Raw genomic sequence first — 52,240 nt, 5'->3', positions numbered from 1 at the left:
GGCGGGCGGCGCGGCGGGCGGCGCCGCGGCGGGCGGGAGGCCGGACGACGCGCCGTGAGCGACGCCCGGGCGCGCGGCGCGACGGGCCCGCACCACGCCGCCGAGCTGCGCGAGCCCGCCGGGCAGGAAGGCGATCACCACGATGAACAGCGCCCCCTGGAAGTAGGTCCAGAACGAGGGGAAGGACTCCGAGAGGCTCGTCTGCGCCCAGGCGACGGCGATCGCGCCGAGCACCGGCCCGAGCAGGGTGGCCCGGCCGCCGATGGCCACCCCCACGAGGAACCCGATCGACGGGACCACGCCGACGTCGGCGGGCGAGACGATCCCCACGACCGGGACGAACAGGGCTCCCCCGACCGCCGCGAACACGGCGGCGACGACGTAGGCGAACACCTTGGTGCGCACCGGGTCGTAACCGAGGAACCGCACCCGGTTCTCCTGGTCGCGGACCGCCACGAGCAGCTCCCCGTACCGCGAGCGCATCAGCTGGCGCACGACGGCGACCATGGCGAGCAGCACCCCGGCGGCGACGAGGTAGAGCATGCGCCGGTTGACCGGGTCCGCGAGGTCGTAGCCGAAGAACGCGCGGAACCCGTTGAGCCCGTTGGTGCCGCCGGTCGTCTGCTGCTGCCCGACCAGGAGGATCGCGAAGGCCGCGGCGAGCGCCTGGCTGAGGATGGCGAAGTAGGCGCCCCGGACGGACCGGCGGAAGATCGCGGTGCCGAGGATGAGGGCGAGGAGGGCGGGGACGACGGCGATCAGCACCACCGCGGCGACGGGCGAGCGCATCGGCTCCCACCACCACGGCACCTCCCCCGTGCCGTAGAGCAGCATGAAGTCCGGCACCCCGCCGGGCCCGGCGTCGGCCAGCTTGAGATGCATGGCCATGATGTAGGCGCCGAGCCCGAAGTAGACGCCCTGGCCGAGCGTGAGCATGCCGCCCTGGCCCCAGGCGAGCCCGATCCCGACGGCGACCATCGCCAGGCACAGGAACTTCCCGAGGAGGGCGAGCCGGAAGTCGCTGAGCACGGCGGGGGCGACCACGCCGAGGAGGACGGCGGCGAGCGCGAACCCGGCCCAGGTGCGCAGCGGCCCGGCGGCGAGGAGCCGGCTCATGCGAGGCTCCTCGTCCGGACCGTGACCAGGCCCTGCGGCCGCCACTGGAGGAACGCCACGACGACGAGGAGGATGAGGACCTTCGCGAGGCTCGCCGTCGTCGTCAGCTGGAAGACGGACTGGAGGACGCCGAGGCCGAACGCGGCCGCCACCGCCCCCTTGATCTGGCCGATCCCGCCGACGACGACCACCAGGAAGGCGTCGACGATGTAGTTCTGGCCGAGGGTCGGTCCCACCGACCCGAGGAGCGTCAGCGCCACGCCGGCGACCCCGGCGACGCCCGAGCCGATGAAGAAGGTGGTGCGGTCCACCCGCGCGGTGGCGATGCCGGAGGTCTCCGCCAGGTCGCGGTTGACGACCACCGCGCGGATCCGGCGCCCGAGCCCGGTCCGGGTCAGCACCAGGGCGACGAGCCCGACGCACACCAGGGCGAGCGCCAGGATGAACAGCCGGGTCCTCGGCAGCGACAGCCCGAGGACCTCCACGGGGCCGGCCAGCCACGCCGGTGCGCCCACGTCGACGTTCGGCGCCCCGAAGAGGTCGCGCGCCAGCTGCTGCAGGACCAGGGCCACGCCCCAGGTGACGAGGAGGGTGTCGAGCGGGCGGCGGTGCATGCGCGAGATCAGCAGGGTCTCGAGCAGCAGGCCCATGAGCCCGCCGACGACGAACCCCAGCGGGAGGGCGACGAGCAGCGAGGTCCCGGTGTCGCCGACGACCTGCTGGACCACGAAGGCCGTGTAGGCGCCGGCCATCATGAACTCGCCGTGGGCCATGTTGATCACGCCCATCTGGCCGAACGTGAGGGCCAGGCCGAGGGCGGCGAGGAGGAGGACCGAGCCGAGGCTCAGGCCCGCGAACAGCTGGGTGAGAACAGCGTCCATGTCGGATCCATCCGTCGAGGGACCGGCCGCCCGCCCGTCCGGGCGGGCGGCCGACTGGGTCAGGACAGGCCGTCGGCCCAGTCGTAGGACTCCAGGTACGGGTCCGGGTCGATGGGGCCGTCCGAGCTCCACTCGGTGTGGATCAGACCGTCGGGGCCGATGCGCCCGATGAGCGCGGTCTTGCTCAGGTGGTGGTTCTCGCCGTCGACCGTCACCGTGCCCTCGGGCGCCTCGAACGTGGTGCCGTCGGCGGCCTCCTGGACGGCGGCGACGTCGAAGGAGCCCGCCTCCTCGACCATGGCACGCCACAGGTGCAGCGAGGTGTACGCCGCCTCCATCGGGTCGGAGGTCACGCGGTCCTCGCCGTAGGCGGCCTTGAAGGCCTCGACGAACGTGGCGTTCGCCTCGCTGTCGACCGTCTGGTAGTAGTTCCAGGCGGTGAGCTGGCCCTCGACGTTCTCGAGGCCGATGCCGCCGATCTCCTCCTCGGCGATGGAGACCGACATGACCGGCATGTCCTGGGCGCTCAGGCCGACGTTGCTGTACTCCTTGAAGAACGCGACGTTGGAGTCGCCGTTGAGGGTGTTGAAGACGGCGTCCGCGCCGGAGGCCCCTACCTTGCCGACGATGGTGGCGAAGTCGGTGTGCCCGAGGGGCGCGTACTCCTCGCCGACGATCTCCAGGCCGTGCTCGGCGGCGTAGGCGTTGATGATCTTGTTGGCCGTGCGGGGGAAGACGTAGTCGGAGCCGACGAGGAACAGCGACTGCGCGCCCTGCTCGCGCAGGTAGTCGAGCGCCGGGACGATCTGCTGGTTGGTGGTGGCGCCGCTGTAGAAGATGTTCTCCGAGGACTCCAGGCCCTCGTACTGCACCGGGTAGAACAGCAGCGCGTCGCTGCCCTCGAAGACCGGGAGCATCGCCTTGCGGCTGGCGGAGGTCCACCCGCCGAAGACGGCCGCGACGCAGTCGGAGGAGATGAGCTTCTGGGCCTTCTCGGCGAAGATCGTCGGCTCGGACGCCCCGTCCTCCGAGACGACCTCGAGCTGCTTGCCGAGGACCCCGCCGTCGGCGTTGATCTCCTCCGCGGCGAGGGTCAGGGAGTCGAAGACCGTCTGCTCGGAGATGGCCATGGTCCCGGACAGGGAGTTGAGGAAGCCGACCTTGATCGTGTCGCCGCTGGTGTCGACGCACGAGGCGGAGCCCCCGGCGGAGGCGGTGGCGGCGGTCTCCCCGGTGGCGACGCGGGATCCGCAGGCGGTCAGGGTCAGGGCGGCGGCGGCCGCCAGGGCGAGGGTGGCGCGCGGACGAGGGGTGCTGATGGTCATGGGGTGCCTCTCGGGTCGGGCCCCGGCAGGGTCGGGGCGTCCGGGAGCGGTCGCCCCGCTGGGCTGCGCTCCGTGCCTCGAACGCTAGGGACGCCGTGTTTCCGGAATGCGCCCGGAACCGTGTCGGCGGTGTTACGCGGCGTCCGGAACTGTTACGAGTCCGCGAACGCCGTGTGCCAGTCCTGCCACACGCCGTCGAGCGCGGCGGAGGTGTGCGCCGCGGCGTCGAGCCGGCGGGCGATCGCGCCGGGCCCCTCCAGGTCCAGCCGGTGCAAGCCTCCCTGCCCGGCTCGCGGGGCGGCGGCTCCGCCGGGCCGCCAGCCCAGCGCCAGCACCGTGTCGATGGCGCGGGCCCGCCCGACGATCCCGGGCATGGTGCGGACGTCCGGGAGCAGGTCGAGGTCCTCGACTAGCAGGGCGCTGCCGGCCGCGGTGACACGGGTGCGGCTGCGCACCGGCCCGCCGCGCTCGCCGGTGCGCCCGAGCACGAGCGTCTCGCGCAGCAGCGCCCGCGCGCCCGCGCCGAGGGTGACGTCGGTGGTCCGGGTGACGTCGGCGCCGTCGGCGACGACGAAGGGCAGGCCCGCCCACACGAGCCGCGCCCCGGCCCCGAGCGTGACGCGCACCGACCAGGTCGACTCCGCCCCGTCGGCGTCGAACGCCACCGTGCCGGCCGTCTCGACCACCTCGAGCCGCGCGCCCGCGCCGACGTGGACGTCGATCGTCACGTGGTCGCCACCGAGCAGCAGGGCACCGGTGGCCACGAGCGCGACCCGGGCCCCGGCGTCGTCGGTGCCCAGCACGCGCGGGCTCAGCAGTCCCGGCACCACGGTGCACCGGGAGCGCCCCGCCGCCCGCTCGACGGCGAGCGCGGTCACCTGGCTCGCCGCGCCGGCGGTGCCGTGGTGGGGGTGCCGGCGTGGTCGTGGCCGGCGTGGTCGTGACCGTGCCCCTCGTCGTGGGCGTGCACGTACCCGCCCTCCTCGTCGGCGTGGAAGTGCGGGGCCATCGGGCCGGGGTCGACCGGGGTGTGCCGCCCGCCGCGGTGCGCCGCGAGCACCCCGCGCACCCACGCGCACAGCGCAGCCACCGACGCCGCGTCCTCGCGGGAGAGCGCCAGCACCGGCCGGCCCTCCCGCGCCGCCTCGCCGTCGGCCACCATCCGCCCGACGTCGACGCCGACGTAGGGGGCGAGGTCGGTCTTGTTGACCACGAGCAGGTCCGCGCGGGCGATGCCCGGGCCGCCCTTGCGGGCGACGTCCCCGCCGCCGGCGACGTCGAGGACGAAGATCTGCGCGTCCACCAGCGCCGGGGAGAACGTGGCGGTGAGGTTGTCCCCGCCGGACTCGACGAGCACGACGTCGAGCGGGGCGAAGTCCTCCTCGAGGTCCTCGACGGCGAGCAGGTTGGCCGTGACGTCGTCGCGGATGGCGGTGTGCGGGCAGGCCCCGGTCTCCACGGCACGGATGCGCTCGGGGTCGAGCACGCCCGCGGACCGGAGGAAGCGGGCGTCCTCGTCGGTGTAGATGTCGTTGGTGATGACGCCGAGCCGCAGGTCGCCGGCCAGCTCACGGCACAGCAGCGCGATGAGCGAGCTCTTGCCGGTGCCGACCGGGCCGGCCACGCCCAGGCGCAGGGATCGGGTGGGGCGGGTGGGGTTCTCAGGCACTGAACAACCTCTCGGTGGTGGTGGCGTGGAGCTCGGCCCACAGCTCGACGAGCGGGGCGCCGCCGGCGGGGATGCCGGCGGGGTCGGTCAGGTGGGCCACGCGGGCGGCCAGGTCCTCGACGAGCGGGTGCGCATCGAACACCCAGCGCGTGGTGGTGACCGGGTCGACCGGGGCCAGCTTCAGCGTGGCGGCGGCGACGGTCTGGGCGTCGTCGTAGCCGACCTGCCGGGCGACGTTCGCGGCGTCGAGCCCGGCCCGCGCGGCGATCAGGCCCAGGGCGACGGGCCGGGAGACCGGGCGACGGCGCACGGTCGGCTCCCCGGCCCGGCCGCCGTCGCCGGCACCGCCCCGACCGGCGCCGCCGCCGGGGGCGCCCGGACCGCCGCCGGCACCGCCGTCGGGCCACAGCCGCTCGAGGAGCCGGACGTACCCGCGGCCGAGCCGCCGCGAGCTCTCGCGCAGCGCCGCGCTGGGTGTGCGCGCCGCCCACGCCTCCTCGACCGCCGCCAGGTCCCCGCCGGCCAGGGCCACGTGCCGGGCGACGACGGCGGTGCCCGCCTCCACCGCGGCGACCGTGCGCAGCCGCGCCGCGATGTACGCAGGCACGTCCGCGGGGTCGAGCCCGGCCCGGAGCGCGGGCTCGAGGCCGGCGGACTGGGTGTGCGCCCCGGTCGGCAGGCGGGCGTCCGCCAGCATCGCGAGGAGCAGGGCCTGGGAGGGGGCCGACATCAGAACAGGGAGTAGAGCTGGGCGAGGGGGAGCCGCTCGGCCGGCGCCGGGACGATCCGCTCGCCGTCGACGTCGATCTGGAACGTCTCGGGGTCGATCTCGATGACGGGCAGGGCGTCGTTGTTGCGCATCTGCGCCTTGCCCGTCTCCCGGGTGTCGGCCAGGGGCAGGAGCCGACGGCGCAGCCCCAGCCGGTCCGCGAGCCCGTCCTCGATGGCGGCCGGGGCGACGAACGTGGCCGACAGCTCCGGCGCGACGGCGTCGGCCAGGGTGGGCCGCTGCAGGACGGGCTGCGGGGTCGGGATCGACGCGTTGGGGTCGCCGAGCGCACCGCGGACGATGGCGCCGCCCTTGAGGACCACGTCGGGGCGGAACCCGAAGAGCCGCGGGTCCCACAGCACCAGGTCCGCCATCTTGCCGACCTCGACCGACCCGATGTAGGCGTCGACGCCGTGGGCGATCGCCGGGTTGATCGTGTACTTCGCGACGTAGCGGCGGGCGCGCTCGTTGTCCGCGGGGTACGCGCCGCCGAGCGGGCCGCGCGCCGCCTTCATCACGTGCGCCACCTGCCACGTGCGGGTGACCACCTCGCCGATGCGGCCCATGGCCTGGGCGTCCGAGGAGGTGATCGACATGGCGCCGAGGTCGTGCAGCACGTCCTCGGCGGCGATGGTGGTGGCACGGATGCGCGACTCCGCGAACGCCAGGTCCTCCGGGACCTGCGGGTTGAGGTGGTGGCAGACCATGAGCATGTCGAGGTGCTCGGCCACGGTGTTGACGGTGTGCGGCAGCGTCGGGTTGGTCGAGCCGGGCAGCACGTGGGGCTCGCCGGCGAGGCGCAGGATGTCCGGGGCGTGCCCGCCGCCGGCGCCCTCGGTGTGGTACGCGTGGATGGAGCGGCCGGCGATGGCGCCGATCGTGGACTCGACGAAGCCGGCCTCGTTGAGGGAGTCGGAGTGCAGGGCCACCTGCAGGCCCCACTCGGCGGCGGCGCGCAGGGCGGCGTCGAGCGCCGCGGGGGTCGAACCCCAGTCCTCGTGGACCTTGTAGCCGCCGGCGCCGGCGAGCGCCTGCTCCGCCAGGGCGTCGGCGCTGACGGTGTTGCCCTTGCCGAGCAGGATGACGTTGACGGGCAGGGGGTCGAGGCTGCGGTGGATGGTGCCCAGGTGCCACGCGCCGGGCGTGACGGTGGTCGCCTTGGTGCCCTCCGACGGGCCCGTGCCCCCGCCGGCGACGGTGGTGATCCCGGTGGCGAGCGCCTCGTGGATCTGCGACGGCGAGATGAGGTGGACGTGGGAGTCGAAGCCGCCGGCGGTGAGGATCTTCCCCTCTCCGCTGATGACGTCCGTGGACGGGCCGATGCACAGGTCGGGGTGGACGCCGTCGGCGATGTCGGGGTTCCCGGCGCGGCCGAGCGCGACGATGAGGCCGTCGCGGATGCCGACGTCGGCCCGCACGATCCCCCACCAGTCGAGCACCACCGCGTTGGTGATGACGGTGTCGGGAGCACCCTGCGCGCGGGTGGCGGTGCCCTGGGCCATCGACTCGCGCACGGACTTCCCGCCGCCGAAGACGGCCTCCTCCCCGCCCACGGTGCGGTCCTCCTCGACCTCGATCCACAGGTCGGTGTCGCCGAGGCGCACCTGGTCGCCGACCGTGGGGCCGTAGAGCGCGGCGTAGCGCTCGCGGGAGATCTCAACCATCGGCGTTCTCCTCGCTCCCGCCGGCACGGCCGGCGTCGTCGTCCGCGCCGTCGCCGGCGTCGTCGTCACCCGGAGGGCCGTCGAGCCACCCGTCGTCGGACTTTAGCTGGATCCCGGGCACCCGGCGGGCGCCGCGCAGCGCGACCGCCTGGACGACGGCGGAGGCCCCGGGCTCGAACCGTCGCGACGTCCCGGAGGGGACGTCGAGGCGGAAGCCGTGGGCGGCGGCACGGTCGAAGTCCAGCGCCGGGTTGGCGTCCGGCAGGTGCAGGTGGGACCCGATCTGCACCGGGCGGTCGCCGGTGTTGAGGATGACGAGCTCGAGGCGCTCGTCCGGCGTGCGGTCGGCGTTGAGCTCGATGGTCCCGGGCCGCACGCGCACCGCGCCCGGGCCGGAGGTGCGGATGCCTGCCATCTGCGTCTCCTAGGCGATCGGCTGGTGGATGGTCACGAGCTTGCGGCCGTCGGGGAAGGTGGCCTCCACCTGGATGTCCGGCAGCATCTCCGCCACCCCGTCCATCACGTCCTCGCGCGAGAGCACCGCGCGCCCCTCGACCATGAGGTCGGCGACCGACCGGCCCTCCCGGGCCCGCTCGATCACCCAGGTGGTCAGCAGCGCGGCGGTCTCGGGGTAGTTGAGCCGCACCCCTCGCCCGAGCCGGTCGCGGGCGACCATGCCGGCGACGGCGAGGAGCAGCTTCTCCTGCTCCGACGGGGTCAGGTGCATAGCGGTCTCCTGATCGGCGCGCGCTCGTGGTCGTTCCCCATGCTCAAGGATGCGTGTTTCGACGGTCGGGCGGGCAGGTTTCCTCCGCGTTACGGGCCCCGTCCCGCCTCTCGTCCCGCCCCCAGGCTGCTCCCAGGCAATCCTCAGGACACCGCGCCAGACTGGGCGCATGAACGCCATGTCCCCGGCGGGCGCCGCCCGGCCAGCGGCCGAGGCCCGCCTCCTCGTCGTCGACGACGAGCCCAGCATCCGCGAGCTCCTCTCGGCGTCGCTGCGGTTCGCCGGCTTCGACGTCGTCACTGCGGAGGACGGCAACGCCGCCCTCCGGGCCGCCGCCGAGCAGCCGCCGGACCTCGTGGTGCTCGACGTGATGCTGCCCGACATGGACGGGTTCACCGTCCTGCGCCGGCTGCGCGCGCACGGCGACAGCATCCCGGTCCTGTTCCTCACCGCCCGGGACGACATGTCGGACAAGGTCCAGGGGCTCACCGTCGGCGGCGACGACTACGTCACCAAGCCCTTCAGCCTCGAGGAGGTCGTGGCCCGCATCCGTGCGGTGCTCCGGCGCACCAGCCCGCCGGCGGAGGACGACGGCGCCCGCCTCGCCTACGCCGACCTCGAGCTGGACGAGGACGCCCACGAGGTGCGCCGGGCGGGCCGGCTCGTCGACCTCTCCCCCACCGAGTTCAAGCTCCTGCGCTACCTCATGATCAACGCCGAGCGGGTGGTCTCGAAGTCGCAGATCCTCGACCACGTGTGGGACTACGACTTCGCCGGCGACCCCGCGATCGTCGAGTCCTACATCTCCTACCTGCGCCGCAAGATCGACTCCGCCGACACCCTCGGCCTCACCGGTCCCGAGGCGGCCGCGCTCGCGCCGCTGATCCACACCAGGCGCGGCGTCGGGTACGTGCTGCGCCGGATGCCGGCCTGATGGTCGGGCGTCTGCACCACCGCTGGCGCGCCGTCCCGCTCAGCGCCCGCCTGGTCGCCATCATCACGACCCTCCTGCTGATCGGCCTCACGGCGGCGGCCCTGGTCACCGTGACCGTGCTCCGCGCGAACCTCATCGGCCAGGTGGACCGGCAGCTCGAGGCCTCCGCCCACGACCTCGCGCAGCGCACGGTCGACCAGCTCACGGGCAGCCGCCCGCTCTCCGACACCAACGTGCTGCCCTCGGACTACTACGTGCGGGTGCAGGTCAGCGGGGTGGGCGTCGAGGAGCTGATGAGCCCCCGCACCGCCGAGGAGATGGGCCGGCCCCGCCTCGGGGACGTGGACCTGCGCACCCTCTCCGCCGCCGACGCCGAACCGGTCACCGTCCCCGGCGACGGCGGGGAGGCGGGCTGGGTGCGGTGGCGGGCCACCACCATGCCGCTGCGCGCGCCCGGCGACGGGCGGGTCCTCGGCGCGGTCACCGTCGCCCTGCCCATGGTCGGGGTGGACGAGACGCTCGCCGGCACCAGCAAGCTGATCATGCTGTCGGGTCTCGTGATCGTCGTCGGCGGCGGGCTCGCCGCCTGGGTCGCGGTCCGCCGTTCCCTGGCGCCGCTGCGCGAGATCGAGGCCACCGCGGGCGCCATCGCCGACGGCGACCTCTCCCGCCGTGTCCCGGCCCTGCCGGAGACGACGGAGGTCGGCTCCGTGGCCCGCTCCCTCAACGTCATGCTCGCCCAGATCGAGGAGTCCTTCGCCGCGCGGACCGCGTCGGAGCAGCGCATGCGCCGCTTCATCTCCGACGCCTCGCACGAGCTGCGCACCCCGCTGTCGACCATCCGCGGCTACGGCGAGCTGTACCGGATGGGCGGTGTCCCGCCGGAGAAGCTCCCCCAGGCCCTCGGCCGCATCGAGTCCGAGGCCACCCGCATGGGCAACCTCGTCGAGGACCTGCTCCAGCTGGCGCGGCTCGACGAGGGCCGCCCCCTGGTGCTGGCGGACGTCGACCTCGCCGCCGTCGCCCGCGACTCCGCCGCCGACCTGCACGCCCAGGCCCCCGACCGCCGCGTCGCCGTCGTCCCCCTCGCCGACGGCGGGGCCTGGCCGGTCCCGGTGGTCGTCCGGGCCGACCGGGACCGGATCAGCCAGGTGGTCGCGAATCTCGTGGGCAACGTGCTGCAGCACACCCCGGCCGGCACGCCCGTCGAGCTCGCGGTGGGGCTGGTCGAGCCGGGCTGGGCCCAGCTCGAGGTGCGCGACCACGGCCCGGGCATCGCCGCGGAGGACGCCGCGCGGGTCTTCGAACGGTTCTACCGTGTCGACCCTTCGCGCACCCGCAGCTCCGGCGGTTCCGGGCTCGGGCTGGCGATCGTGGCCAGCATCGTCGGGGCCCACGGCGGGGCGGTGCGGGTGGTGCCGACGCCGGGCGGAGGGACCACCGTGCAGGTGGCCCTGCCGGCCGGCGACCGGGCCGGGTCCGGCGCCGCGCCCGGCGAGGCCGCCGAGACCGGCGAGAGCGGGCCGCCCGAGGTGGCGTCCGGGAGCCAGGCCGCCGGGACGGAGGCGTCGGCGGAGATCCGCTGACGCCCGAGCGGCAGGCACCGGCCGTCGCCGTCGCCGTCGCCGTCGATGATCGCTCGGGCCGTGCCGGGGGCACCCGGGACCGCCGGGGCAGCGGGCCTCAAAGGCGGGCCGATCGTCCCTTGGCCGGGCCATCTGCCGGAGGTCCACTGGAAGGACACAGCTACCACGACGAGGAGGTGGCTGACATGGCCACCGCGCTGGAGCCCGTCAGGGCCCCCGTCCCGACCCGGCTGCGGGCGTGGGCCGGCGCCCACCCCGTGCTGGCGTTCGTCCTGCTGACCTACGCGCTGTCCTTCCCCCTCTGGGCGCTCGCGCACCTCGGAGGCGGCTTCGCGGCGATCGTGGTCGGCGGTCTCGGGCCGCCCGTCGCGGCCGTGCTCGTGACCCGGCTGACCGGCGGCAGCGTGCGCGGCCTCCTGCGCGGCCTCACCCGGTGGCGGGTGCCGGGGCGCTACTACGCCTTTGCGCTGGGGCTCCCGGCCGCGCTCTTCGGGGTCGTCAACCTGGTGCTGCTCCTGCTGGGCCGCGAGCTCGAGCTGTCGCTGCTGCTGGAGCGGGCACCGGCGTTCCTGGGCACGTTCCTGATCGTCGCCACGATCGGCGGCGGGCTGGAGGAGGTCGGCTGGCGCGGGTTCGCCCTCCCGCGCTTGGAGCGGGCGCACTCGCCCGTGGTGGCCACGCTGCTGCTCGGCCTGGCGTGGGGCGTGTGGCACGTGCCGCTCTACGGCACCCCGGCCGCGATCGTCGTGCCGATGACCCTCGCGTTCTTCTACACCTGGCTGTACAACCGCACCGGCAGCATCCTGCTGTGCCTGCTCCTGCACGCGAGCTTCACCCCGGCGCAGGACTTCCTGGTCCTCCTGCCCGAGGACGCCCTGGCCCACTCGGGGCTCGTCGACGTCACGGACCTCGTGCTCCTGGGCGTGTACGTGGCGGCCGCGGCCGCGCTGGTGCTGCTCACGCGGGGCCGGCTCGGGCACCCGGCGCCGGAGAAATAGGGCTCCGACGACAACGGGGAGGATCGGTGCTCGTACGAGACACCAATCATCCCCGTTCCTCGACCCGTTCCCGGCGGTCAGCGGGCGGGCGGGCCAGCCGGCGCACGGTCACCGTCTCAGGCGCGCGGTCACCACTCCCGGTGCGCGGGCACCTCCTCAGGCGCGCGCTCACCACTCCCGGTGCGCGGGCAGCAGCGTGCCGGGGTTGAGGTTGCGGCCCGGGTCCACGCCCCGCAGCAGCGCGACCATGACATCCGTGCCGGCACTGGAGATGTCCTCCTCCAGCCAGTGCGCGTGGTCGGTGCCCACCCCGTGGTGGTGCGAGATCGTGGCGCCGGTGTCGATGAAGGACTGCTGGATCGCCCGCTTCACCACCCAGTAGCGCTCGAGCTGCTCGTCCGCCGGCTCCACACCGGGCGCGAAGGCGAACGTGAAGTACAGGCACGCGCCCGAGTGATAGCTGTGCGAAAGGTGGCACATGATGAAGCCCTGCACGCCGAGCTGGTCGAACGCCTCGCGCGCGGACCGGATCGTCCCGGTGTAGACGTCCATGAGCTTCGACCACGGCGCCGCCGTCTCCGACACGTCCCCCATCGCCCCGATGTCCAGGAGGAAGTCGCGGATGTAGGGGGTGTCGAACTTCTTCTGGTCGTACAGCGCGCCCGGCCCGCGGCCGAGCTTGATGCCGCCGTGCTTCCGGACGATCTTGCCGACGATGTTCTTTTCGGCCTTGACCCGTGCGCTGCCGCCCTCGTACCCGACGTAGGACAGGCAGACCGCGTCGAGGTCCCAGCCGCGCCTCGCCAGGACGTCGAACAGCACCGTCTGGACCTTTCCGGAGACGCCCTTCTTCGCCTTCTGCGTGGAGAAGGAGAAGGCGGTCTCGTTGGCGTCCGAGACGCGGGTGACGGTGGGGTGCGCGTCGGAGGTGGAGATCTCCTGCATCGCCGCCAGCGCCGCGCTCCACGAGGGGTAGAGGTAGGCGATGATGTCGCGGTTCTCCGGCACCCGGTGCACGTGCACCCACGCCTCGGTGATGACGCCCAGGCGCCCCTCGGAACCGAGGATCATCTCGCGCACGGACGGCCCGGACGACGTCGACGGCAGCGGCCGCAGCACCACGACCTTGCCCGGCTGCACCAGGCGCAGGCCGCGCGTGATGTCCGCGATGTCGCCGTACTTGTCGGACTGCATGCCGGAGGAGCGCGTCGCGATCCAGCCGCCGAGCGTGGAGTGGCGGAAGCTGTCCGGCTGGTGGCCCATGGTCCACCCGCGGGCATTGAGCTGCTCCTCCATGTCCGGGCCGAGCACGCCGGCCTGGATGCGGGCCAGCCCGGCGGCCTCGTCCACCTCGAGCACGCGGTTGAGGCGGCCCAGGTCGAGCGAGACGACGGTGCGCTCCTCCGCCGGCGGCGGGGTGAGCGAGCCGGAGATGTTTGACCCGCCCCCGAAGGGGATCAGGACGCCGTCGGCCGCGACGACGGCGTCGACGACCGCCCGCACCTCGTCCTCGTCGGCGGGGTAGACGACGACGTCGGGCACGCGCGGGAGGTCGCCGGCCCGGACCCGGACGAGGTCGGCCAGGCCCTTGCCGTAGGTGTGCACCACCCGGTCGAGGTCCTCGGTGACCACGTGCTCCGCGCCGACGGCGGAGCCGAGGGTCGCGGCGAGCTCCTCGCCGAGGCGGCTGGCCGGGACGTCGAGCTCCTCGAACGCCGGCGGGGGTGTGCCCGGGGCCGTGAGGTCGATGCCGACCTTGTCCATCACGAACGGTGCCATCCTGGGCTTGTCCCGGTAGTTGAAGGCGACGCCCTCCACTCCCCAGCCCCACCACTTCTGGTGTGCGACACCCTTCACGAAGCCTCCTCCTGCTTGTTGTCCGGGCCGGTGACCCGGCCGGGGGCTGCGCCGTCGGCCGGGTTCGGGGCCTCGCCGTCGAACGTGCCGGCGACGGGCGCGTCGGCCAGCACGTACGGCGTCTGCATCTCGAGCATCGTGCGCACGCGGGCGGCCACGCGGTCGTTGAAGTCGCGCGGCTTCTCCCCGGGACGCGGGCGCATCGGGCGGCCGATGAGCATGCGCACCCGCGGGCGGCCGGGGACCGGCCACGAGCGGCCCACCGGCATCGCCTCGTGCGTGCCGAGCAGCGCCACCGGAACGCACGGCACGTTCTTCGCGACGCACAGCGCGGCGGCGCCCGGCTTGAAGTGGCGCATGCGGCCGTCCCGGGAGCGTGTGCCCTCGGGGAAGATCAGCACGGGCACGTCCTCGGCCACGAGGCGCTGGGACAGGCCCTTGCGGCCCCGCTTGCCGCCGGAGGTGCGGTGGATCGGGTAGGTGTTGAAAAACAGCGACGTCGCGGCCTTCGTCCACCAGCGCGAGTAAAAGTAGTCGGCGGCGGCGCCGACGGCGAGGTGCTCGGTGACCCGGCGCGGCAGCCCGGTCACCAGGATCGCGGTGTCGAGGTGGCTGGTGTGGTTGGCGACGACGACGAACGGGCGGGACAGCCCCTCGAGGTTGTCCTGGCCCTCGACGGTCGTCCTTGTCACGAACCGCACCACGGGGCGCAGCACCATCCGCTGGGCGACCTGGCGGGCGGCCCGGTGCCAGCCGGCGTGGTAGCGCTTCAGGCTCGGTGCGCCGGTCATCTGCGGCTCCCCTTGATGACCGCCGTCGCGCGGCGGACGAGTGGACGCGGCGCGTGCTCGGCGAGGAACGCCAGCGTCGCGAACCGCTTGGACGGTACGGACCGTACCCGCCCCTTCTCGACGTCGGCGAGGCAGTCCTCGACGACGCGGTCGGCCTCGAGCCACAGCGCGTCCGGGATCGAGCTCGCGCGGATGCCGGCCCGCTCGTGGAACTCGGTGCGCACCCAGCCGGGCAGCAGCGCCGTCACGCGCACGCCCGTGCCCTTGAGCTCGAGCGAGAGCGACTCGGAGTACGTGCGCACCCAGGACTTGATCGCGGAGTACCCGCCCATGGGGATGAGCCCCGCGACGGAGGCCACGTTGATGATGACGCCGTGGCCGCGGGCCCTCATGGCCCGGCCGGCGGCGGCGCCGAGCACCAGGGGCGCGCGCACCATGAGGTCGAGGGCGTGCTCGTGCTCGCTGGTGTCCTCGGCCAGCAGCGGCACGTGGACGCCCTTGCCGGCGTTGTTGACGAGGATCTCGACCGGGGAGACGGGGTCGGTGAGGCGACCGGCGACGGCCTCGACGGCGTCGCGCTCGGCGAGGTCGGCGACGATCGTCTCGACGTCGACGCCGTAGCGCCACCGCAGCTGCTCGGCGGTCTTGGCGAGCCGGGCCTCGTCGCGGGCGACGAGGACGAGGTCGCAGCCGCGGGACGCCAGCGCGCGCGCGAAGCTCAGCCCGATCCCGGAGGTCCCCCCGGTGACCAGGGCGCGGCCGTGCAGCGGCGACGGGCCCTGGGCGGCCGTGCTCGCGCTCTGCCTCACTTCCGTTCCCCCTTGATGCTCCGCAGGACCGGCGTCAGCCGCCCCTCGGCCGTGGTGGTCCACTGGTGGGTGGGCCAGCGCCGGCCACGCGCGTAGCGGTACAGGCCGGCGTCGGGATTGACGGCGTTGGGGTGCCCGACGACCTCGAGCCACGGCCGGTCGGCGTAGCTGTCCCCGTAAGCATAGGACCCGGCCAGGTCCATGCCGCGCTCACGCGCGTACCGGCGCAGCCACGCGGCGCGCGCCTCGCCCACCAGCGGGGAGGTGGCGAGGTGACCGGTCCAGCGGCCGTCGCCGTCGGTCTCCATCCGCCCGGCGACGATCTCGTCGAACAGCGGCGCGAGCGGCTCGACGAAGACGTCGATCTCGCCCGTGACGAGCACCGTGCGGTGCCCGGCCTCGCGGTGCGCGCGGATGCGCTCGACGGCCTCCAGCAGGAGGCCACGGCGCAGCGAGGGGGTGACCTTCCTGGCGATGACGCCGCGCAGCTCCTCCTCGCTCGCCCCCTCGTAGCGCCGCATGAAGGTGCGGATGAAGTCGCCGCGGTCGCGTCGCTCGGCCTGGAGGTAGCGCGGGCCGAGGGCCACGAGGTTGGCCAGGGAGGCGGGCCAGGTCGACGCCGGCTTGGCCGCGAGCTCGACCCAGAGGTACTGCTCGACGAGCGTGGCCGCCGCGACCGTGCGCTGCAGGTCGAAGACGGCGAGCACGTCGGTGCGGCGCGGCAGCTCGCCGGGGCCGTCGGGGGCCTCCTTGGGCGTCCGGTCGCGCATCAGCCCGGGGACGCCGGGGATGTGGACGTCCAGGAGGTAGTGGCGCCAGTCGATCTCGGTGACGTCGAACCCGTGCTCGTCCTGCCGCTCGGCGGGCAGGGCGGCGTGCAGGGCGCGGGTGCGGGCGTCGTCGAAGATGACCTCGGTCTGGGTGTACGGCTGGTACAGCGACGTGAACTTGCGCAGGGTGCCCAGGTCGCGGCGGGCCTTGTACAGGGTGGAGATCCACTGGCGCGTGCGCCGGTTGGCGGGCAGGTGCCCGACGGCCCGGTCGGCGAGGTCGACGGCCCGCTCGCGCCGGCCCAGCGCCCGCTCCACCGCGCCGCGGTGCGGGAAGGACCACGCCGGGACGGCGACGTGGGCGCCCTCGGCGTCCTTGAGCGGGTTGGCGGAGAAGTACTCGCGCACCAGGTGCACGAGGGTCCCGAGCCGCAGCGGGTTCGTGATGCCGGAGCTGACCTGGTAGTAGCTCGCGCCGCCCGGCGCGGGCGGGGCGGCCGCGGCGGCCAGGATCGCGTTGACGACGAAGTCGACCGGGATGATGTCGAGCACCGTGTCCGCGAGCGCCGGGAACTCCGGCAGCAGCCCGCGCCCGTAGGCGGCGATCAGGGGGTCCGCGACCTTGAAGCCGTCGATCCAGCCCGGGTAGGGGTGCTTGAGGGAGGACTCGATGATCGTCGGGCGCACCACCGACAGGCGGTGCCCGGCACCGGCCCACATCTCCTCCGCGACGCGCTCGCCCATCGCCTTGGTGAACGTGTACACGTCGGGCCAGCCCAGCGACAGGGCGCGGGTCCGGCCGTGCTCGACGAGCTGCTGGCGCACCCACTCGACACGGGCGGCCTCGGCGGCGTCGGCGACGGCGCGCGCGCCGGCCCGCCGGTGCTCCTGCTTCGCCTCGGTCAGCAGGCGGCCGAGGACCTCCGGGGTGCGGGACTCCTTCTCGGCGGCCTCGCGGGCGGCGACGGCGGAGGCCAGCTCGACCTCGCGGTCGATCTCGTGGTCCAGCGCCCGCTCCTCGGCCACGCCCTTGCGGAGCCCGGCCACGTAGCTGGTCGAGACGTGGACGACGTGCGGGTCGCCACCGGTGGCCGTGAGGGCCTCGTACAGCGAGACCGGGCCGCCCACGTTGGCGGTGAACGCCTCGTCGACGGGCAGGTCGAAGGAGACGGTCGAGGCCGAGTGGATGACGACGTCGACGTCGCCGGGCAGCGGCGGCAGGTCACCGAGGTCGCCGGAGATCACGTGCACCCGCCCGGCGAACGCGGCGGCCGCGGACGCCTCGCCCACGGACCGGCGCCAGGCCTTGAAGACCTGCTTGCGCAGCAGCTTCGCCACGCGCTGCTCGGCGGAGAGGTCCCCGCGCGGGCGCACGAGGACGCTGACACGGGTGGTGGGGTACGAGGAGAGCAGCTTCTCCAGGACGGCCTGGCCGACGAAGCCGGTGGCGCCCGTGAGCAGGACGTGCGCCTGGTCCAACGGTTGTGACATTCCGCGAACTCTACCGGGGCCCGGGCCGGGGCCGGCCCACCGGTCCGGGCGGCCGTCCCGTGAGCCGCGCCACCGCGGGAGCGGCTCACCGCGTGAACCTCGCCACCTCTCGACGGGAAGGCCCACGCGAGCGTCCCGGTGGGTCTACCATCGGGCGACCGCACGACCCGCATGCAAGGATCTGAGCCATGGGCGTCATGGACGCACCGCAATGGTTGCCCGCCGCGTTCGTCCGCAGCGTTCTCGCCGTCGGCGCCACCGCCGGCCGCGAGGAGATCGAGGCCACGTGCCGCCGTCTCATCGAGCGCTGGCAGGAGCCCGACCGGTACTTCCACAACCTCAAGCACCTCGTGGACGTGCTCGCCCGCGTCGACGAGCTCGCCGAGGAGACCCACCACCCGGACACCGTGCGGCTCGCCGCCTGGTACCACGGCGCGGTGTTCAACTCGGCGCCGAGCAAGGCCTACTCGCGCTCCGGCGGCGAGGACGAGGCGGCCTCCGCCGAGCTGGCCCGGGAGGAGCTGGGGGCGCTGGGCGTCCCCGCGCCCACCCTCGACCGGATCGCCGAGCTGATCCTCAACCTCAAGCGGCACGAGATCCGGAGCCGGGACATCGACTGCCTGGCCCTCTCCGACGCGGACCTGGCCGTGCTCGCCTCCGACCCCCAGCACTACCAGGCCTACCGCAAGGCGGTCCGGGCGGAGTACGAGCACCTGCCCAAGCGGCACTACCTCGAGGGTCGCCGCGCGATCGTCACCAAGCTGCTGGCCCGGCGGCACCTCTTCGTCTCGCCGATGGGTTCGCAGTGGGAGGACGCCGCCCGCGAGAACCTCACGGCCGAGCTCGCCCTGCTCGACGCGGAGCTGGCGCGGATGGGCGAGGCCGCGCCCGAGGAGTCGGTGCTCGCCGCCGAGGCGGCGCAGGGCGTCGTCGAGGACGGGCACCACCACGAGGAGGACACTGGTTCGCACGTGTTCGTCCCCGCGCCGGTGCGCGCGGCGACGGACGTGCCCACCACCTCCGCCCTGCCTGCCGGTCCGGGAATCGCGGGCCCCACGGACCGCCCCGAGCAGCCCGGCACGGCTGCCGCGCCTCCGCGGCCAGTGCAGGAGCCGGCTGCCCGCGCGACCGCCTCGACGACCCCCGGCGACGCCGCGAACGGCCGGCTTGTGCCGGGCCCCGACGCCGCTCGCACCGACGCCGGCACGGCGCCGTCGCCCGCGGAGGCTCCGGCGGGACCTCCTCGCCAGCCCACCCGGCCGTCGTCCCTGGAGTCCCTGCCCGACGAGCTCCTGGGCCGTTCACGACCCGACGTGCCCAGAGCGGCCCGCGAGGCCGTCGCGCGCTCGTCGCGGGAGCTCATCGAGCAGGCGGTCCGCGACCGGCGAGAGCGGGCCGACCGCGACCGCAGCCAGCGGGAACGTCTTGAGGCGGCACGTGCGGGACGCGAGCAGGCGTTCGGGCAGCGCGAGCGGCGCACCAGCCGGGCGTCCACCCTCACCCCACCCTCCCCGGCCACCGCGCCGACCCCGGGCACTCCTCCGACACCCGGCACGCCGGCCACGCCGGACTCCGCGGGCCGTCACGTCCCGGTCGAGCAGCGGAGCGCCGTCGAGGAGGTGCCCGAGCTCATCGAGGCCGAGCCGCTCGCCGGGGAGGCCCGTCGGGCCGGCGGCGCCCCGCAGCACGGCATCGAGCGGGAGCCCGACCTCTTCGACCGGCCTCGCCGCAAGAAGGACCGCAAGAAGGACCGGTAGCCCCGGCCGGCGCCCGTCCGGCGGGGCCCGGCCTCAGCGCCTCGCGTCGGGCCGGCCCGGCCTCGGCGCCGCCCGTCCGGCCGCGTCCACAGCCGGTGCGCGGTGCCGCCGTCTCCACATCCTCCTTCGCCGCACGCCTCCGCCGCGGGCGGTGGTCCGTAGCGTCGCCCCCGTAGCCGCGCCACCGGGCGCGGACGGGAGGAGCACACCCATGGCACGCTTCCAGGTCGACAGCGCCGAGGTGGCGCTGGCCGCCGCGCAGACCCGCACGACCACCTCGACGATCCGGGCGGAGGTCACCGCGATGATGAACCATCTCGTCCAGCTCCAGGCGTCCTGGACGGGGACGGCGTCCCTCTCGTTCGGCTCCTGCGCGGACCAGTGGCGCGCCACCCAGGCTCAGGTGGAGGCCGCGCTCGAGCAGATCACCGTCGCCCTCGACACCGCCTCGCGCACCTACGCCGACGCCGAGGCGTCGGCGCAGGGGCTGTTCACGCGCTGACCCCGACGCGGCGACCGCAGCCGTAGCATCGGCCGCGTGGCCATCCTCGTCGACCAGCCCCGCTGGCCCGCGCACGGGACCGTGTGGGCGCACCTGGTCTCCGACCGCTCCCTCGAGGAGCTGCACGCCTTCGCCCGCGCCAACGGGCTGCCGTCCCGTTCGTTCGACCTGGACCACTACGACGTGCCGGCCGAGCGGCTCGAGCAGCTGGTCGCCGCCGGCGCCCGGCCGGTCACCGGGCGCGAGCTGGTCGCGCGCCTGCACGCCTCCGGCCTGCGGGTGCGGGGCGTCGACCGGAGGGAGGAGAAGCACCGGCGGCGCCTGGCGGACCTGCGACGGCGCTGGTCGGAGCTCGCGGCGCGCACCCCGCCCGGCGGCGCACCGTCCGCCGCGTGGACCGAGCTGGGCGCGGAGCTGCTCCGGCGGTGGGACGAGCCGCACCGCGCCTACCACGACCTCGAGCACCTCGACGACGTCTTGCGTCACCTCGACGTCCTGGCCGACGACGGCGCGGCGGTGCCGCCCACGGTCGAGCTCGCGGCCTGGTTCCACGACGCGGTCTACGACCTCGTCCCGGGCTCGGACGAGGAGCGCTCAGCGGAGCTGGCGCGCGAGCGGCTGACGCGTCTCGCGGTGCCGGAGGGCAGCGTCGCGGAGGTGGAGCGACTGGTGCGGCTCACGGCCGGGCACGCCCCGAGGAGTGACGACCGGGCGGGCGCCGTCCTGTGCGACGCGGACCTGGCCGTCCTCGCCGCCTCACCGCGCCGGTACGCCCGCTACGCGTCCGCGGTGCGTGCCGAGTACGCCCGTGTGCCCGAGGATGACTTCCGCCGCGGGCGCGCCGCGGTGCTGCAGACCCTGCTCGATCGGCCCTGGATCTTCGCGACCGTCGCCGGCAGGACCCGGTGGGAGGCCCGCGCCCGGGAGAACGTCACCGCGGAGCTGGCCCGACTGACCGGCCGGGGCACCGACCCTCCGGAGTTCCACCCGTAGGTCCCTGGACTCACGACGGCGGCCGTCGGAGGATGGCGGTACCAGCCCCGGCACCGTCGCCGCGCGCCGGGCCTCACCCGAGGAGCCGACATGACCAAGACCTGGAACGTCCGGATCGAGATCTTCGACGCCGCGGAGGTCCGCTCCGACGACGCCGTTACCACCGCGCACGCGACCCTGACCACCTCGGCGCCGAAGCCCCTGCACGGCTACGGCCGCGCCCGGCGCAACCCCGAGGACCAGGACGTGCCGGAGATCGGCGAGGAGCTCGCCGCGGCCCGGGCCCTGCGCGACCTGGCGGACCGGCTGCTCAACGCCACCTCCGACGACCTGGCGGCGATCGAGCACCACAAGGTTCATCTGCGGCGCTGAGGGTCACCGCCCCGGCCGCACCAGCCCCGTGTCCTAGGCGAGGATGCCCCGCTCCGGCCGTACATGTACCACTGCCACCTGCTGCTGCACGAGGACGAGGGCCTGATGGGCCAGTTCGTGGTGGTCGAACGCGGCGGGCCGGCGGACGCAGGCCCGGACACGCACGGGCGGGGCGGCGGGCACGGCAGCCACTGACCCGGCCGCGCCGCCGGGACGTCCCCCCGGGACGCGCCGAAGGGCGGCACCCCTGCTGGGGTGCCGCCCTCCGACGGTGCTGGTGCCGGCGTCGCGCGCCGGTCACCGGGGCGGGATCAGAAGCCCATGCCGCCCATGTCCGGCTCACCGCCGCCGGCGCCCGCGGGGGCCTTCTCCGGCTTGTCGGCCACGACGGCCTCGGTGGTGAGGAACAGGCCGGCGATGGAGGCCGCGTTCTGCAGGGCAGAGCGGGTCACCTTGACCGGGTCGTTCACGCCGGCGGCGAGGAGGTCCTCGTAGACACCGGTCGCGGCGTTGAGGCCCTGGCCGGCGGGGAGGCCGCGCACCTTCTCCGCGACGACACCGCCCTCGAGGCCCGCGTTGATCGCGATCTGCTTGAGCGGGGCGTCCACCGCGACCTTCACGATGTTCGCACCGGTCGCCTCGTCGCCCTCGAGCTCGAGGCCCACGAACGCGTCCTTGGCGGCCTGGATGAGAGCGACGCCACCACCGGCGACGATGCCCTCCTCGACGGCGGCCTTGGCGTTGCGCACCGCGTCCTCGATGCGGTGCTTGCGCTCCTTGAGCTCGACCTCGGTGGCGGCACCGGCCTTGATGACGGCGACGCCGCCGGCCAGCTTGGCCAGGCGCTCCTGCAGCTTCTCGCGGTCGTAGTCGCTGTCGGAGTTTTCGATCTCGCCGCGGATCTGCACGACGCGACCCTCGATCGCGGACGCCTCGCCGGCGCCCTCGACGATGGTGGTCTCGTCCTTGGTCATGACGACCTTGCGGGCGCGGCCGAGCAGGTCGAGGTCGGCGTTCTCGAGCTTGAGGCCGACGGTCTCGGAGATGACCTGACCACCGGTGAGGATGGCCATGTCCTGCAGCATCGCCTTGCGGCGGTCGCCGAAGCCGGGCGCCTTGACGGCGGCCGACTTGAACGTGCCACGGATCTTGTTGACGACGAGCGTGGCCAGGGCCTCGCCCTCGACGTCCTCGGCGATGATCGCCAGCGGCTTGCCGGACTGGATGACCTTCTCCAGCAGCGGCAGCAGGTCCTTGACGTTGGAGATCTTGGACTCCACGAGCAGGACGTAGGCGTCCTCGAGGACGACCTCCTGGCGCTCGGCGTCGGTGACGAAGTACGGCGAGAGGTAGCCCTTGTCGAAGCGCATGCCCTCGGTCAGCTCGAGCTCGAGGCCGAAGGTGTTGGACTCCTCGACCGTGACCACGCCCTCCTTGCCGACCTTGTCCAGGGCCTCGGCGATGAGCTCGCCGATGGCCGGGTCGCCGGCGGAGATCGCTGCGGTGGCGGCGATCTGCTCCTTGGTCTCGATGTCGCGGGCCTGCTCGAAGAGCTTCGCGATGACGGCCTCGACGGCCTTGTCGATGCCCTTCTTCAGGGCGATCGGGTTGGCGCCGGCGGCGACGTTGCGCAGACCCTCGCGCACGAGCGCCTGGGCCAGCACGGTGGCGGTGGTGGTGCCGTCACCCGCGACGTCGTCCGTCTTCTTGGCGACCTCCTTGACGAGCTCGGCGCCGATCTTCTCGTACGGCTCCTCGAGCTCGATCTCCTTGGCGATGGACACGCCGTCGTTGGTGATCGTGGGGGCGCCCCACTTCTTCTCCAGGACGACGTTGCGGCCCTTGGGGCCGAGGGTGACCTTGACGGTGTCGGCGAGGATGTTGAGTCCTCGCTCCATGCCGCGACGGGCCTCCTCGTTGAAGGCGATGGTCTTGGCCATGCTGGTTCCTCCACTAGGTGGTGGTCTGGCTGACGGGTGCCCGCGACGGACGACCAGGTCCGACGGCGGTCACGTCCCGCCGCGGCCCAGGCCTCACCGGCCAGCCGGTTGCGTTGTCACTCTCACGACGAGAGTGCTAACTCGATATTGGCACTCTCACCCGTCGAGTGCAAGACGCTGTCCGCCCTGGGAGAACTGGCCTCGCGTCACAGCTGCGCGTCGGCCCAGACGCGGCCGGAGTCGGTGACCAGCCGCACACCGGTGGCGCCGGGGTCGGTCACGACCCAGGTGGCCGAGCGCTCGGGCCCGATGGTCCAGGTACCCAGCTCCACCTCGGTGCCGTCGGGCAGCACCCCCCGGCACGCGTACCGCACGCCCGTCGGCGCCGAGGCGACGGCGACGACCAGGACCGCGTCCCCCGCGTACCGGCTCGCCGTGACGCTCCCGACCACGGCCCCGTCCGCCTTCACCAGCTCGGCGGCGCCGCGCGGCTCGGCGACGGTCGGCGAGGGGCCGGGTTCTGCCCCGTCCCGCGTGACGAGGAGGGCGCCCCCGGCGCCGACGGCGAGCCCGGCGACGGCGGCCGCCGCGGCCACCAGCGCGGTGCGCCGGCGGTGGGCCGCGCCCGGGCGGGCACGGACCGTCGTGCCCGGGGCGGCGGCGCGGCGTGCGGGCACCATGGCGGCGAGCGCCCGGGACTCGAAGCCGGGCGGCGGCGCCACGGTGGGCGCGGCGGCGAGCACGTGCTCGAGGCCGGCGGCGAGCGTCGCGTACCCCTCCCGGCAGGACTCGCAGGCGGCGAGGTGGCGGGCGAGCGCGCTGCGGCCCGGCTCGACGACCTCGCCCAGCGCGAGGTCCACGAGCACGTCCTGCCCCGGGTGCTCGCCGGCGCGAGCCGGGTGCTGCTCAGTCACGCTCGTCCTCCATCGCCTGCCGCACGCGCATAAGGCCCGTGCGGATCCTCGTCTTGGCGGTGCCCAGCGGGATGCCCTCGTGCTCGCTTACCTCCTTGGCGGTCAGGCCCCCGACGACGGCGAGCACCACCGCCCGGGCCTGCTCCGGCGGCAGCTCCAGGAGCCGGCGCGCCGCGCGTTCGCCGTCGACGCCGCGCAGCGCCTGCTCCTGCGGGTCCGGCGGGCGCATGGTCGCGTCGACGAGCTGCTCGAGCACGGCGGCGTCGGTGGGGGCGGCGCGCCGGGCGCGGACGGCGTCGATCGCGGCGTTCCGCGTGATCGTCAGCAGCCAGGTCAGCACCGAGGCGCGCCGCACGTCGTAGCTGGCCGCCGCCCGCCACGCCCGCACGAACACCTCCTGGCTGACGTCCTCGGCGAGCGCCCGGTCCCGCGTGATCGAGACCGCCAGCCCGAAGACGGCCCCCTGGAACCGGCGCACGAACGCCGCGGCCGCCTCCGGGTCGTCCAGCGCGAGGCCGTCCACCAGCGCCGCGTCGGCCGCGCGGTCGGTCCGCGGGAAGAGCTGCACACCACGTGCTACGTCCGGGGGCGCGGCCGGGATTGCCGGGCGCCGCCGCCATCCCTGCGGCCGCGCCGGACGTACCACCTTCGGCGGACCGTCCGGCCGCCGGGACCACGGCATCGAGACCTCCGGAGGAATCATGAGTGCACGAGCGGGCCTGCGGGTCGTGACGGCTGCCGTCCTGCTCGGCGGTGCGCTGGCCGCCTGCTCGGACGACGGCGGGACCGCGACGGGTGGCGACGGGGCCGAGACCATGGCCCCCGGCGCGGAGACACCGACGGCGCCCTCCACCGGCACCGCCGACGCGACCGACGGTAGCGCGGCCGAGGCCACCACGCTGGGCCTTGCGGACACCGACCTGGGCGAGATCGTCGTCGACGGCGAGGGGATGACCCTGTACATGTTCGCCAACGACTCCCCCGGCACCTCGACCTGCGAGGGTGACTGCCTCGTGGCCTGGCCGCCGCTCGAGGGGGAGCCGACCGCGGGCGAGGGCATCGACGAGGCGCTCCTCGGCTCCATCGAGCGCAGCGACGGCACGGTCCAGGCCACCTACAACGACTGGCCGCTGTACTACTGGCAGAACGACACCGCCCCGGGCGACACCACCGGCCAGAACGTCAACGAGGTGTGGTTCGTCCTCGGCGCCGACGGCGAGCCGATCATGACCGCGCCGTAGGCGGCGTGCCCCCGTCGGGACCGGCCCGGGACCGGCTGCCGTACCCTGCTGCCGTGACCACCGCCGTCCTGCCCGAGCGCGCCGCGGCGCGCACCGCGGACGGCGCACCCCCGCCCGCCCGGCGGCGGCGCGGCCGCCGCGTCCTGGCCTGGTCCCTCGCCGCGGCCCTGTGGGCGGGCACCGCGGCGTGGTCGGTGCACCTGAAGGCCCACGAGTCCACGGAGGAGTTCGTCGCCCTCTACCTCGACGGCGTCCACCTCCAGCCGGACGGCACGGTCGCCGACGTCCCCGCCCACGAGCCCGCGGAGTACCTGCCCGGCTCCCGCGTGCTCGCCGAGCACGCCGGTGACGTCGAGGCGGAGGCGCTCGCCGCCGCGCAGCGCGCCTGGCTCGCCGAGGGCACCGTCCCCGGCGCGGGCACCCCCTACGAGGAGGTCGTCACCGACGCGCTGCTGGACATCCGGACCCTCACCGGCGCCGCCTTCGACGACGGCGGGGCCGGGCTCGAGGCCGCCCCCGGCGCCGTCGTGGCCGGGTGGTCGGACCGCTGGCGCTACGTCTGGCCGCGCGACGCCTCCTTCGTGGCCGCGGCGCTCGCCCGGACGGGTCACGTCGAGGACGCGGTGGCGGTGCTCGGCTTCGTCGCCGACGTGCAGAGCGAGCACGGCGGGTTCCAGGCCCGGTACGTCCCGGACGGCTCCGGCGTGCCGGACGCGCGGGGCATCCAGCTCGACGGGAACGGCTGGGTGCTGTGGTCCGCCGCCACCGTCCTGGCCCAGATCGAGGACGACGGCGAGCGCGCGGCCGCCTTCGCCCGGCTCCGTCCGCTCGTGGACACCACCGTCGACCACGTCCTCGAGCTCACCGCCGAGGAGCCGCACCTGCCGCCGCCGTCGGCGGACTACTGGGAGGTCCGCGAGACCGACCTGACGCTGGGCACGGTCGCGCCGATGCTCGCCGGGCTCGAGCACGCCGCCCGCCTCTACGCCGACCAGGGCCTGGGCGACCGGGCCGCCGAGGTGGGCGGGCGGGCCGCGCAGGTCCGCTCCGCCGTCGTCACCACCTTCGGCCCGGGCGGGTACGAGCGCTACGCCGACGGCGGGCCGGTGACCTCCCTGCTCGGCGCGGACGGGCGGGACGCGGCGACGGCGATGCTCCTGCCGCCCTTCACGGCCGAGGCGCCGCCGGGGGCGGTGGAGGCGTGGCTGCTCTCCGCGGAGGAGATGGCGCGCCCGGCGGGCGGCGTCGCGCCGGGCGCGGGGTGGAAGCGCGACGGCATCACGTGGACGCCCGAGACCACCCTGTACGCGCTCGCGGCCGCGGAGAACGGGCACCCGCGCCGGGCCACGGCCTGGCTGGACTGGGTGATGGAGCACCGCACCGCCTCGGGCGCGATCCCGGAGAAGGTGCTGGCCAACGGCGCCCCGGCGGCGGTCGCGCCGCTGACCTGGTCGGGCGCGAACGTGATCCTCGCCGTCGCAGCGCTGGAGGAGTCCGGCGCGCTGTGAGCCCCGTCCGGTTGGGGATGCCGGCCGGACGGAGCAGAATCCCGTGCGGTGAGCACCGGAACCGGACCCGCCGCGCGGTGGGCGCGCTACGTCGCCCTCGGCGACTCGATGACCGAGGGCCTGTGGGACCTCGACCCGGCCGCGCCGGACGTCCCGCGCGGATGGGCGGACCTGCTGGCGCAGCGCCTCGCGGAGCGCCACGACGGTCCGCTCGAGTACGCCAACCTCGCGGTGCGCGGGCGGCTGCTCGGGGAGATCGTCGCCGAGCAGCTGCCGGCCGCCCTCCAGCTCCGGCCCGACCTCGTCTCCCTCGTCGGCGGGGGCAACGACCTCCTGCGCCCCGGCGCCGACCCGGACGCCCTCGCCGCGCGGCTCGAGGCGGCGGTGGTGCGGGTGCGCGCGACCGGCGCAGACGTGCTGCTCGCCACCGGGATGGACGCCCGCGACTCCCCCGTCATCCGGGCCACCCGGCCGCGGGTGGCGGTGTTCAACGCCCACGTGTGGACCATCGCCCGGCGCCACGGCGGCCACGTGCTCGACGTGTGGGGCATGCGCTCGCTGCGCGACTGGCGGATGTGGGCGCAGGACCGCATCCACCTGAGCACCGAGGGCCACGAGCGCGTCGCGCAGGGCGCCCTGGTGGCGCTGGGCCTGGGGGCGGAGACGGAGCGCTGGGACGACCCGCTCGAGCCGCTGCCGCCCGCGGCCCGGGCGGAGCGGCTGCGGGGCGACCTGGCCTGGGCGCGCAGCTACGCCGGCCCGTGGGTGGGGCGGCGGCTGCGGCGCCGGTCCTCGGGGGACGCGCGCCGGCCCAAGCGGCCCCAGCTCGAGGTCGTCCGCCTGCGTGAGGACCCTCTTTCGCGGTGAGGCCCCTCGCCCGGGCCCGGACAGCCGTCCTGAGCTCAGAAGGTGGTCCTCACGTGAGCGGGCCTCACGCGACAGGCAGCAGCGCTACGCCGCCGGCCCCAGGGCCGGCGCCCGCCGGATCCCGAACCGGGCGCGCAGCGCGCGGCGGGCGGCGTGCCAGCCGGCCATGCCGTGCACCCCCGGTCCCGGCGGGGTGGAGGACGAGCACAGGTACACCCCGGGCACGCCCGCGTCGTAGGCGTGCCAGGCGGTGCGCGGGCGGGCGACCATCCGGTACATCGAGATCGCCCCGGCGGCGATGTCGCCCCCGACGTAGTTGGCGTTGTGCGCCGCCATCTCGGCGGCCGGGACGCACCGCGAGGTGACGACGACGTCCCGGAAGCCGGGCGCGAACCGCTCGATCTGGGCGGTGACGTCCTCGGTGACGTCGCGGTCCGAGCCCGCCGGGACGTGGGTGTAGGTCCACAGCGGCCGCAGCCCGCCGACCTCGCGGGCGGGGTCGGCCACGGTGGGGTCCGAGACGAGCACCACCGGGCGCTCGGCGTGCCGGCCGGCGTGCACGGCGGCCTCCGCGGCCACCATCTGCGGCCGGGTGCCCGCCACGTGGACCGTGCTGGCCCCGCCCACGCGCGGGTCCGCCCACGGGACCGGGCCCGACAGCACGAAGTCGACCTTGGCGGCGGCGTTGCCGTAGCGGAACCGGGCGAGCGCGGAACGGACCGACGGCGCCATCCGCTCGCCCCACACCTGGACCATGGTGCGGGGCGTGGTGTCGAACAGGTAGGCGCGGGCCCGGGGCAGCTCGCGCCAGCCGGTCACCGGCGTGCCGGTGCGGACCTCGCCCCCGTGCGCGATCAGGTCGTCGACGAGGGCGTCGGTGATGGCCTGGCTGCCGCCGGCCGGCATGACCCAGCCGTCCGCGTGGGCCATCGACCCGAGCAGCAGCGCGGTGCCGGCGCCCGCGAGCGAGGGGAGGGCGCTGATCGTGTGGGCGGCGACGCCGGTGAGCAGGGCGGGTGCGACGTCGCCGGAGAAGCGCAGGTCCCACAGCCCGCTGCCCTGCTCGAGCAGGGCGGTGCCGAAGGCCACGGCCCCGCGCAGGCCGCGCGGGGTGAGCACCTCCGGCGGCAGGCTGCGGTGGTCGCCGACGCCGAGCGCGGTGACCGCCCGGGCGCCGTCGACGAGCGGCGCCATGAGCCGGCGCCACGCCGGCCCGTCCGCCCCGAGCCCGTCGGCCGTGCGGTCGAGGTCGTGGAAGGCGAGCCCGGCCTCGCGGCCCTCCAGGGGCTGGGCGTAGGAGAGCTCCGGGACGACGACGCGGACGCCGCGGGCCCGCAGGTCGAACTCGCGCAGGAAGGGGCTGGCGATGGCGAGGGGGTGGATGGCGGAGCAGACGTCGTGCACGAGGCCGGGCGCGAGCCCGAGGTCGAGGGTGCGCGCGCCGCCGCCCAGGGTCGGCTGGGCCTCGAGGAGCAGCACGTCCAGGCCGGCCCGCGCGAGCGTGACCGCCGCGGCCAGGCCGTTGGGGCCAGAGCCGACGACGACGGCGTCCCGCACCTCGCGGGTCATGTCAGCCCTGGAAGTCGGAGCGGAGGACGATGGCGATGGCCTGCGTGGCGCTCGAGCTCTCCACGACGTTGCCGATGCCGAGGACGCGGGCGACCTCCTCGGCGGTGGCCTGGAGCTCGGGGTTGTTGTAGTAGAGCGTCGTCGTCGCCGGGGCGCCGGACGTGTAGTCGTCCGCCACACCGCCGGTGAAGCCCTCGGAGGCCAGGGTGCCGACCACCTCGCCGGCCAGCCCGTTGACGCCCGCGCCGTTGAGCACGGCGATGGCGGTGCCGTACTCCACCTGGCCGGCCGGCTCCTCGGTCGTCTCCTCCTCGGTGGGCGCCTCCTCGGTGGGCGCCTCCGAGGTGGGCTCCGCGCCCTCGGTCGTCCCCTCGGCGGGAGCCTCGCCCGTCGTCCCGTCGGTGGCCCCCGCGGTCGGCGCGGCGGTGTCCTGCGCGGCGGTCGTGGCGGCGGAGGGCCCCGGCTCGCCGGAACCGCCCAGAAGGCTGATCGCGCCCCAGGCCAGCAGCGGGGCGAGGACGATGACGGCCAGTATCGGCAGCAGCGTGCGCAGGAGGGGCCGCGGACCGCGGTGCACACCCTGGGGGGTGCGGTCCCGGCCGGCGACGTCGAACTCGTCCTCGGGGTAGTCCTCGTGTGGCGTGCTCACGGGCAGAGGCTATCCGTTCCGGCCGGGCCGACGCGTCAGGGGTCCCTACAGGGAGGAGCCGAGTCGGCGCGAGGAGCGCTCCCGCTGACGGGAGGAGCGCATGCGCCGCAGCCGCTTGACCAGCATGGGGTCCGCAGCCAGGGCGGCCTCCGAGTCGAGGAGCTGGTTGAGCACCTGGTAGTAGCGCGTGGCGCTCATGTCGAACAGCTCACGGATCGCCGTCTCCTTGGCCCCGGCGTACTTCCACCACTGCCGCTCGAACGCCAGGATCGCGGTCTCGGTCTCGGTCAGCCCGGCGGCGGCGTCGACCTTCGCGTGCGCTGCGGCGGCCATGTGCTCCTCCAGGTTCTCGGCGTGCCCTCCGGGTCGACGGGCCGCACCCATGCTAGGTGCGAACGACACCCGTGTCATTCTTCGGGCGTGGCGCCACGCCGGGCAGCTACCCTCGCGGCGTGGCACCCAGTTCTCATCAGGCCGACTCGCTGGCCGACCCGCTGGCCGAGCTCGTCGACCCGGGCTGGGCCGAGGCGCTCGCCCCCGTCGAGCCGCAGATCCGCGCGATGGGCACGTTCCTGCGGTCCGAGATCGCGGCGGGGCACGGCTACCTGCCGGCCGGGACGGACGTGCTGCGGGCCTTCACCTACCCCCTGGACCAGGTGCGGGTGCTCGTCGTCGGGCAGGACCCCTACCCCACCCCTGGGCACCCGATGGGACTGTCGTTCTCCGTCCAGCCCGACGTGCGCCCCGTGCCCCGGTCGCTCCAGAACATCTACCGCGAGCTGCACGACGACCTGGGCCTGCCCGTCCCCTCCGACGGCGACCTCACGCCCTGGTCGCGCCACGGCGTCATGCTGCTCAACCGGGTGCTCACGGTGCGTCCGGGCGCCCCGGCGTCGCACCGCGGCAAGGGCTGGGAGCAGGTCACCGAGCACGCCATCCGCACCCTGGTGACCCGGGGAACGCCCCTGGTCGCCATCCTCTGGGGCCGCGACGCCGGCACCCTGCGGCCGCTTCTCGGCACGACGCCGGTGATCGCCTCCGCCCACCCGAGCCCGCTGTCCGCCTCACGGGGATTCTTCGGCTCGCGGCCCTTCTCCCGCGCCAACGCCCTGCTCGCCGAGCTGGGCGCCGACCCGGTGGACTGGTCGCTCACGTAACATTCCACTCAGGAGGGGCCCCTACCCCGGGCGCCCCGACACCGTCCCACCACGGACCGAGGAGCTGGTGACCATGACCCCCCGCGAGCCCGTCCGGCGACCTGACCTGGTCACCGAGGCCCTCGTCCACCGCGGCCTGGTGCGCCCCGACCAGGACGTCGACCGGTACCGCTCCCGCGACGTCCTCGCAGGCGGCCGGCCCGCCAACGCGCCGCGCACCGACGAGGACCGCTCCGGCCCGGACGCCGAGCTGGTGGGCGCGGGGCCGGAGAAGGAGGAGGACTTCGTCCACGGCGACTCGGGGCAGGACGACGGCTTCATCGTATGACCGGAGCGGCCCGGCGCCACGTCCCGCTGCGCAGCACCTGCGCGCAGCCCCACGCCTGCCCTCGCCCGGTCCGCATGAAGGTGCTGAGCCAGGTGCCTTACTTCGCCGGGCTGGACGAGGACGAGCTGGCCGACATCGACCGGCGCACGGTCTCGCTGTCCTGGGCGGAGGGTGACCGGCTCTACGAGGCGGGCGCGCCGGCGGACCACCTCTACGTCGTCGCGGCGGGCCGCGTGCGGATCACCCAGCCCACGCCCACCGGGCAGGAGGTGCTCACCGACGTCCTCACGCCCGGCGACCTCCTGGGCGCGCTGAGCACGCTCGGCCGGGCGGAGTACCCGGAGAGCGCCGAGGCGATGACGACGACGTGCGCGCTACGGATGGACCCGGAGGCATTTCGCGGCGTGCTGACCGAGCACCCGCAGGTGGCCCTGCGCGTCCTCGACGACGTCGCGGGCCGGCTCGTCCGCGCCCGTTCCGACGTCGGGCGCATCTCCACCGGCACCGTCGTGCAACGGGTGGCGGCGACGCTGCTGCGCCTGGCGGACAAGCTCGGGCAGGACCGGGCCGGCGGCGGCACCCTGCTGCAGGTCCCGCTCAGCCGCGCCGACCTGGCGGGCATGACCGGGTCCACCACCGAGTCGGTCTCCCGGGTGATGAGCCGGCTGCGCCGGGACGGCGTGGTCGAGTCCGGCCGCCGCTGGACGGCCGTCCTCGACCGCGAGCGCCTGGCGGAGATCGCCGCCGGCGCCTGAGAGCCGCCTGTCGGAATCGAACCGACGACCGTCCGCTTACAAGGCGGGTGCTCTACCAGCTGAGCTAAGGCGGCGTGGACCGGGGAAGAGTCTGCCACGACCGGCGTGGCTGCCCCGAACCCGGCCGTGTCGCGGGCCGGCCGCGGCGGGCGGCCGGCCCGGCGTCGTCAGGAGTCCTGGAGCGCCTCGACCAGCGCACCCGGCTCGGTCCAGCCCTGGAACTCCTCGCCGTCGATCAGCACGGTCGGCGTGCCCGTGAAGCCGTCGCGACTGAACTCCTGGGTCGTCGCCTCGACCCACTCGGCGAACGGGCGCTCGCCCGAGGCCAGCGTGTCCGCGACGTCCTGCGGCACGCCGGCCTCCGCAGCGGCCTCGGCGATCTGCTCGTCGGTCGGCTCGGCGTCGGTGGTCTCGGCGAACAGGTCGAACATCGCGGCCTGGAAGGAGTTGTACGCCTCGGGCGCCTGGTCGGCGACGACCCCGGCGGCCTGGACGGCACGGCCGGAGAACCCGGTGTAGTTGCCGCTGCGGTCGAGGATCGCCACCGGGTGGTAGACCACCGTGGCCTCGCCGGCGGAGACCAGCGCGTCGATGTCCTCGGCGTTGACCTCCTCGAACGTCGCGCAGTGGGGGCAGGTGAAGTCGAGGTAGACGTCGAGCACGGGGGCGTTGTCGTTCGTCGTGCCGGCCACGAGGTCCGCGCCGAGCGAGATGCCGCCGTCCTCGACCGAGGTGTTCTCGGGGACGTCCGCGACGGCGGCGATGACGGACTTGTTGCCCTGGCTGATGATCAGGTAGAGCACGACGGCGACGACCACGATGAGGGCGACGACGCCGCCGATGATGAGGTTGCGGTTGCGCTTCTCGCGCCTGGCCTGGGCCTCGCGCAGCTGGCGCGCCTGCTCGCGTGCGGCGTCGCGCCGCTGGGCCTTGGTCGGTTGGGAGGACGGGCTGGAGGACATCGGATCTTCCTGTCGGGTCGCGGATCGGGGGCGGCGTCCGCGCGGACGCCCGGCGGCGGGACCCGGCGGCTAGGCGCCGGCCGCCTGGGCCGCCGGAGGCCCCCGACGCCACGGACGCCGGGCGACGACGGTGCGCACCGGCCGCGGGTGCGGCGCCGGCAGCAGCGGTGCGGCACGGTCGTCGCGGAGCACCGGCGGGGCGCCGGGCGCGACGACGGCGACGAACCGTCGGATCCGGGCGGCCGTCACGCGGCGCGCCGAGCCGACGAGGCCCGCCGCCCCGGAGATGAGCGCGAGGTGCGCGAGCAGGGAGGGCAGGGCCACCGCGACGACGACGGTCAGCGCCTGGCCGGGCTCGGCGCCGGGCGCCAGGGTCCCCTCCGGGCAGGCGGCGTCGGGACGGAGGAGGGCCAGGCGCAGGGCGACCTCGGACCACGCCCCCGAGGCGGGCACGCACGCGCTGACCACCGCCGCTCCGGTCATCACGGCGACCACGAGCGGCGCGACGAGGACGGCGGAGAGGGCCAGGCCCGTCCGCCGCCAGGCGCGCCGCATGATCACCGCACCAGCCTAACCGCCGGGTCGAGGCCCGGCCGGGCGGTTACGACCCGGCGGTGGGCGAATTGTCCGGCCCGTCAGAGCGGGGGCACGGGCAGGGGCGACCAGTCCGGGGCGGGCGCAGCACCGAGCGCCACCTGCACGGCGACGACCGCGGCGACGCCCAGGACCAGCACGACCAGCAGCGCGCGGAACCCTCTCGTCGGGGTGAGGACGTCGATCATCGCGCGTGCGCCGTCCCGGGCGGGGCGGCTCGTCGGGGTCAGCCAGGCCACCAGCAGGGCGACCAGGGCGCCCGCCAGGAGCGCGACCGGCTCCTGGACGCCCGGCCCGAGCGTGAGGGGCAGACGCTCGACCGTCCACCACGTGGAACCGCCGAGGAGCGCCCCGAGCACCGCGCCGGGCAGCACGGCGAGGACGCCGCGCACGAGGTGCCACGGCAGGCCGGCGAGCATGCGGGCGTCGTCGCCGGACCGGGCGCCGCGGCGCAGCCGGGCGGAGCGCCGGGAGCGCCCGGCCCACCCGGTGGTCGCGGTCAGCACGAGCAGCGCGGCCGACACGACCGCGAAGATCCCGGGGAGCGAGGCCGCCGCGGCGCTGACGCCCAGCCAGACGGCGGCCACGGTGAGCGTGCGGCGGCGCGGCGGTACGGCCCAGGCCGGAGGCCGCGAGGGGTCCGCGTCGTACGGGCCGGGCCGGCCGTGCTCCACCGGGCATCCGCCCGGCGGCCCGGGCGAGGCGTAGGCGTCGGGGTACGGGCGTTCGAGGGCGTGGCGGCCGTCGTCCCGCGGTCCGGCCACGGGCCGCTGCGCCCGGGTGGGCGGCTCCTCCACAGGTGGCAGCGCGCGGGTGAGCGGCTCCTCGACGGGCGCCCACGCGGTGGCTCGGGTCACCGGGTACGACGGTGGCGGCGGGCCACCGGCCGCGCCGGTCGCCTCGCGGGGCGGGAACACCCGGGGCTCTGCGGGCATCACGCGCGTCGACGGCCCGGCGGGCAGCGCGCGGGTCGTGGTGCCGGCCGACGTGGCCGCCTCCTGCCCGATCGCGCGGGTGCCGTCCGCGAACGGGCCGGTCGCCGCGGCCGGGCTGGTCGCCGCGATCGGGCTGGTCGCCGCGGCCGGCCCGGCGGCCCCCGTCCCGAGCGCCGCCGTCCCCAGCGCGCCCGTCCCGACCGTCCCCGCCCCGAGCGCCGCCGTCCCGATGACCTGGGTGAGCCGGTCGTCGCCCCAGGTGCCGTCGAGGACGGCGAGCACGCCGTCGGGGTCGAGGCGGCGGGCCGGGTCGGGGTCGAGGGCGGCACGGAGGGCCCGCGCCGTCGCCTCGGGCAGTCCGTCCGTGTCGACCTGGCCGGTCGCGACCCGCGCCAGCACGACGCCGGTGGGACCATGGCCGAACGGCGGGCGCGCCGTCGCGGCGAAGACCAGGACGGCCGCCCAGCCCCACCAGTCGCACGCCGGGCCTGGCTCGGCGCCCGCGATGACCTCGGGGTCGAGGTAGCCGGGGGTGCCGGTGACCATGCCGGTCTGGGTGAGCCGGGCGTCGTCGACCACCTGCGCGATGCCGAAGTCGATGACGACCGGACCGTGCTCGGACATCATCACGTTGCCGGGCTTGAGGTCGCGGTGCACCACCCCGACGGCGTGGATCGCCCGCAGCGCCTCGGCGAGGCCGTGGGCGAGGTTGGACAGCTCCTCGGGGGCGAACGGACCGTCGGCGGCGACGTCCTCCTCGAGCGTGGGCCCGTCGATCAGCTCGGTGACCACGAAGGCCTCGGCGTCCTCCACCTCGGCGTCCAGCACGCGGGCCACGCCCGCGTCGCGCACGCGGTGGAGCAGCGAGACCTCCCGCGCCAGCCGCCGCCGTGCCTGGGGGTCCGTCCCGATGTGGGGGTGGAGCAGCTTGAGCGCCACGTGGCGGCCGTCGGCGTCGACGGCCTCGTGGACCGACCCCATGCCGCCCGAACCCAGCCGGCGGAGCAGGCGGTAGCCGCCCACCTCGCGCCCGTCGGGCCCCTGCTCCGTCATGGGCTCCACGCTACCTACCGGGCGGCCCGCACCGGGCGGGCGGTGCCCTGCCCGCACCGTGGCAACCGGCGACCCACCGGGCGGGAGCACCGTCCCACCAGTACGGTGGCAGGCAGACACCCCTGAAGGAGCTGACCTGCTGTGCCTGCCGGAGAACACGAGTTCGTCGTCGTCGCCAACCGCCTTCCTGTCGACGTCAGCGTCGCCCACGACGGGTCGCTGAGCTGGCAGCGCTCCCCCGGCGGGCTGGTCACGGCGCTCGCGCCGATCATGCAGAAGAACGACGGCGCCTGGGTGGGGTGGTCGGGGCAGCCGGACTTCTCCCACGAGCCCTTCGACGGCGAGGGCATGCGGCTGTGGCCGGTGGCGCTGAGCGAGGAGGAGATCGCCAGCTACTACGAGGGCTTCTCCAACGGCGCGCTGTGGCCGCTCTACCACGACGTCATCGTCGCCCCGGAGTTCCACCGCACATGGTGGAACGCCTACGTCTCGGTCAACCGCCGCTTCGCCGCGGCCGCCGCGGAGGCCGCCGCCCCGGGCGGGACGGTGTGGGTGCACGACTACCAGCTCCAGCTGGTCCCGGCGGTGCTGCGGCTGCTGCGCCCGGACGTGAAGATCGGCTTCTTCAACCACATCCCGTTCCCGCCGGTGGAGATCTTCGGCCAGCTGCCCTGGCGCCGCCAGGTGGTCGAGGGTCTGCTCGGCGCCGACCTCGTCGGCTTCCAGCGCCCGGGCGACGCCGCGAACTTCCTGCGCGCGGTGCGCCGGCTGACGGACCTGAAGGTCCAGGGCCCGCAGGTGACGATCCCCGGCCGCTGGTCCCGCCCGGACCGCGCGGTGCGGGCCCAGGCGTTCCCCATCTCGATCGACGCCGCGTCCTTCGACAGCCTCGCCCGCACCCCGGAGGTGCTCGCCCGCGCCAAGGAGATCCGCAAGGAGCTGGGCAGCCCGGAGGTGCTGCTCCTGGGCGTCGACCGCCTGGACTACACCAAGGGCATCCGCCACCGGCTCAAGGCCTTCGGCGAGCTCCTGGAGGACGGCCAGCTGCGCGTCCCCGAGGCGTCGATGATCCAGGTGGCCAGCCCGTCCCGGGAGCGCGTGGAGCAGTACCGACAGCTGCGCGACGAGGTCGAGGTGACGGTCGGGCGCATCAACGGCGACTTCGGCACCCTCGGGCGCGCGGCCGTGCACTACCTGCACCACTCCTACCCGATGGAGGAGATGGCGGCGCTGTACCGGGCGGCCGACGTCATGCTCGTGACCTCCCTGCGCGACGGCATGAACCTCGTGGCCAAGGAGTACGTGGCCGCCCGCTCCGACCTCGGCGGTGCGCTGGTGCTCTCGGAGTTCACCGGGGCCGCGGACGAGCTCACCCAGGCCCTGCAGATCAACCCGCACGACATCGACGGCACCAAGGCCACGATCATGCGGGCCATCGGCATGGACCCGAAGGAGGGCCGACGGCGGATGCGGAGCCTGCGCCGTCGGGTCCTCGAGCACGACGTGCAGCGCTGGGCGGACGACTTCCTCGGCTACCTCGCCATGTCGGTCCCCAGCCCCATGTCCGTCGGCAGTCCCGCCTCCGAGCCCAGCCCCACGTCCGTCCCCAGCCCGCAGGAGGTCCGGTGACCACCCACCCCACCGACCGGCCGGCCGCCCCGCGGCCGGGCGAGACGCCCACGTCCACGCACGACGCCGGGGTGCCCGGCCCCGGCGTCGAGGCGCCGCTGTTCACCGCCCACCTCGAGGAGTCCCTCGACCTCGCCCTGCGGGAGTTCGCCGCGCGGGAGAAGATCCTCGTCGGCCTCGACTTCGACGGGGTCCTGGCCCCGATCGTGGTGGACCCGAGGACGTCCCGGATGCTCCCCGTCTCGGCCCAGGCGGTCGCCGGGCTCGCGGACCTGCCCGGGGTCGACGTCGTCCTGGTCTCGGGGCGTGAGGCGGGTGACCTGGTGGACCTCGCCGGTCTGCCCGCCGGCAGCCGGGTCATCGGCTCCCACGGGGCCCAGTGGGGCCGGGTCGTCGACTCACCCGACGGCGCCACGGCCCTCGAGGCGGAGCCCGTCGGCCTCACCGAGGAGCAGACGCGGCTGCGCGCCGAGCTCCTGCGCGAGACGGAGGCCCTGGCCGCCGAGGTGGAGGGCGCCTGGGTGCAGGCCAAGCCCGCCGCCGTCGTCCTCCACACCCGGCCGGCGGAGCGCGAGGCGGGTGAGCGCCTGACCCGCCGCGTGCTGGACGGCCCGGCGGCCCGTGCGGGCGTCCACGTGGTGGTCGGCAAGGAGGTCGTCGAGATGGCCGTGCTCGAGGTGACCAAGGGCGACGCGCTCCACCAGCTGCGCGGGGCCCTCGGCGTCGACGCGGTGCTCTACGCCGGCGACGACACCACGGACGAGGACGCGTTCGCCGTCCTCGGCGAGGGCGACGTCTCGATCAAGATCGGCGACGGCGAGAGCGCCGCCGCCTACCGGGTGACCGACCCGGAGGAGTTCTCCGCCGTTCTCGTCCGACTGCTGGAGCTGCGTCAAGAGACCCAGGGCTCACACCTGTAACACCGCGTGTGCCACTATTGGGGTGGCTGCTGTCGCGGACCGATGGTCCGCGGCGGTTCGCTGTGTCAGAGCGGACACCTCTCGGCACCTTTCACTACGGATCGTCCGGCACGTACCTGCCGGTGAAGGGATGTACATCACCATGGCCTCCGTCACCTTCGACAAAGCCACCCGTCTCTACCCGGGCTCCGAGCGTCCGGCCGTCGACTCCCTGGACCTGGAGGTCGCCGACGGCGAGTTCCTCGTCCTCGTCGGCCCGTCCGGCTGCGGCAAGTCCACCTCGCTGCGCATGCTCGCCGGCCTCGAGGACGTCAACTCCGGCCGCATCTTCATCGGCGACCGCGACGTCACCGACGTCCAGCCCAAGGACCGTGACATCGCCATGGTCTTCCAGAACTACGCGCTCTACCCGCACATGTCCGTCGCCGACAACATGGGCTTCGCGCTGAAGATCGCCGGCACCCCGAAGGCCGAGATCGAGCAGCGGGTCAAGGAGGCCGCGAAGATCCTCGACCTGACCGAGTACCTCCAGCGCAAGCCGAAGGCCCTCTCGGGCGGTCAGCGCCAGCGCGTGGCGATGGGCCGCGCGATCGTCCGCCAGCCGCGCGTCTTCCTCATGGACGAGCCGCTGTCGAACCTCGACGCCAAGCTCCGCGTGCAGACCCGCACCCAGATCGCCTCCCTCCAGCGGCGCCTGGGCGTCACCACCGTCTACGTCACCCACGACCAGACGGAGGCCCTGACCATGGGCGACCGCATCGCGGTCCTCAAGGACGGCGTCCTCCAGCAGGTGGGCACCCCGCGGGAGATGTACGACACCCCGGCCAACGTGTTCGTCGCAGGCTTCATCGGCTCCCCGGCCATGAACCTGGGCGACTTCCAGGTTCGGGACGGCCAGGCGGTGCTGGGCTCGGCGCACGTGCCGCTGACCCGGACCACGCTGGACGCGCTGACGGAGGCGGACAACGGCAAGGTGATCCTCGGCTTCCGGCCGGAGTCGCTGGACCGGGCACCGCAGGGCGAGGGCACCATCCCGGTGACCGTCAACCTGGTCGAGGAGCTCGGCTCGGACGCGTTCGTCTACGGCGAGCTCGCCGGCGACCGCGAGATGAACGAGCACCTCGGTTCCGGCGAGGACTCGGACCAGATCATCGTGCGCATCGACCCGCGCGACGTGCCGATGAAGGGCGACAAGATCCACGTGCGCATCCGCGAGGGCGAGCAGCACGTGTTCTCCTCCGCCACGGGCCGCCGCCTGCCGCAGTGACGACGGCCGGTCGACGGCGCACCCTCCGTCGACCGGCTACCTCGAAGGGGTGGACCCACGGGTCCACCCCTTCGGGCGTTCCTGGCGTAGATTGCGGTGAGCCGCCCCGATCCGGACGAACCTCACACGACGGTCATGGCCGCGCCCGGTCCGCCGCGGCGCCCCGACCGGGAAGAATGGCCCCATGGCACAGCAGCTGCAGATCACCGCCGCACGGGTGGACCCTGCGTTGCTCGACCTCCCGTGGGAGATCCCGCTGGAGGAGTGGCCCGAGGACGTCCTCGCCGCCCTCCCCCGGGGCATTTCGCGGCACGTCGTGCGCTTCGTCCGCCTGTCCGGACGGATCCTCGCCGTCAAGGAGATCGGCGAGTCCGTGGCGTACCACGAGTACGAGCAGCTGCGTGCCCTCGGCCGCATGGACGCCCCCGCCGTGCAGCCCCTCGCCGTGATCACCGGCCGCACCGCCCCGGACGGGGAGGAGCTGAACTCGGTGCTGGTGACCGAGCACCTCCAGTACTCCCTGCCCTACCGGGCCCTGTTCAGCCAGTACATGCGCCCGGAGACCGCCAGCCGGCTCATCGACGCCCTCAGCGTGCTGCTCGTGCGCCTGCACCTGCTGGGCTTCTACTGGGGCGACGTCTCGCTGTCGAACACGCTCTTCCGCCGGGACGCCGGCGCCTTCGCCGCCTACCTCGTCGATGCCGAGACCGGCGAGATCCACCCCGCGCTGACGCCCGGGCAGCGGGGCTACGACCTGGACCTCGCGCGGACCAACATCATCGGCGAGCTGATGGACCTGCAGGCCGGTGAGGTGCTGGACGAGGACGTCGACGTCATCGAGGTGGGGAACCAGATCGTCGAGCGCTACGAGTCGCTGTGGGCGGAGCTCACCCGCGAGGAGTCCTTCGGCTCCGCCGAGCGCTGGCGGGTGACCGAGCGGATCAACCGCCTCAACGACCTCGGGTTCGACGTGGGCGAGCTGACCATGACCACGGACGTGGACGGCACGACCGTCTCCATCCAGCCGAAGGTGGTCGACGCCGGGCACTACCACCGGCAGATCATGCGGCTGACGGGGCTGGACGTGCAGGAGAACCAGGCGCGCCGCATGCTCAACGACCTCGAGAGCTACCGGGCGGAGACCGACCGGCAGAACGACGACCTCACGATCGTGGCCCACGACTGGCTCGACGAGGTCTTCACCCCCACCGTGACCGCGGTGCCGCGGGAGATGCGCCGCAAGCTGGAGCCGGCCGAGATCTTCCACGAGGTCCTCGAGCACCGCTGGTTCGTCTCCCAGCAGCAGGCCCGGGACGTGCCGATGGCCGAGGCCGTGCGGTCCTACGTCGAGCAGGTCCTGCGTCACCGGCCGGACGAGCGGGCCTTCCTCGACCGCGACTCGGTCGAGATCCCCGCCGTCGACCTCTGACGCGAGCGCGCGTCCGCCCGCGTGCCGTCGGCCCGCGTGCCGTCGGCCCGCGGGACCTAGCGCCGCCGGGCGGCCCGGACCACGGCCACGACCGCGAGCACGCCGAGCGCGACGATCCCGGCCCGCACGGCCACCTTGGCGGGCGGCGTCGCGGCGGCCTGCCCCTCGAACGCCAGGCGGGCGGAGCGGGCCGCCGCCCGCGGGAGCGGCTCTGCCTCGTGCGTCCGGGCGCCGGGCAGGTCCGCGGGCTCGGCACGCCCCTCCAGGACGTCCGCGACCGCCGGGGGCAGGCCGAGGGCGACGACGAAGGCCGCCATGCCCTCGGCGCCGGGCCGCCCGAGCGACGCGGCGACCGCGACCGGGTCGGAGCCGGGGACCGCCGCGGCGAAGGCGGCCGCGTCCTCGCCGTCGCCGAGCAGGTCCTCGACGAGGGTGCGGACCGGGGCCGCGGCGTCGTCCGGGAGCACGTACCGGCTGCGCATCGCCCAGCTGACGAGGGCGACCCCCTCGTCGAGGTCGTCGGCGTCGGACTCCGGGCCCGGCAGCAGCAGGGCGGTGCGGTCCTCGGCGTCGACCTGCAGCCGCAGCACCGGGTACGCGTCGGACTCCCAGCCCAGCACGCCGAGCTCGCGGCCGGGGCCGGTGGTCATGACCAGCCGCCGGCTCTCCCCGCCGACCGCCTGCTCCGCGACCGTGACGGGCCTGCCGAGCAGGGTGGCGTGGAGCGGCACCTGGTGGACGGGCATCGGGGTGAGCACGACCGTGCGGGCGTCGTGCTCGGTGTCCTCGGCCTCCACGACGCCGGGCACGCCCCCCTCGGGCCCGCCCTCGCCGGCCGTCGCCGGGCGCGCCGCTGCGGCCGCGGAGCCGTCGTCGTCACCGACCGTCCGGTCCGCCTCGTGGCCGGAGTGGACGCCGTCCATGAGCACGTCGGCCTCGAACGCGGTGCCGAGGTCGTCGGCGAGCGCGGCGAGCTCGGGGCCCGGGAGCACCTCGGACCCGCCGGCGGTGCCCACGGCGCCGTCGGGGTCGGTGAGGACCGCGAGCGAGAGCAGGTGCTCCGTGCCGGGGTACCACTCCAGCCGCGCGAGGATCCCCGCGCGGCCCAGGTGGTCGGCCACGGCCCCCGGGTCGAGCGAGGCCGCGACCAGCACTCCCTCGGTACGGTTCCACGGTCCGGCCATGTCAGCCCCCTGCTCCCTCGTGCTCTCGTCCTCGGACGCTGGCCCCACCGTAGACGACCGTCCCGGGGCGCGACGACGCGGACCTGCCCGCGTCCGGCCGCTCAGCCCTGGCGTCGGCGGGCCACCTCGTACAGCGCGATCCCGGTGGCCACGGCGGCGTTGAGCGACTCCACGGAGGCCGCGATCGGGATGGAGGCGACGACGTCGCACGTCTCGCGCACGAGCCGGCTCAGGCCCTTGCCCTCCGAGCCGGTGACGAGCACCAGCGGCTCGGTGGCCAGCTCGAGGTCGCCGACGGAGACGGGGCCCCCGCCGTCGAGGCCGACGACGAAGCAGCCGGCCTCCTTGAGGTCCTTGAGTGCGCGGACGAGGTTCGTCACCCGGGCGACCGGCACCCGGGCGGCCGCCCCGGCGGAGACCTTCCACGCGGCCGCCGTCACGCCCGCGGACCGGCGCTCGGGGACGATCACGCCGTCCGCGCCGAACGCCCCGGAGCTGCGCAGCACGGCCCCGAGGTTGTGCGGGTCGGTCACGCCGTCCAGCGCGACCAGCAGGGGCGGGTGGTTGGCGCGCTCGGCCCGCGCGAGCAGGTCGGGGACGTCGCGGTAGCTGTAGGCGGGCACCTCGATGGCCACGCCCTGGTGCACGGCGTCGTCGGTGAGGTGGTCGAGGTCGGAGCGGGAGACCTCGACCAGCGGGGCGCCCAGCGCCGTGGCGGTGCGGACCACCTCGGCGACGCGCTCGTCGGACATCATGCCGCCGGCGAGGAAGACCTTTGCGAGCGGGATGCCGGAGCGTACGGCCTCGGTGACGGGGTTGCGGCCGGCGATGATCTCGTGGTCCCCGCCGACGCCCAGGGCGTCGCGCACCTTGGCGGTGATGGAGGCGCTGCGGGCCGCGTCGCGCGCGTCCCGGCCGGAGTCCCGGCCCGCCACGCGCGTGCCGCCGCGGCGGGCCTCCTTGCGCTCCTCGGCCGCCTTCTTCTTCGCCGCGGGGTGGTAAGGGCGGTCCTCGGCCTTCGGCGTCGGGCCGCGCCCCTCGAGGGCCCGACGGCGCTGGCCGCCCGACCCGACGGTCTGGCCCTTCTTGGACCCCGGCTTGCGCACGGCACCTCGCCGCTGAGAGTTTCCCGCCATCAGTCCGTTCCCTTCACGTGCCAGCGTGCACCGCCGGCGGAGTCCTCGACCACCACGCCCGCCTCGGCGAGGCGGTCGCGCAGCGCGTCGGCCCGCGCCCAGTCCTTGGCGGCCCGCGCCGCGTCCCGCTCGCGCAGGACGGCGGTGACGAGCGTGTCCAGCGCGGCGTGCTCGGCCGTGCCGTCGCCGCCGCCCGCCGCCCGCCAGGGCGCCGCGAGCGGGTCGAGCCCGAGGACGTCGAGCATCGCCCGCACCTGCAGCTGCGCGCCGCGGGTGGTGACGTCGTCCCGCTCCGCCAGGGCGGTGTTGCCCGCGCGCAGGTGCTCGTGCACCACGGCGAGCGCGGCGGAGATGTTGAGGTCGTCGTCCATCGCCTCGACGAACGCGGGCGGCAGCTGCGCCGGCCCCTGCGCCGCGACCTCCTCGGCCGGCACCTCGCCGACGCGCTCCACGGAGCGGGTGACGAAGCCGGTGAAGCGCTCCCACGAGCCTGCCGCCTCCGCGAGGGTGACGTCGGAGAACTCCACCGTGGAGCGGTAGTGGACCGTGCCGAGGGCGTAGCGCAGCACGGCGGGGTCCGTGCGGCCGAGCACCTCGGAGACCACGAGGGAGTTGCCGAGAGACTTGCTCATCTTCTCGCCGCCGGTGGTCACCCAGGCGTTGTGGACCCAGTAGCGGGCGAAGCCGAGGCCGGCGGCGTGGGACTGCGCCTGCTCGTTCTCGTGGTGGGGGAAGCGGAGGTCGATGCCGCCTCCGTGGATGTCGAACGTCTCCCCGAGGTAGCGCCGGGACATGGCCGAGCACTCGAGGTGCCAGCCGGGGCGTCCGCGCCCGAACGGCGTGGGCCACGACGCGGTGGCCGGCTCGCCGGGCTTCGGGGCCTTCCACAGCGCGAAGTCGCGCGGGTCGCGCTTGTCCGGCTCGATGTCGTTGTCGTCGGAGACGGTCATGTTCTCGAGCGCCTGGCGCGTGAGGGAGCCGTACTCGGGCAGGGAGCGCACGTCGAAGTAGACGTTGCCCTCGGTGCCGCGGTAGGCGTGCCCGCGCTCGGTCAGCTGCTCCATGAGCTCGACCATCTCGGTGACGTGGCCGGTGGCGCGGGGCTCGTAGGTGGGGCGCTGGACCCCGAGGGCGTCGTAGGCGGCGGTGAACTCCTGCTCGAACCGGTACGCCCAGGCCCACCACGGGCAGCCGGCCTCTGCGGACCTGGCCAGGATCTTGTCGTCGATGTCGGTGACGTTGCGCACCAGGGTCACGTCCAGCCCGGTGCGGCGAAGCCAGCGGACCAGGACGTCGAAGGCGATGGAGGCGCGCATGTGCCCGACGTGCGGGGCTCCCTGCACGGTGGCGCCGCACAGGTAGATGCCGACCTTGCCCGGTTCCAGGGGCTCGAAGGGGCGCACCGACCGCGTCGCGGAGTCGTACAGTCTCAGGCTCACCCGCCCAGGCTACCGGGGCGCGCCGACCCGGCCTTTCGGGGCGTCGCCGCGGGTTGACCGCTCCGCGGACACCCCGGGCCGCTACGGTGCGCGGTGTGAGCAACGAGACGTCCGCGCCGGCGCCCGTACCCGCCGCGCGCCCCCGCCGCTTCGGGTGGCCCGTCTACGCCTGGGGACTGTGGGACTGGGGCTCGGCGGCGTTCAACGCCGTCATCACCACGTTCGTCTTCACGGTGTACCTCACCTCCGACGCCTTCGGCCCCGGTGCGGACCAGAAGCTCGGGTGGGCGCTCGCCGCGGCGGGCCTGCTCATCGCGGTGTTCGCCCCGGTCAGCGGGCAGCGGGCGGACCGGTCGGGCCGCCGCACGTTCTGGCTGGCGGTGAACACCCTCCTGGTCGTCGCCGCGTCGGCCGCGATGTTCTTCGTGGCGCCGACGCCGGACCTGCTGTGGCTGGGCCTGGTGCTCCTGGCGGCGGGCAACATCTTCTTCGAGTTCGCGTCGGTCAACTACAACGCCATGCTCAACCAGATCTCCACGCCGGCCACCGTGGGCCGCGTCTCCGGCCTCGGCTGGGGACTGGGGTACATCGGCGGCATCGTGCTGCTGCTCATCGTGTACTTCGGGCTGATCGACCCGGAGGTCGGCATCTTCGGCGTCACCGGCGAGAACGGCATGGACGTCCGCGTGACCATGCTGATCTGCGCGGTCTGGACCCTGGCGTTCTCCCTGCCGGTGATCCTCACGGTGCGGGACGCCCCGGGCCGCACCGCGGCGGGCCGGCGCACCGGGCTGGTCCAGTCCTACCGCCTGCTGCTCCGCTCGGTCGCGGACCTGTGGCGCACGGACCGCAACACGGTCTACTTCCTCCTCGCCTCGGCCGTCTTCCGCGACGGCCTGGCCGGCGTCTTCACCTTCGGCGGCGTCATCGCCGCGGGCACCTTCGGGTTCGACGCCGGCGAGGTGATCGTCTTCGGCGTGGCCGCGAACCTCGTCGCCGGGGTGGCGACGATCCTGTTCGGGGCGCTGGACGACCGCCTCGGGCCCAAGCGGGTGATCGTCCTGTCGCTGGTCTCGATGGTCCTCGCCGGCACCGGCATCTTCTTCCTGCACGAGCTCGGCACCGCGCTGTTCTGGGTGCTCGGCCTGACGCTGTGCATCTTCGTCGGCCCGGCCCAGTCCGCCTCGCGCACGTTCCTGGCGCGGCTGATCCCCGCGGGCCACGAGGGCCAGGTGTTCGGGCTCTACGCCACCACAGGCCGGGCGGTCAGCTTCATGGCCCCGGCTGCGTTCTCGCTGGCGCTGTCGCTGGGCATGGCGGTCACCGGCGCCGCCACCACGGAGGACGTCCAGTACTGGGGCATCGTGGGCATCGTCGTGGTGCTCCTGGCCGGGCTCCTGCTCCTGCTGCCCGTGCGGTCGCGCACGCGGCAGGACAGCGCCCTGGCCCAGCCGCCGGTCGCCTGAGCCGGCGCCGCCTCACGCCGCCTCGAGCGGTCTCCGCACCACGAGGGCGGTGGCGACGGCGGCCACGCCCTCGCCGCGGCCGGTGAACCCCAGGCCGTCGGTGGTGGTGGCGGAGAGCGAGACCGGGGCGCCGAGCGCCTGGGACATCGCCTCCTCCGCCTCGGCCCGGCGGCGGCCGATCCGCGGGCGCACCCCGATCACCTGGACCGCGACGTTGCCGATCTGCCAGCCCGCGTCGGCCAGCCGGCGCGCGGTCTCCGCGAGCATCCGCTCCCCCGAGGCGCCGGACCACTCCGGGTCGGCGGTGCCGAACTGGCCGCCCAGGTCCCCGAGACTCGCGGCGGAGAAGAGGGCGTCGCAGGCTGCGTGGGCGGCGACGTCGGCGTCGGAGTGGCCCTCGAGGCCGGTCTCGCCGGGCCAGTCCAGGCAGGCCAGCCGCATGGGCCGGCCGGAGCCCTCGGGCGCGAAGGCGTGCACGTCGGTGCCGATCCCCGTGCGTGGCAGCTGCATGGGCGTCAGGTTAGTGGTCCTCGGCGAGGAGGAGCTCCGCGAGGGCCAGGTCGCGCGGCGTGGTGATCTTCAGGGCGCGCTCGTCGCCCGGGACGACCCACACCCGCTCCCCCAGCGCCTCCACGAGCCCGGCGTCGTCCGAGACCGCCGCGGCCTCGTCCCGGGCACGGTGCGCGCCGGCGGCGTGCGCCGCGTCGAGCAACGCCCGGTCGAAGCCCTGCGGGGTCTGGACGGCGCGGAGGTCGAGGCGCGGGACCGTGGCCACGACCGGCGCGGCGCCGTCGGGACCGGGGTCGCCGACCCGCTTGACGGTGTCGGTGACCGGCAGGGCCGGGACGACGGCGCGGTGGCCGGCCCGCACGGCGCTCTCGACGGCGCGGACGAGCGCGGGCGGGGTCAGGCAGCGGGCGGCGTCGTGCACCAGGACCACGTCGACGTCGTCGGCGAGCGCGGCCAGGCCCGCGGCGACCGACGCCTGCCGGGTCGGGCCGCCGGCCACGACCCGCGCGGGGACGTCCGTGCCCGGCACGGTCCCGCCGGGGAAGAGCGCGGCGAAGACGCCGCGCTCCGCCGCGGGGACGGTGACGACGACGGAGCCGAGGCAGCCGGCCCGGGCGAGCCCGAGGGCCGCCCGGAGGACGAGCGGCTGACCGCCGAGCCGGACGAGAGCCTTCGGCAGCGCGTGCCCGAGCCGGGTGCCGGAGCCGGCGGCCGTCAGGACGGCGGCCGAGCTCACGGGTGCAGCCCAGCCACGCGGACGCGCGCCCCGGTCAACGGATCAGGACGCGAGCACGTCGTCCAGGATCGCCTCGGCCTTGTCCTCCTCGGTCTTCTCCGCCAGGGCGAGCTCGGAGACGAGGATTTGACGGGCCTTGGCGAGCATCCGCTTCTCGCCGGCGGAGAGCCCGCGGTCGGTGTCGCGGCGGGAGAGGTCGCGGACGACCTCGGCCACCTTGATGATGTCGCCGGAGGCGATCTTCTCCACGTTCGCCTTGTACCGACGCGACCAGTTGGTCGGCTCCTCGGTGTAGGGCGCACGAAGCACGTCGAAGACCTTCTCGAGGCCCTCGGTGCCGACGACGTCACGCACCCCGACCAGGTCGACGTTCTCGGCCGGGACCTGGATGGTCAGGTCGCCCTGGGCGACCCGGAGGTGGAGGTACAGCTTCTCCTCGCCGCGGATGACGCGGGTGGAGATGTCCTCGATGAGTGCCGCCCCGTGATGGGGGTAGACGACGGTCTCGCCGACAGCGAAGGTCATTGTCGTAAGGCTCCTTCAGTCGCTAAGGGTCCCTAGTCTAACACGGAAAAGTGGCGAGATTCTGCGGCTCGTGAGGGACGCGACAAAACCGGGGCGCACCCGGTCGCCGGGGCGGCCCGGCCGGCGGCTGCGCCCGCCCGCGGATCCCTCCGGTAACCTCCCCCTGGGAGGGACCGCGCGCTGTCCCGATCTGAGACGAAGGAGAACCCGTGGTCCGCACCACCCGTCGCACCCGCCCGGCCGCCCTCGCCGCACTGGCCGGGACGCTGACCCTGGCCGGCTGCGCAGTCGCCAACCCCATCACCACCGCCGACCCGTACGCGCCCAGCGACGGCATCCGGGTCGCGGTGACCGACGAGGTCGTCGTCGAGAACCTCATGATCCTCACCGAGGGCGAGGGCGAGGAGGGCCACCTGCTCGGCGCTGTGGTGAACCGGTCCACGGAGGACGTCGAGGTCTCCTTCTCGATCGGCGAGGGCGGCGCCTCCGTGCCCGTGCGGGTGGACGCCGGCGAGCACGTGAACTTCACCGACGCGGGCATCACCACCCAGAGCGTCGACGCCGCGCCCGGCGCCACCGTCCCGGCGACCGTCTCGATGCCGTCCGCCGGCGACGCTCAGGTCGAGATCCCCGTGCTCGACGGCACCATCCCGCCCTACGACGAGTTCCTCGACCGGGCCTGACCCTCCCGCCGCGCGCCGACCGCCGCACGGCCCACGCACGGAGCCCCCGGGACGCACCAGCGTCCCGGGGGCTCCGTCGCTCGGGTCTCAGGCCTCCGGGGTGACCAGCTTGTAGCCGAGGCCGCGCACGGTCTGCAGCATGCTGGGTCGCGCCGGGTCCGCCTCGATCTTGGCGCGCACCCGCTTGACGTGGACGTCGAGCGTCTTGGTGTCGCCGACGTAGTTCGCGCCCCAGATGCGGTCGATCAGCTGCCCCCGGGTGAGCACGCGGTCCGGGTTGCGCAGGAAGAGCTCGAGCAGCTCGAACTCGCGCAGCGGCATGGCGACCGGCTCGTCGTCGACGCTCAGCTCGTGGCGGTCGACGTCCATGCGCACCCGGCCGACGGTGAGCACCGAGGGCTCGGAGAGGTCGTCCTGCCCCGCGCCGCGGCGGAGCACGGCGTGCACGCGGGCGACCAGCTCGCGGTACGAGTACGGCTTGGTGACGTAGTCGTCGGCGCCGATCTCGAGCCCGACGACCTTGTCGATCTCGCTGTCCTTCGCGGTCAGCATGATGACCGGGACGTTGCTGCGCTGGCGCAGCTGCCGGCACACCTCGGTGCCGGAGAGCCCCGGCAGCATCAGGTCGAGGAGGACGATGTCGACGCCGCCGCGGTCGAAGGCGGCGACGGCGTCGTGGCCGTCGGCCACCGCGACGACCTCGTAGCCGTCGCGCTCGAGCTTGAAGGTGAGCGGCTCCCGGTAGGAGGCCTCGTCCTCCACGAGCAGGATGGTGGTCATCAGCGGGTGTCCTCCATGGCGTCGGTCCTCCGGGGCGCGGGGAGCGCCCCGGCTTCGTCAGCTGAGTCGTCGGCGGCGTCCGCGCCGGCCTCGTCGGGGGTGGCGGGCCCGTAGGCCTCGGGCAGGACGAGGGTGAAGGTCGAGCCCTTGCCCTCGGTCGACCACAGCTCGACGCGCCCGCCGTGGTCGTTGGCGATGTGCTTGACGATGCTCAGCCCGAGGCCGGAGCCACCCGTCTCGCGGGAGCGCGCCTCGTCGCCCCGGTAGAAACGCTCGAAGACCCGCTCGCGCTGCTCGGGGCCGATGCCTGCACCCTGGTCGACGACGGCGATGCGGACCAGCGCGTCGCGGCGCTGGACCCCGACGGAGACCCGGCCCGTCGGGGCGGAGTAGCGGACGGCGTTGTCGAGGAGGTTGCGCACCGCCGTGGTGAGCAGGGCCGCGTCGCCGTAGACCTTCACGCCCTTCTCGCCGCCGAGCACCAGGGTGACCTTCCGGGACATCGCCTCCACGCGCACCCGGTCGACGGCCTCGGCGACCACCGCGTCGAGGTCGACGAGCTCGGGGTCGACCAGGGCGTCCGGCTCCTGCAGGCGGGAGAGGTCGATGAGCTCCTGGACGAGGGACGCCAGGCGGGCCGACTCCTTCTGCATCTGTCCGGCGAAGTGCCGGACCGTCCCCGGCTCGTCGGCGGCGTCGGCGACCGTCTCGGCGAGCAGGCCGAGCGCGCCGACCGGCGTCTTGAGCTCGTGCGAGACGTTGGCGGTGAAGTCGCGGCGCATCTCCTCGAGCCGGCGCGCGGCGGTGCGGTCCTCCGCGAGCACCAGCACCCGGCCGTGCCGCAGCGGTGCGACCCGCACCTGCATCCGCAGCGTGCCGGCGCCCTCCACCGGCCCCCTGGCCAGGGTGAGCTCCGCGTCGCGGATGCGCCCGTCCCGGCGGACGCCGTCGACCAGGTCGCGGACCTCGGGGTGGGCCACGACGTCGTTGCGGACCAGGCCGAACGCGTAGGCCGCGGCGCTGGCCCGCTGGACGTCGCCGTCGGGCTCGAGGACGAGGACCGCCTGCGGGAGCACCGAGAGGACCGAGATGACGTCGTCCAGCCCGTTCCCCAGGCCGGCGTCGCGGTAGCCGCTCCGCTCACGCTCACTCACGAGGAACGCGATGATTCCGGCAGCGACCACGAGCAGAGCCAGCAGCACGACGCTGAGGATCTGCATGAACTCCATGCCCCGAGGGTAGGGCGCGGCGCCCCGGTTCACCGAGACCGCCCCGGGGCGTCATCCGGCGTTCACCGGGCGGCCATCAGTCGTACACTGCGGGCCGCTTGGCTACGGTAGGGGAACGGATATCCCGCTCGCAGCGGGGGAAGAGCAACTGAGGGAGCCTGCGATGCGTGAGATCTTCAAGCAAGAGATGGAGCAGCTCGGCGGCGATCTGCTGACCATGGCCAAGCACATGAGCTCGGCGATCGAGAAGGCCACCAAGGCGCTCGAGACGGCGGACCTCACCCTGGCCGAGGAGGTCATCGACGCCGACCGGCAGATCGACGAGATCGAGCAGAGCCTGGACGAGCAGGGCGTCTCCCTGCTCGCGCGGCAGCAGCCGGTGGCCACGGACCTCCGCGTCGTCGTCTCCGCCATGCGCCTGTCCGCCACGATCGAGCGGATGGGCGACCTGGCCCGCCACGTCGCCTACGTCGCCCGCGGCCGCTACCCCGAGGTCGCCGCGACCGGCCGCACCCGCGAGATCCTCCACCAGATGGGCGAGCAGGCCGTCAAGGTCGCCCGTCAGGTGGTCGAGCTGCTCGAGAGCCGGGACCTGAACCTGGCGGAGCGCATCGAGGCGGACGACGACGTCCTCGACCGCCTGCACCGCGAGTCGTTCCAGGTGGTCCTGGACGACGACGAGCAGCTCACCCGCCAGCAGCTGGTCGACGCCGTCCTGCTGGGCCGCTACCTTGAGCGCTTCGGCGACCACGGCGTCTCGGTGGCGCGCCGCGTCTCCTTCCTGGTGACCGGCGACCTGCAGAACGCCGTCGTGAACACCGGGCTGCTCGGGCTGAAGGACGAGCAGGTCGACGACGCGGCCGCCCGCCAGGAGTGAACCTCCCGGCCCGCTGAGCGGCGGTCCGCAGACCAGAAGGGTCCCGCACCGTCGGTGCGGGACCCTTCCTCGTCCTGACGGGCGCGGGGCCGAGGGCTACTTGCCCTGGTTGGCGACCGCGGCGATGGCGGCCTCGGCCGCCTTGGGGTCGAGGTACTTGCCGCCGCTGACGGTCGGGCGCAGGTTGTCGTCGAGCTCGTAGAGCAGCGGGATGCCGGTGGGCACGTTCAGGCCCGAGATGGTCTCGTCGTCGATGCCGTCGAGGTGCTTGATGATCGCGCGCAGCGAGTTGCCGTGGGCGGCGACGAGGACGGTCCTGCCGGCCTTGAGGTCCGGGACGATCTCGGCGTTCCAGTACGGCAGGGCGCGCTCGAGGACGTCCTTGAGGCACTCGGACCGCGGGATCGGCTCGCCGGCGTAGCGCGGCTCGGAGTCCTGGGAGTACTTGGAGCCCAGCTCGATGTCCGGCGGCGGCACGTCGTAGGACCGGCGCCAGAGCATGAACTGCTCCTCGCCGTACTCGTCGCGGATCTCCTTCTTGTTCTTGCCCTGCAGCGCGCCGTAGTGGCGCTCGTTGAGCCGCCAGCTGCGCTTGACCGGGATCCAGTGCAGGTCGGCGACGTCGAGGGCGTAGTTGGCCGTCGAGATCGCGCGACGCAGCAGCGAGGTGTGCAGGATGTCCGGGGAGACCCCCGCCTCGCGGAGCAGCTCACCGCCCCGCTTGGCCTCCTCGACGCCCTTCTCCGAGAGGGGCACGTCGACCCAGCCCGTGAAGAGGTTCTTGGCGTTCCAGTCGCTCTCGCCGTGACGGAGCAGTACGAGGGTGTAGGTCATGGGCCTCATTGTTCCATCATCACGGCAGGACACACGCGGGACGTCTGCCCCACGACGCAGGCGGCCGGTAGCACCAAGGGGTGGGCGGCCCGCATGCCCGCGGGACCGGGGTG

At 74.5% G+C, this 52,240-nt stretch carries 52 protein-coding genes and 1 tRNA gene; 21 read left to right on the top strand and 32 right to left on the bottom strand.

Features of this window, described 5'->3' with window-relative positions; genetic code table 11:
* The 9 genes from urtC to KZX45_RS18280 form a co-directional block, all read right to left on the bottom strand.
* A partial coding sequence (gene urtC / locus KZX45_RS18320) for an urea ABC transporter permease subunit UrtC (RefSeq protein WP_248259199.1) occupies positions 1-1,116 on the bottom strand: 1,116 nt, incomplete at its 3' end.
* The gene (gene urtB, locus KZX45_RS18315; RefSeq protein ID WP_248259198.1) at positions 1,113-1,997 is read right to left on the bottom strand and encodes an urea ABC transporter permease subunit UrtB; all 885 of its coding nucleotides are present in this window, start codon (positions 1,995-1,997) and stop codon (positions 1,113-1,115) included. The genes urtB and urtC, both read right to left, overlap by 4 nt.
* Before the next feature lie 59 nt (positions 1,998-2,056).
* Entirely contained in the window at positions 2,057-3,322 is a 1,266-nt protein-coding gene (urtA, locus tag KZX45_RS18310; protein ID WP_248259197.1) for an urea ABC transporter substrate-binding protein, read from the bottom strand.
* Between the two features lie 152 nt (positions 3,323-3,474).
* Entirely contained in the window at positions 3,475-4,200 is a 726-nt protein-coding gene (locus KZX45_RS18305; RefSeq protein ID WP_248259196.1) for an urease accessory protein UreD, read from the bottom strand.
* A complete protein-coding gene (ureG, locus tag KZX45_RS18300) occupies positions 4,197-4,991 on the bottom strand; it encodes an urease accessory protein UreG (protein ID WP_248259195.1) in 795 nt (264 codons plus the stop codon). Before ureG ends, KZX45_RS18305 begins: the two co-directional genes overlap by 4 nt.
* Positions 4,984-5,721, bottom strand: a complete 738-nt coding sequence (locus tag KZX45_RS18295) for an urease accessory protein UreF (protein WP_248259194.1) — start codon at positions 5,719-5,721, stop codon at positions 4,984-4,986. Before KZX45_RS18295 ends, ureG begins: the two co-directional genes overlap by 8 nt.
* Positions 5,721-7,424 carry an urease subunit alpha gene (locus KZX45_RS18290; protein WP_248259193.1) on the bottom strand — a complete coding sequence of 568 codons (1,704 nt, stop codon included), beginning with the start codon at positions 7,422-7,424 and terminating at the stop codon, positions 5,721-5,723. Before KZX45_RS18290 ends, KZX45_RS18295 begins: the two co-directional genes overlap by 1 nt.
* A complete protein-coding gene (gene ureB / locus KZX45_RS18285) occupies positions 7,417-7,839 on the bottom strand; it encodes an urease subunit beta (protein ID WP_248259192.1) in 423 nt (140 codons plus the stop codon). Before ureB ends, KZX45_RS18290 begins: the two co-directional genes overlap by 8 nt.
* A gap of 9 nt (positions 7,840-7,848) precedes the next feature.
* A complete protein-coding gene (locus tag KZX45_RS18280) occupies positions 7,849-8,151 on the bottom strand; it encodes an urease subunit gamma (RefSeq protein WP_248259191.1) in 303 nt (100 codons plus the stop codon).
* A gap of 178 nt (positions 8,152-8,329) precedes the next feature.
* Between KZX45_RS18280 and KZX45_RS18275 the strand changes: the two genes are divergently transcribed.
* The 3 genes from KZX45_RS18275 to KZX45_RS18265 all read left to right on the top strand — a co-directional run bounded on the left by KZX45_RS18275 (position 8,330) and on the right by KZX45_RS18265 (position 11,669).
* Positions 8,330-9,085 carry a response regulator transcription factor gene (locus KZX45_RS18275; RefSeq protein ID WP_248259203.1) on the top strand — a complete coding sequence of 252 codons (756 nt, stop codon included), beginning with the start codon at positions 8,330-8,332 and terminating at the stop codon, positions 9,083-9,085.
* Positions 9,085-10,671 carry a HAMP domain-containing sensor histidine kinase gene (locus KZX45_RS18270; RefSeq protein WP_248259190.1) on the top strand — a complete coding sequence of 529 codons (1,587 nt, stop codon included), beginning with the start codon at positions 9,085-9,087 and terminating at the stop codon, positions 10,669-10,671. Before KZX45_RS18275 ends, KZX45_RS18270 begins: the two co-directional genes overlap by 1 nt.
* A 185-nt stretch (positions 10,672-10,856) precedes the next feature.
* Positions 10,857-11,669, top strand: coding sequence for a CPBP family intramembrane glutamic endopeptidase (locus KZX45_RS18265; RefSeq protein WP_248259189.1), 813 nt, complete (start codon positions 10,857-10,859; stop codon positions 11,667-11,669).
* A 168-nt stretch (positions 11,670-11,837) separates the two neighbouring features.
* Here KZX45_RS18265 and KZX45_RS18260 read toward each other — a convergent pair whose 3' ends face one another.
* The 4 genes from KZX45_RS18260 to KZX45_RS18245 are packed head-to-tail and all read right to left on the bottom strand — an operon-like array spanning position 11,838 to position 17,387.
* Positions 11,838-13,526, bottom strand: coding sequence for an FAD-binding oxidoreductase (locus KZX45_RS18260; protein ID WP_248259188.1), 1,689 nt, complete (start codon positions 13,524-13,526; stop codon positions 11,838-11,840).
* A complete protein-coding gene (locus KZX45_RS18255; RefSeq protein WP_248259187.1) occupies positions 13,523-14,317 on the bottom strand; it encodes a 1-acyl-sn-glycerol-3-phosphate acyltransferase in 795 nt (264 codons plus the stop codon). The genes KZX45_RS18260 and KZX45_RS18255 overlap by 4 nt, the downstream gene beginning before the upstream one ends.
* Entirely contained in the window at positions 14,314-15,126 is an 813-nt protein-coding gene (locus tag KZX45_RS18250; protein ID WP_248259186.1) for an SDR family oxidoreductase, read from the bottom strand. Before KZX45_RS18250 ends, KZX45_RS18255 begins: the two co-directional genes overlap by 4 nt.
* Positions 15,123-17,387, bottom strand: a complete 2,265-nt coding sequence (locus KZX45_RS18245) for an HAD-IB family hydrolase (RefSeq protein WP_248259185.1) — start codon at positions 17,385-17,387, stop codon at positions 15,123-15,125. The genes KZX45_RS18250 and KZX45_RS18245 overlap by 4 nt, the downstream gene beginning before the upstream one ends.
* A gap of 188 nt (positions 17,388-17,575) precedes the next feature.
* Here KZX45_RS18245 and KZX45_RS18240 point away from each other — a divergent pair, with 188 nt between their 5' ends.
* From KZX45_RS18240 to KZX45_RS18220, 5 genes are all read left to right on the top strand, one after another.
* The gene (locus KZX45_RS18240; RefSeq protein WP_248259184.1) at positions 17,576-19,144 is read left to right on the top strand and encodes a hypothetical protein; all 1,569 of its coding nucleotides are present in this window, start codon (positions 17,576-17,578) and stop codon (positions 19,142-19,144) included.
* 211 nt (positions 19,145-19,355) lie between these two features.
* Positions 19,356-19,646, top strand: coding sequence for a WXG100 family type VII secretion target (locus KZX45_RS18235; RefSeq protein ID WP_248259183.1), 291 nt, complete (start codon positions 19,356-19,358; stop codon positions 19,644-19,646).
* A gap of 36 nt (positions 19,647-19,682) precedes the next feature.
* Positions 19,683-20,639, top strand: coding sequence for a DUF4031 domain-containing protein (locus KZX45_RS18230; protein WP_248259182.1), 957 nt, complete (start codon positions 19,683-19,685; stop codon positions 20,637-20,639).
* A gap of 90 nt (positions 20,640-20,729) precedes the next feature.
* Complete coding sequence (locus KZX45_RS18225) at positions 20,730-21,011, top strand: dsRBD fold-containing protein (RefSeq protein WP_248259181.1); 282 nt, start codon at positions 20,730-20,732, stop codon at positions 21,009-21,011.
* Positions 21,012-21,074: 63 nt separating this feature from the next.
* Positions 21,075-21,206 carry a multicopper oxidase domain-containing protein gene (locus tag KZX45_RS18220; RefSeq protein ID WP_248259180.1) on the top strand — a complete coding sequence of 44 codons (132 nt, stop codon included), beginning with the start codon at positions 21,075-21,077 and terminating at the stop codon, positions 21,204-21,206.
* Between the two features lie 116 nt (positions 21,207-21,322).
* Here KZX45_RS18220 and groL read toward each other — a convergent pair whose 3' ends face one another.
* The 3 genes from groL to KZX45_RS18205 form a co-directional block, all read right to left on the bottom strand.
* A complete protein-coding gene (gene groL / locus KZX45_RS18215) occupies positions 21,323-22,951 on the bottom strand; it encodes a chaperonin GroEL (RefSeq protein WP_248259179.1) in 1,629 nt (542 codons plus the stop codon).
* 206 nt (positions 22,952-23,157) lie between these two features.
* Positions 23,158-23,865, bottom strand: coding sequence for a hypothetical protein (locus KZX45_RS18210; protein ID WP_248259178.1), 708 nt, complete (start codon positions 23,863-23,865; stop codon positions 23,158-23,160).
* Positions 23,858-24,433, bottom strand: a complete 576-nt coding sequence (locus KZX45_RS18205; RefSeq protein ID WP_248259177.1) for a sigma-70 family RNA polymerase sigma factor — start codon at positions 24,431-24,433, stop codon at positions 23,858-23,860. Before KZX45_RS18205 ends, KZX45_RS18210 begins: the two co-directional genes overlap by 8 nt.
* Positions 24,434-24,566: 133 nt before the next feature.
* On the opposite strand from KZX45_RS18205, the gene KZX45_RS18200 reads away from it, so the two are divergent.
* Genes KZX45_RS18200 through KZX45_RS18190 form a run of 3 tightly spaced genes read left to right on the top strand, consistent with a single transcriptional unit; the run spans position 24,567 to position 27,481 of the window.
* Positions 24,567-25,106 (top strand): hypothetical protein, encoded by a 540-nt coding sequence (locus KZX45_RS18200; RefSeq protein WP_248259176.1) that lies wholly within the window; start codon positions 24,567-24,569, stop codon positions 25,104-25,106.
* A gap of 53 nt (positions 25,107-25,159) precedes the next feature.
* Positions 25,160-26,614 (top strand): glycoside hydrolase family 15 protein, encoded by a 1,455-nt coding sequence (locus tag KZX45_RS18195; protein ID WP_248259175.1) that lies wholly within the window; start codon positions 25,160-25,162, stop codon positions 26,612-26,614.
* Between the two features lie 48 nt (positions 26,615-26,662).
* Positions 26,663-27,481: an SGNH/GDSL hydrolase family protein gene (locus tag KZX45_RS18190; RefSeq protein ID WP_308221770.1), complete on the top strand. Its 819-nt coding sequence runs from the start codon at positions 26,663-26,665 to the stop codon at positions 27,479-27,481.
* An 84-nt stretch (positions 27,482-27,565) separates the two neighbouring features.
* On the opposite strand, the gene KZX45_RS18185 is transcribed toward KZX45_RS18190, so the two are convergent.
* From KZX45_RS18185 to KZX45_RS18175, 3 genes are read right to left on the bottom strand one after another with little or no spacing between them, the layout of a single operon-like run.
* Complete coding sequence (locus tag KZX45_RS18185; protein ID WP_248259174.1) at positions 27,566-29,050, bottom strand: NAD(P)/FAD-dependent oxidoreductase; 1,485 nt, start codon at positions 29,048-29,050, stop codon at positions 27,566-27,568.
* Between the two features lies 1 nt (position 29,051).
* Positions 29,052-29,699, bottom strand: coding sequence for a LytR C-terminal domain-containing protein (locus KZX45_RS18180; protein ID WP_248259173.1), 648 nt, complete (start codon positions 29,697-29,699; stop codon positions 29,052-29,054).
* Positions 29,700-29,744: 45 nt separating this feature from the next.
* Entirely contained in the window at positions 29,745-30,032 is a 288-nt protein-coding gene (locus KZX45_RS18175; RefSeq protein ID WP_248259201.1) for a DUF3263 domain-containing protein, read from the bottom strand.
* Between the two features lie 119 nt (positions 30,033-30,151).
* Here KZX45_RS18175 and KZX45_RS18170 point away from each other — a divergent pair, with 119 nt between their 5' ends.
* The 3 genes from KZX45_RS18170 to KZX45_RS18160 all read left to right on the top strand — a co-directional run bounded on the left by KZX45_RS18170 (position 30,152) and on the right by KZX45_RS18160 (position 31,939).
* The gene (locus KZX45_RS18170; protein ID WP_248259172.1) at positions 30,152-30,856 is read left to right on the top strand and encodes a uracil-DNA glycosylase; all 705 of its coding nucleotides are present in this window, start codon (positions 30,152-30,154) and stop codon (positions 30,854-30,856) included.
* Between the two features lie 67 nt (positions 30,857-30,923).
* Positions 30,924-31,184 (top strand): hypothetical protein, encoded by a 261-nt coding sequence (locus tag KZX45_RS18165; RefSeq protein ID WP_248259171.1) that lies wholly within the window; start codon positions 30,924-30,926, stop codon positions 31,182-31,184.
* Positions 31,181-31,939, top strand: a complete 759-nt coding sequence (locus KZX45_RS18160; protein ID WP_248259170.1) for a Crp/Fnr family transcriptional regulator — start codon at positions 31,181-31,183, stop codon at positions 31,937-31,939. The genes KZX45_RS18165 and KZX45_RS18160 overlap by 4 nt, the downstream gene beginning before the upstream one ends.
* Position 31,940: 1 nt before the next feature.
* Here KZX45_RS18160 and KZX45_RS18155 read toward each other — a convergent pair.
* From KZX45_RS18155 to KZX45_RS18140, 4 genes are all read right to left on the bottom strand, one after another.
* A tRNA-Thr gene (locus tag KZX45_RS18155) sits at positions 31,941-32,013 on the bottom strand.
* Positions 32,014-32,106: 93 nt separating this feature from the next.
* Positions 32,107-32,901 (bottom strand): thioredoxin domain-containing protein, encoded by a 795-nt coding sequence (locus tag KZX45_RS18150; RefSeq protein ID WP_248259169.1) that lies wholly within the window; start codon positions 32,899-32,901, stop codon positions 32,107-32,109.
* A gap of 69 nt (positions 32,902-32,970) precedes the next feature.
* Positions 32,971-33,462 carry a hypothetical protein gene (locus KZX45_RS18145; RefSeq protein WP_248259168.1) on the bottom strand — a complete coding sequence of 164 codons (492 nt, stop codon included), beginning with the start codon at positions 33,460-33,462 and terminating at the stop codon, positions 32,971-32,973.
* 74 nt (positions 33,463-33,536) lie between these two features.
* A complete protein-coding gene (locus tag KZX45_RS18140) occupies positions 33,537-35,483 on the bottom strand; it encodes a serine/threonine-protein kinase (RefSeq protein ID WP_248259167.1) in 1,947 nt (648 codons plus the stop codon).
* 141 nt (positions 35,484-35,624) lie between these two features.
* On the opposite strand from KZX45_RS18140, the gene KZX45_RS18135 reads away from it, so the two are divergent.
* The 4 genes from KZX45_RS18135 (at position 35,625) to KZX45_RS18120 (ending at position 40,728) form a co-directional block, all read left to right on the top strand.
* Positions 35,625-37,112 carry a trehalose-6-phosphate synthase gene (locus tag KZX45_RS18135; protein ID WP_248259166.1) on the top strand — a complete coding sequence of 496 codons (1,488 nt, stop codon included), beginning with the start codon at positions 35,625-35,627 and terminating at the stop codon, positions 37,110-37,112.
* Positions 37,109-38,032, top strand: coding sequence for a trehalose-phosphatase (otsB, locus tag KZX45_RS18130; RefSeq protein WP_248259165.1), 924 nt, complete (start codon positions 37,109-37,111; stop codon positions 38,030-38,032). The genes KZX45_RS18135 and otsB overlap by 4 nt, the downstream gene beginning before the upstream one ends.
* Before the next feature lie 142 nt (positions 38,033-38,174).
* A complete protein-coding gene (locus KZX45_RS18125; protein ID WP_248259200.1) occupies positions 38,175-39,299 on the top strand; it encodes an ABC transporter ATP-binding protein in 1,125 nt (374 codons plus the stop codon).
* 184 nt (positions 39,300-39,483) lie between these two features.
* The gene (locus tag KZX45_RS18120) at positions 39,484-40,728 is read left to right on the top strand and encodes a DUF4032 domain-containing protein (protein WP_248259164.1); all 1,245 of its coding nucleotides are present in this window, start codon (positions 39,484-39,486) and stop codon (positions 40,726-40,728) included.
* 56 nt (positions 40,729-40,784) lie between these two features.
* On the opposite strand, the gene KZX45_RS18115 is transcribed toward KZX45_RS18120, so the two are convergent.
* From KZX45_RS18115 to cysS, 3 genes are all read right to left on the bottom strand, one after another.
* Entirely contained in the window at positions 40,785-41,912 is a 1,128-nt protein-coding gene (locus KZX45_RS18115) for a hypothetical protein (protein WP_248259163.1), read from the bottom strand.
* Between the two features lie 101 nt (positions 41,913-42,013).
* Complete coding sequence (gene rlmB, locus KZX45_RS18110) at positions 42,014-43,048, bottom strand: 23S rRNA (guanosine(2251)-2'-O)-methyltransferase RlmB (protein WP_248259162.1); 1,035 nt, start codon at positions 43,046-43,048, stop codon at positions 42,014-42,016.
* Positions 43,048-44,487 (bottom strand): cysteine--tRNA ligase, encoded by a 1,440-nt coding sequence (gene cysS / locus KZX45_RS18105; RefSeq protein WP_248259161.1) that lies wholly within the window; start codon positions 44,485-44,487, stop codon positions 43,048-43,050. The genes rlmB and cysS overlap by 1 nt, the downstream gene beginning before the upstream one ends.
* A 95-nt stretch (positions 44,488-44,582) precedes the next feature.
* On the opposite strand from cysS, the gene KZX45_RS18100 reads away from it, so the two are divergent.
* On the top strand, positions 44,583-45,953 hold the full coding sequence (locus KZX45_RS18100; RefSeq protein ID WP_248259160.1) for an MFS transporter: 1,371 nt from the start codon (positions 44,583-44,585) through the stop codon (positions 45,951-45,953).
* Positions 45,954-45,965: 12 nt separating this feature from the next.
* Here the strand turns inward: KZX45_RS18100 and ispF are convergent, their stop codons facing one another.
* The 3 genes from ispF to KZX45_RS18085 are packed head-to-tail and all read right to left on the bottom strand — an operon-like array spanning position 45,966 to position 47,724.
* Positions 45,966-46,463 (bottom strand): 2-C-methyl-D-erythritol 2,4-cyclodiphosphate synthase, encoded by a 498-nt coding sequence (gene ispF, locus KZX45_RS18095; RefSeq protein ID WP_248259159.1) that lies wholly within the window; start codon positions 46,461-46,463, stop codon positions 45,966-45,968.
* A gap of 10 nt (positions 46,464-46,473) precedes the next feature.
* Entirely contained in the window at positions 46,474-47,199 is a 726-nt protein-coding gene (ispD, locus tag KZX45_RS18090) for a 2-C-methyl-D-erythritol 4-phosphate cytidylyltransferase (RefSeq protein ID WP_248259158.1), read from the bottom strand.
* Between the two features lie 42 nt (positions 47,200-47,241).
* Positions 47,242-47,724 (bottom strand): CarD family transcriptional regulator, encoded by a 483-nt coding sequence (locus KZX45_RS18085; protein WP_248259157.1) that lies wholly within the window; start codon positions 47,722-47,724, stop codon positions 47,242-47,244.
* 209 nt (positions 47,725-47,933) lie between these two features.
* Between KZX45_RS18085 and KZX45_RS18080 the strand changes: the two genes are divergently transcribed.
* Positions 47,934-48,407, top strand: coding sequence for a hypothetical protein (locus KZX45_RS18080; protein ID WP_248259156.1), 474 nt, complete (start codon positions 47,934-47,936; stop codon positions 48,405-48,407).
* A gap of 87 nt (positions 48,408-48,494) precedes the next feature.
* Here KZX45_RS18080 and KZX45_RS18075 read toward each other — a convergent pair whose 3' ends face one another.
* Both KZX45_RS18075 and KZX45_RS18070 read right to left on the bottom strand, forming a co-directional pair.
* Positions 48,495-49,187 carry a response regulator transcription factor gene (locus KZX45_RS18075; RefSeq protein WP_248259155.1) on the bottom strand — a complete coding sequence of 231 codons (693 nt, stop codon included), beginning with the start codon at positions 49,185-49,187 and terminating at the stop codon, positions 48,495-48,497.
* Complete coding sequence (locus KZX45_RS18070; RefSeq protein WP_248259154.1) at positions 49,187-50,416, bottom strand: cell wall metabolism sensor histidine kinase WalK; 1,230 nt, start codon at positions 50,414-50,416, stop codon at positions 49,187-49,189. Before KZX45_RS18070 ends, KZX45_RS18075 begins: the two co-directional genes overlap by 1 nt.
* Before the next feature lie 163 nt (positions 50,417-50,579).
* Here KZX45_RS18070 and phoU point away from each other — a divergent pair, with 163 nt between their 5' ends.
* The gene (gene phoU / locus KZX45_RS18065; protein ID WP_248259153.1) at positions 50,580-51,293 is read left to right on the top strand and encodes a phosphate signaling complex protein PhoU; all 714 of its coding nucleotides are present in this window, start codon (positions 50,580-50,582) and stop codon (positions 51,291-51,293) included.
* Positions 51,294-51,389: 96 nt separating this feature from the next.
* Here phoU and KZX45_RS18060 read toward each other — a convergent pair whose 3' ends face one another.
* Complete coding sequence (locus KZX45_RS18060) at positions 51,390-52,127, bottom strand: phosphoglyceromutase (RefSeq protein ID WP_248259152.1); 738 nt, start codon at positions 52,125-52,127, stop codon at positions 51,390-51,392.
* Between the last annotated feature and the right edge of the window lie 113 nt (positions 52,128-52,240).

The sequence above is a fragment of the Georgenia sp. EYE_87 genome, from assembly GCF_023148685.1.
Taxonomy (GTDB): Bacteria; Actinomycetota; Actinomycetes; order Actinomycetales; family Actinomycetaceae; genus Georgenia.
This window is presented reverse-complemented; position numbering and strand designations above follow the sequence as displayed.

What these genes read in the sequence shown, in the direction of transcription:
- KZX45_RS18060 (WP_248259152.1), bottom strand. Translation starts at nt 52,127, where the DNA reads ATGACCTACACCCTCGTACTGCTCCGTCACGGCGAGAGCGACTGGAAC.
- KZX45_RS18255 (WP_248259187.1), bottom strand. Translation starts at nt 14,317, where the DNA reads ATGACCGGCGCACCGAGCCTGAAGCGCTACCACGCCGGCTGGCACCGG.
- KZX45_RS18150 (WP_248259169.1), bottom strand. Translation starts at nt 32,901, where the DNA reads ATGTCCTCCAGCCCGTCCTCCCAACCGACCAAGGCCCAGCGGCGCGAC.
- KZX45_RS18125 (WP_248259200.1), top strand. Translation starts at nt 38,175, where the DNA reads ATGGCCTCCGTCACCTTCGACAAAGCCACCCGTCTCTACCCGGGCTCC.
- KZX45_RS18075 (WP_248259155.1), bottom strand. Translation starts at nt 49,187, where the DNA reads ATGACCACCATCCTGCTCGTGGAGGACGAGGCCTCCTACCGGGAGCCG.
- KZX45_RS18235 (WP_248259183.1), top strand. Translation starts at nt 19,356, where the DNA reads ATGGCACGCTTCCAGGTCGACAGCGCCGAGGTGGCGCTGGCCGCCGCG.
- KZX45_RS18140 (WP_248259167.1), bottom strand. Translation starts at nt 35,483, where the DNA reads ATGACGGAGCAGGGGCCCGACGGGCGCGAGGTGGGCGGCTACCGCCTG.
- KZX45_RS18175 (WP_248259201.1), bottom strand. Translation starts at nt 30,032, where the DNA reads ATGGCCGCCGCAGCGCACGCGAAGGTCGACGCCGCCGCCGGGCTGACC.
- KZX45_RS18115 (WP_248259163.1), bottom strand. Translation starts at nt 41,912, where the DNA reads ATGGCCGGACCGTGGAACCGTACCGAGGGAGTGCTGGTCGCGGCCTCG.
- KZX45_RS18200 (WP_248259176.1), top strand. Translation starts at nt 24,567, where the DNA reads ATGAGTGCACGAGCGGGCCTGCGGGTCGTGACGGCTGCCGTCCTGCTC.
- KZX45_RS18085 (WP_248259157.1), bottom strand. Translation starts at nt 47,724, where the DNA reads ATGACCTTCGCTGTCGGCGAGACCGTCGTCTACCCCCATCACGGGGCG.
- ispF (WP_248259159.1), bottom strand. Translation starts at nt 46,463, where the DNA reads ATGCAGCTGCCACGCACGGGGATCGGCACCGACGTGCACGCCTTCGCG.
- urtB (WP_248259198.1), bottom strand. Translation starts at nt 1,997, where the DNA reads ATGGACGCTGTTCTCACCCAGCTGTTCGCGGGCCTGAGCCTCGGCTCG.
- KZX45_RS18280 (WP_248259191.1), bottom strand. Translation starts at nt 8,151, where the DNA reads ATGCACCTGACCCCGTCGGAGCAGGAGAAGCTGCTCCTCGCCGTCGCC.
- KZX45_RS18265 (WP_248259189.1), top strand. Translation starts at nt 10,857, where the DNA reads ATGGCCACCGCGCTGGAGCCCGTCAGGGCCCCCGTCCCGACCCGGCTG.
- KZX45_RS18240 (WP_248259184.1), top strand. Translation starts at nt 17,576, where the DNA reads ATGGGCGTCATGGACGCACCGCAATGGTTGCCCGCCGCGTTCGTCCGC.
- KZX45_RS18275 (WP_248259203.1), top strand. Translation starts at nt 8,330, where the DNA reads ATGTCCCCGGCGGGCGCCGCCCGGCCAGCGGCCGAGGCCCGCCTCCTC.
- KZX45_RS18225 (WP_248259181.1), top strand. Translation starts at nt 20,730, where the DNA reads ATGACCAAGACCTGGAACGTCCGGATCGAGATCTTCGACGCCGCGGAG.
- KZX45_RS18160 (WP_248259170.1), top strand. Translation starts at nt 31,181, where the DNA reads ATGACCGGAGCGGCCCGGCGCCACGTCCCGCTGCGCAGCACCTGCGCG.
- ureB (WP_248259192.1), bottom strand. Translation starts at nt 7,839, where the DNA reads ATGGCAGGCATCCGCACCTCCGGCCCGGGCGCGGTGCGCGTGCGGCCC.
- KZX45_RS18295 (WP_248259194.1), bottom strand. Translation starts at nt 5,721, where the DNA reads ATGTCGGCCCCCTCCCAGGCCCTGCTCCTCGCGATGCTGGCGGACGCC.
- KZX45_RS18245 (WP_248259185.1), bottom strand. Translation starts at nt 17,387, where the DNA reads ATGTCACAACCGTTGGACCAGGCGCACGTCCTGCTCACGGGCGCCACC.
- KZX45_RS18270 (WP_248259190.1), top strand. Translation starts at nt 9,085, where the DNA reads ATGGTCGGGCGTCTGCACCACCGCTGGCGCGCCGTCCCGCTCAGCGCC.
- urtA (WP_248259197.1), bottom strand. Translation starts at nt 3,322, where the DNA reads ATGACCATCAGCACCCCTCGTCCGCGCGCCACCCTCGCCCTGGCGGCC.
- KZX45_RS18120 (WP_248259164.1), top strand. Translation starts at nt 39,484, where the DNA reads ATGGCACAGCAGCTGCAGATCACCGCCGCACGGGTGGACCCTGCGTTG.
- KZX45_RS18220 (WP_248259180.1), top strand. Translation starts at nt 21,075, where the DNA reads ATGTACCACTGCCACCTGCTGCTGCACGAGGACGAGGGCCTGATGGGC.
- rlmB (WP_248259162.1), bottom strand. Translation starts at nt 43,048, where the DNA reads ATGGCGGGAAACTCTCAGCGGCGAGGTGCCGTGCGCAAGCCGGGGTCC.
- groL (WP_248259179.1), bottom strand. Translation starts at nt 22,951, where the DNA reads ATGGCCAAGACCATCGCCTTCAACGAGGAGGCCCGTCGCGGCATGGAG.
- phoU (WP_248259153.1), top strand. Translation starts at nt 50,580, where the DNA reads ATGCGTGAGATCTTCAAGCAAGAGATGGAGCAGCTCGGCGGCGATCTG.
- KZX45_RS18290 (WP_248259193.1), bottom strand. Translation starts at nt 7,424, where the DNA reads ATGGTTGAGATCTCCCGCGAGCGCTACGCCGCGCTCTACGGCCCCACG.
- KZX45_RS18070 (WP_248259154.1), bottom strand. Translation starts at nt 50,416, where the DNA reads ATGGAGTTCATGCAGATCCTCAGCGTCGTGCTGCTGGCTCTGCTCGTG.
- KZX45_RS18185 (WP_248259174.1), bottom strand. Translation starts at nt 29,050, where the DNA reads ATGACCCGCGAGGTGCGGGACGCCGTCGTCGTCGGCTCTGGCCCCAAC.